The sequence below is a fragment of the Terribacillus sp. AE2B 122 genome (assembly GCF_902497585.1).
Taxonomy (GTDB): domain Bacteria; phylum Bacillota; class Bacilli; order Bacillales; family Amphibacillaceae; genus Terribacillus; species Terribacillus saccharophilus_A.
Genome location: NZ_LR700944.1, coordinates 280,609 through 338,279, shown reverse-complemented (window position 1 = coordinate 338,279; position 57,671 = coordinate 280,609). Strand labels below are relative to the sequence as shown.

Sequence of the window (57,671 nt, the reverse complement as noted above, 5' to 3'; positions counted from 1 at the left end):
AATAGCATAGATGACTCAAGGGTGGTCGGCTCACTTATCCCTCCAGGGAGGGAGGTGATGCCTCTGACAGTATTCGAAACGCTGATGCTGATGATTTCTTTCGGTACGCTGGTTGTTGCGATCATGTCTGATAAAAACCAAAAAAAATAACCACCCTTGAGTGACAGCTCATGATGGGTAGGTTATTTTTTCGCTCTTTCATGGGTCGATTCCTTTGAGGAATCCTTGCTATTGCTTGACCGTTTGGTGTTACCAGCACCAGGCGGTCTTTTTTCGTTATTATCTTATGCACATTCTATCGTAAATAAACCTTGTTGTCATGTGTTTTATGTATGTTAGAGATGTCTAAACTGAAAACCTCAGCAAGCCCATTTCTCCCTGTCTCTGTAAGCAGGAGTGCCCGTGACTCCGGTTTCTTTCTCAGCCAATCCAATTCCAGAAAACGTTCCAGCATTGCATGCCCTAATGCACCAGCAAGATGATGCTTTCGCTCGCTCCAATCCAAGCAGCAGTGGCAGAAAGACCGCCTTTTTCTTCGAGCTGTTTCCACGTCGATACCGAAGCTTGAAAAGAAGGTTTCTCCTTTAGCTGTGAGGATAAATTGGTTATGTTCTTGTTTTACATATTCATTAGCAATTAAACCTTTTGCAACCTGTATACCGAGTGAGCCAGCCAAATGATCATAGCAGGTCCTGGCATAGCGGATAGCTTGGTCTTCAGCTGCCTGCTTGAAGGAGGAAACTGGAGCAGGCGGTGTAATTGTCAGCAATGATTCGATTACTTGTGCAATGGCAGGATCTTTTAGTCCGTAATAACGATGGCGTCCCTGCTTGGTCTGATCAAGGAACCCAGCTTCTTCTAGCTTTTTTAGATGAAAGCTGGCTGTCTGCGGCGTGATACCGGCAGCCCGAGCTAGCTCCCCTGAAGTATGGAATCTTCCATCGAGCATGTAAGTGAGCATGATACTGCGGGAAGATTCACTAAGCAGGCTTGCAGCTGCTGCGACATGTTGAGGATGCAAACCCATTCTCCTTTCGTAACATCCATATTTCGATGACGCTCGTAATATCTTTATTTTAAGCTAAAGATGGAGAGGGGAGAAGTATGATGATAGAAACAAAAACAATTAATCCTAAGATTTTATATTATGGCAACGCTATTGTCCTTCTCACGACAGTGAATGAGGATGGAACGACAAACATCAGTCCAATATCTTCTTCCTGGGCATTGGATCATTTTCTTGTCATCGGTCTCGGTACAACCGGGAAAGCATATGAGAATTTACAGCGGAGAGGGGGATGTGTGCTGAATATTCCAGGTCCTGATTTATGGCAGCACGTCGAACGGATTGCTGCTTGTACAGGAAAAGAGGTGGTTCCGTCGGATAAAGCAGCATATGGATACATCTCTGTAAAAGATAAATTCCATGCAGCTGGTCTAACGAGAAAAATCTCCTCAGTTGTGAGCGCAGAGGCTATTGCAGAATGCCCATTACAAATTGAAGCAGAAGTAAGACATATCAGAGAACCGGACTATATGGAGGGTATTGCTATTATAGAGGTGGAAGTTGTAGCCGTCCATGCACAGGAAAACATTTTAAAAGAGGGGAAGCATATTGATCCAAGTAAGTGGAGTCCGCTCATCTACAACTTCCGTCATTACTTTGGACTTGGAGAAGAATTAGGCAAGACCGCGCGGGCATAATGGAAGAACCCCTCATCGGACAGATGAGGGGTTCTGCTATTTAACGAGCAAAAGTTCTTGGAAAGTCGTAAAATCTTGAATAATACCACCTGAACCAAGCTCGTTCTGTTCAAAGGCTTCACGATTCTTCCCGAAAGGATCGATTGCAATGACTGTACCAATTCGGGCTTTCTTCGCGGCGGTGAGACCGGAAAAGGCGTCTTCGATGACAAGGCACTCGTTTGGCTGCAGACCTAGTTTTTTAGCTGCTATCAAGAAGATATCAGGAGCAGGTTTTCCGGGGAAACTGCCATCATCGAATGTGACAGTTTCAAAATTGAACCACCTGTCCAGCTTGAAAACATCGAAGTAGAAGGCAACATTTTCTTTCACCGTTGCCGTTGCTATTGTAATAGGCGTACCCTGTGCTTTTAGGTGATCCAAAGTTTCCACCAAACCCTTGGTGAGTACAAGATCCTTCTCATTTTGCAGACATAGATCTCGGTAGAGACTTTCCTTTTCATCGGATAGTTTCTGTATATCTCCCTTTGTGAGGTCATTATTGATGAAGTGTCGTAAAATCTCACTGTTCGTGCGGCCGTGGATATTCTTGAAAATTTCTTCATCTGTTATGGGTGCTGCAGCATACTTGCGGATCATATGGAACCAAGCCTGCTCATGTAAATGGGAATCCAGGAACATGGTGCCGTTGAAATCGAAAATGACGCCTTTCATTTCTATTCCTCCTTATGCCTTTTGTGGTAATTGCATCTCAACATACTGCTCGTAATGCGCCTGAACGTCTGATCGTATCTTGTCATCCGTTATTAGATAATCCATATCATGCAGGTTGTAAAATACATAGAAATCTTCCCGATTGAATTTCGTATGATCGACAAGTAAGTATTTGCTGCGTGAGTTGTTCAGCGCAATCTGATGTGCTTCACCTTCTTCAATGCTGTAGGTAGAAATCTCTTCATTGTGAACCCCGTTCGCACTGATGAAAGCTTTCGTGAAATTGAGCTTTTGCAGACTGCTATTTACTAGCGGTCCGACGAACGTACCAGTATTTTTTCGGAAATCCCCGCCGATCAGCATAATCTCAGCTGTATCACTTTGGGTTAGGATCTCAAACACTGGATAGCTGTTCGTGATGATTCTGATTTTCTTATGAAGTAAGTGGCGTGCAAGTAGTTCAATCGTTGTTCCTGGACCAAGAAAAACTGTATCTCGGTCATTTACGATAGAAGCAGCTAATGCAGCAATCTGCGTTTTTTCCTCTACTTGGACATCCAGCTTTTCTACATGGGACAACTCCTGATCCATTGCATGGGTGATACTTTGTGCGCCGCCATGTATCCTTACTAGCTTACCTGCTTTATCCAATTCATCTAAATCTCTGCGGATTGTCATATCTGAAACGTTCAATTCGTGGATGATATCGTTGACTGTTATGATTCCTTGTTTGTTGACGATGTCCACAATTTTCAACAAGCGCTCTCTTTTCAACATATTTTCACCTCAAAACTTTAAACATAACTTATCATATGCAAGTTAATACAGTCAATATAAATAAACAAATACAAACACGTGATTGTTTGTTATCCATTAACATTTGCCTAATTTTAGAAAAAAATTCGTTGACAGGTATATTGTATCCGTTTACAATAAACGAAAGATAACAAAAACAAACAATATATTACTGTTTAAACAAACATTTTGGAGGAGGAATCCGATCATGTATAAGTTGCCTGAGGATTTTATATTTGGGGGAGCAACAGCAGCCTATCAAGCAGAGGGTGCGACAAAGGAAGGCGGTAAGGGGCCGGTAGCCTGGGATGAATTCCTGGAGAAGCAAGGGCGATTCAGTCCAGACCCTGCTAGTGACTTTTATCATCAATATCCAGAGGACATCAGACTTTGTGAGAAATTCGGTGTAAATGGTATCCGTATTTCGATTGCATGGACAAGAATTTTCCCTGATGGAACCGGAGAAGTGAATCAAGAAGGTGTCGATTTCTACCATAGTCTATTTGCAGAGTGTCAAAAGCGGAATATCACAGCCTTTGTCACCTTACATCATTTTGATACTCCAAAAACACTGTTCGATAAAGGAGACTTCTTGAATCGGGAGAACTTAGACGCCTTCGTCGACTACGCAGAATTCTGTTTCAAGGAATTCCATGAAGTTCACTACTGGAGCACATTCAATGAAATTTATCCGGTTGCAACAAACCAGTACTTATTAGGAACATTTCCGCCGTCTGTGAAAAGTGATTTTTCAATGATCATACAGTGTTTGCATAATATGATGGTTGCCCATGCTCGAACGGTTAACTTGTTTAAGGATAACAACTACCCTGGTGAGATTGGAGTTGTACATTCCTTAGAAACGAAATATCCGGCAACAGGCTCACCGGAAGATCAGCATGCGGCTTTCTTGGATGATGCGCTTTCCGTCCGCTTCCTCTTGGATGCTACATATCTCGGATACTATTCAGATAAAACGATGCAAGCACTCGAAGAAATTGCCGAAGCGAACGGTGCGACTTATGAATTCCTAGAAGAAGATTTTGAGATTATGAAGAAGGCATCCCGCCGTAATGACTATCTTGGAATCAACCACTATCAATGTCACTTCGTTAAAGCGTATGATGGCGAAACGCAGATTCATCACAATGGAACAGGAGACAAAGGGACTTCTGTCTACAAAGTAAAAGGAATTGGAGAACGAATCTATAAGGAAGGACTGAAGCGCACAGATTGGGATTGGCTGATCTATCCGGAAGGTATGTATGACATCCTAATGCGTATAAAAGAGGATTATCCTCATTACAACAAAATCTATATTACCGAAAACGGAATGGGCTACAAAGATGAGTTCGAGAATGGCGTCATCATGGACGAGGCACGGATCGATTATCTGAAAGTCTACTTGGAAGCTATCGGCAAGGCAATTGAGGATGGGGTGAATGTAAAAGGTTACTTCCTCTGGTCCTTGATGGATCTGTTTTCTTGGACAAATGGCTATAACAAACGCTATGGACTATTCTATGTAGATTTCGAAACACAAAAGCGCTATCCAAAAGCTTCTGCTTACTGGTACAAGCGTCTAAGTGAGACAAAGACCATCAGTTGATATCCTGCACGGTGGGTGCTACTCGCCGTGCCTTTATAAAACTAATATGAAAGCGTTTTAGGAGGGTTATTATGACAAAAGAATCATTACAAATGCTAGGTTTTGAGATTGTTGCATATGCCGGGGATGCGCGCAGCTCGCTGATGAAGCTGTTGCGGGAAGTGCGTACAGGAAACTTCGAGAATGTAGAAGAAGAGCTGAAAAGTGCAGATGAAAATCTCAAATTGGCTCACAATGCACAAACGCAAATACTGGCAGATGAAGCAGCCGGCAAGGATATGGATATCGGCTTCATTTTCATCCATGGCCAGGATCACCTGATGACAACATTGCTTCTTCGGGAGCTTGTACAGGACTTCGTCGAGCTCTACCGCAAAACGAGTTAAAAGGAGGAAGTAGGATGAAAGGGATTATTGGACAAATTGAGAAAGGGAAACCGTTCTTCGAGAAGGTTTCCCGGAATATCTATCTTGGGGCAGTTCGTGACGGTTTCCTGACGGCAATGCCTGCAATTCTGTTCGCAAGTATCTTCATCCTTCTGGCAGCTTTGCCGGAAGTACTAGGATTTGCCTGGCCGGAAAGTGTTTCGACATGGCTGTGGAAAGTATATAACTATTCCATGGGTGTGGTAGGCTTGCTGGTTTCCGCTACAACAGCCAGAAGTCTGAGTGAATCAGTGAACCGAAAAATGCCGAAGAATAAAGTAATCAACTCGACATCAGCAATGCTTGCATCCATTGTTGGGTTCATGCTGTTGAGTGTTTCGCAGATCGACGGTGGGTTCTCTGCCGAATACATGGGAACCAAAGGTTTACTGGCATCATTTGTATCCGCTTTCATAACGGTTAATGTTTATCGTTTCTGTGTATTGAAAAATATTACGATCAAAATGCCAAAAGAAGTGCCCGGAACGATTTCCCAGACATTCAAGGATATCTTCCCGTTCGCATTCTCTGTCCTCGGTATGGTCATTATCGATTTGATTGTGCGTACTACATTGAATGTGCCATTCGCGGAAGCGCTAGTCAAACTGCTTTCCCCATTATTCACTGCGGCCGATGGCTACCTCGGTATCATGATTATCTGGGGTATGATGGCATTCTTCTGGTTTGTCGGTGTACACGGACCGTCTATCGTCGAACCAGCGATTGCTGCTATTATCTATGTCAACGTAGAAGCTAATCTGCAGCTATATAATGCAGGTGAGCAGGCATCCAATGTTTTGACAGTAGGTCTTGGTAACTTTGTAGGTACGATGGGCGGAACAGGTGCCACGCTTGTAGTACCGTTCATCTTCATGCTCTTGGCGAAATCCAAACAGCTGAAGGCAGTTGGTAAGGCGTCCTTCATACCGGTCAGTTTTGCGGTGAACGAGCCATTACTATTCTCGGCGCCGATTATCCTGAATCCGTATTTCTTCATTCCGTTCTTGCTGACACCGATGATCAACGTTTGTATTTTTAAATTCTTTGTCGACGTCATCGGCATGAATAGTTTCATGTATGTCCTGCCTTGGGCCACACCAGCACCAATCGGCCTTGTACTCGGAACCGGAATGGGATTATGGTCGTTTGTGCTAGTGTTGACCTTAATCGTCGTCGACTTCTTGATTTATCTGCCTTTCTGTAAGGTGTACGATAAAGAGCTCGTCATGCAGGAAGCACAGAATGCTCAGCTGGAAGCTGCTGCGGCGAGAACACAGCCAGCAATGGCTGCAGCAGTAAGCGGCATTGCAGCAACGCAAGCAGCAGAAGAAATTCAAGAAACAAGATCCGTTTCCAATGAATTGAAACCGACGAACGTTCTTGTCCTTTGTGCAGGTGCTGGTACAAGTGCCATGCTCGCCAACGCTTTGACAGAAGGAGCTGAACAATTCAGCGTTCCGATTTCTGCATCTGCTGGAGCATACGGTTCACATTATGAAATCATGGCTGACTACGATATGGTCATCCTGGCGCCTCAGGTGGGATCGTACTTCGAGGATATCAAAGAAGATACTGATCGTCTCGGCATTAAATTAGCTGCGACAAAAGGCGCAGAATATATCAGTCTGACACGTGATCCGAAGAAAGCAGTTGACTACGTTATCGACCAGCTTAAATAAGCAGGAGGAGAATATCTTGAAGAAGAAGTTCGCATTGCTGTTTGCTTTAATGTTAAGTTTCTCGAGTGCTTTCGTAGCAGTTCAGCCCGCTGAAGCAGCTGGATATGACAGCTCCTTCATCCGAGGTGCAGATATTTCGACGCTGGCGGATATGGAGAAAGCTGGAGCAAAGTATTATGAAAATGGTGTGCAGAAGGATCCCTTGCAAATCTTAAAAGACAATGGATCTAACTATGTCAGACTGCGTATTTGGAATGACCCGAAAGATGCAGCTGGCAATTCGTATGGTGCAGGTACGAACGATTTGAAAACGACAATCGATTTAGCTAAGCGTGCTAAATCGAAAGGCATGAAGGTATTGCTTGATTTCCATTACAGCGATTTCTGGGTGGATCCTGGTAAGCAAAATCAGCCGAAAAGCTGGCAGGGATTATCCTTCGAACAGCTAAACACGAAGGTATATGATTATACACACAGTGTGCTTGCCGAAATGAAGAAACAAAATGTCTACCCGGATATGGTTCAGATAGGGAATGAATTAAATAGCGGCATGCTGTGGCCACATGGTAAAAGCTGGGGGGAAGGCGGCGGTGAATTCGACAGACTTGCAGCGTTCCTCAAGTCTGGTATCAAAGCGGTGAAGGATACAGAACCGAAAGATACTACCTTGATGCTGCATTTGGCAGAGGGCGGTAATTATGAAACCTTTAAATGGTGGTTCGACGAAATAACTGCCCGCAATGTAGAATACGATACAATTGGAATTTCCTATTATCCTTATTGGCACGGTACGCTGGATGACTTGGAAACAAATATGAATAATATATCCAAGCGTTATGGAAAAGATGTCATTGTTGTCGAAACAGCATATGGCCATACGACAGGTAATGCAGATGCAAAGGAAAATGCATTTGGTCAGGAAGAAGCTGCAACTGCTGGTTACGCAGCAACTCCGAAAGGACAACATAACTTCATGCAGGATCTGGTAACGTCTATCCAGCAAGTGCCGAATAAGAAGGGAACCGGATTCTTCTATTGGGAGCCGCTTTGGAATAACGGAAAAGTATCCTGGGCTACGACAGCTGGTATGAATTATCTTGGCGTTACAGATGAACCGGGTAATGAGTGGGATAACCAAGCAATCTTTGATTTCAATGGAAATGCATTGGATGCTGTGAAGATCTTTGGTACGCCGAATGCAGCTGCTCAAACGAATTATGCGAAGAATCCCAGCTTTGAATCAGGCGCATCCTCTGGAACTCCGACGGATTGGACAAAATGGACTGCTGCAGGAACAACAGGAACGGCTGTGAAGACAGAAGCTGATGCACTTGATGGGAATTACAAGTTATCGTTCTGGGATGCAAAAGCATATGAAGCATCTATCTACCAGCAGCTGACTGGTTTGCAAAATGGAACGTATAAATTAACTGCTTGGGTGAAAGCAGGTGGTGCGCATACAACTTCTGAGATCTATGCGAAAAGTGCTACTACGCAGCTGAAGCAGGCAATACCTAGTGTTGCTTCTGATTGGACAAAAGTAACGCTTGATAATGTCAAAGTCACAGACGGTAAGATAGAAATTGGTATTTACAACAAAGCTCAAGCGAACGCTTGGCTGAATGTAGATCACATAAAGCTCCAGAAAAAATAAGAACAGCCCGCAGATATACTGCGGGCTGTTCTTATTCTGTTGTCAGTGCTTCAAGAGAGTCCAGAATATGATCAATCAGATTTGGAAGATCCTCCATTTGATTTTCATTAACTTTCCGGTCAAAACGGACTTCGGCTGTATTTTGGTAATGCTTTTGCTGTTTATCGTACGTATATTCCAGCGTTTGCTCAGGGCGGATTGGCGGTGTCCAAATCTGAGTCAGGATAGACTCGATCAGAGGACACTCTGTATCAGGATCTTCAACTGTCATATAGAAAAATAACCTTAAGGTACAGCCAGGATTCTTTTCTGGCTCTTCCAAAATCTCATCTGCCAAATCACTCAAAGAAGCGTCCAGACAGATTTCAGCAGTCACATTCGCATTTGCCCGCAACGTGAATCCGAGACGGAATTCACGTGACATTGTAGCCATTTCCAAACGGTCATGGCGGGACACGATGGTAATTTCCTTGTCTAAGTTATCCAAATCATATAGCTGATTCTCGAATGCCACTTTCAAGTTATCGAATACAGTAGGATCGAACATCGTGCAGGACCTCGCTTTGTTTATATGAGAAAACTCTAGCATAGTGCTGATATAGAAACAATCTTTACCCTGGGATGCTAGTAAAAACAGTGCATATTCGTTACAATTTTATGGAAGACGAATGAGGTGACGAACGTGTTTAAGATACTATTAATCGAAGATGACAAAAGTCTGTTCGAAGAAATCAGGACGCGATTGACGCAATGGTCTTATGGTGTGCATGGGATAGAAGACTTTGGACAGGTGATGGAAGAGTTCTCAAGTGTGCAGCCGGAGCTCGTGCTGATTGATATTCAGCTGCCGAGCTATGATGGGTTCCACTGGTGCCGGATGATACGGGCGCATTCGAATGTGCCGATTATCTTCCTTTCCTCTCGTGACCATCCAATGGATATGGTCATGGCGATGCAGCTTGGCGGGGATGACTTTGTTCAAAAGCCGTTCCATTTTGAGGTGCTGATCGCAAAAATACAGGCTATTCTTCGCCGCGTTTACAATTACAGTACGGATAAAGTCACATTAAAAACGTGGAATGGTGCAACAGTTGATTATGAAAAGAACGAAGTGGAAAATGACACAGGTAAAGTGGAGCTGACGAAAAATGAGATGTATATCCTGAAGCTTTTAGTAGAACAGAAAAATAAAATTGTCTCTCGGGAAAAGCTGATTACAAGTCTATGGGATGATGAGCGTTTCATTAGCGATAATACATTGACTGTAAACGTGAATAGACTGCGGAAGAAGCTGGATGATATCGGGCTAGGACAGCAAATTGAAACGAAAGTAGGACAAGGCTACTGTGCGTTGGAGGTAAACCAGCCATGATCCGAAAGTATCTTCGGGATAAGGCGAGCTGGATAGGTATGTTCGTCCTGCTTTCTTGTTTACTGCTATTAGTGGCGTATGTGGATACGACGATTCCGTTTGATTCCATCTTCTACGTACTTTTGCTGTTCTGGCTGCTGCTAGCGGTATTCCTTTTTTTCCGTTATCACCGGGAAACACGTTTTTATCGCAGTTTGAATGTTTGGGAAAAGAGTCTGGACGCTTCGACATTGCCTGAACCAGATCGGCCCTATGAATATATCGTTCACGAGAGTCTCCAAGAGCAGGTCAATTTCCTTAATCGTACGTCTTCTGATCGCCGGGAGTCGTTAGAACGGGAGAAGGATGAACTGCTTTCCTGGATTCACGAAGTAAAGACACCGCTGACGGCTATGCAACTGATCATTGATCGTATGGAGGATGATGAACTAAAGCAGCAGCTGACTTATGAATGGCTGCGTGTACACATGCTGCTGGATACGCAAATCCACCAGAAGCGCATCACCTTCATTGAGAATGACTTATATATAGAAGAAATCGATTTGCATACAGTCATCAGTCAGGAGATCCGTTCCTTGCGTTCGTGGTGTATGCAGAAGGGAATTGGATTTGACCTTGATTTGCAGGCAGAAGCAGTGCTGAGTGATACAAAGTGGCTCACGTTCATTCTGCGTCAACTGTTATCCAATGCAGTGAAGTATAGTGAGAACAATGATATTTATATTTCTAGTGAGAAAATCGAAGGGCATGTACAGATTCGTATTCAAGATCATGGTATAGGGATTGATGCAAAAGACTTGCCGCGTATATTTGATCAGGGGTTCACGTCCACTATCCAGCATAATAAGGCTGCCACCGGCATGGGGCTTTATTTGACAAAGAAAGCGGCAAAACAGCTAAGGATTAAAGTAGAGGTAGTTTCTGATCCTGAGAAGGGAACTTGCTTTACACTCACTTTCCCGAAACGAAACGATATGGTCGGCATGACTGGCGTGTGACAGGATTGTCACACGCTTTTGTTCGTTTGTTAGCTGAAAAGCAGGAGTATATTCTAGAGCATCCGTATACTTGAGGTAACAAATCACACAAAGAGGTGCGAAACAATGGGAATTCTAGAAGCGACAAGAGTCCAGAAGAATTACGGAAATAAATTCAATAAGCAAGAAGTACTCCGAGGTGTCGACCTTAGTATCGAGGAGGGAGAATTCGTCGGCATCATGGGTTCATCGGGATCTGGTAAGACGACACTGCTGAACGTGCTCTCTTCCATTGACCGTGCGAGCGGCGGAACAATCTTGATCCAAAACAACGAAATTACAAACATGAAAGAGAAGCAGCTGGCCGAATTTCGTAAGAATCATCTTGGCTTCGTGTTCCAGGAATACAACCTGCTTGATACGCTGACAGTGAAGGAAAACATACTGCTTCCGCTATCGATTAAGAAAGTACCAAAAAAAGAAGCCGATCGTAAATTTGAAGAGGTAGCCAATCAGCTCGGTATTATGGAGCTGCAGCATAAGTACCCAAGTGAGATTTCCGGCGGTCAGAAGCAGCGTACATCTGCTGCACGTGCATTCATTCATGAGCCAAGCATCATCTTTGCCGATGAGCCAACAGGTGCGCTTGATTCGAAATCAGCATCTGATTTGTTGAACAAGCTTAGTTCATTGAATGCCAACCGAAAAGCAACCATCGTCATGGTCACACATGATCCGGCAGCAGCCAGCTATTGCAGCCGTGTCATATTCATCAAGGACGGTCAGATTTATACGCAGCTGAACAAAGGTCAGCAAGAACGCCAAGCCTTCTTCAAAGACATTATGTCCACACAAGGTGTGCTCAGCGGGGTGCAAAATGAGCATTAATAGTCTGATACTCCGAAATCTGAAGAAAAACCTTCGTAACTATTATCTGTATGTGTTTGCTTTGATTTTTAGCTCCGGTTTGTACTTTGCCTTTGTCACCTTGCAATATGATAAGTCGATGGATCCAGTGGAAGGCTCGGTAAAAGGCGGTGCGGGTATTGCTACGGCTTCTGTGCTTCTGATCTTTATCGTCGCTGTGTTCTTGCTTTATGCAAATACGATTTTTATCAAACAGCGCAGCAAGGAAATTGGACTGTTTCAGCTGATTGGTATGACGAAAAACAAGATTTTTCGGTTATTGAGCGCAGAAAATGCCATCCTTTATTTTGGCAGTCTCCTAATCGGCATTGCACTAGGATTTGCCGGTTCCAAGCTATTAATCATGATATTGTTCAAAGTAACAGGTGTTGAAGGAATCGCATCCTTATCCTTCTCATCAAGGGCATTACTTCAAACTCTACTAGTATTCCTATGTATCTATGCACTTATCATGCTGATGAATATACTCTTCATTAAACGCCAGACGATTCTTTCATTGTTTCACGTGAAATCAAAAACAGAAATGACAGCGCGAAAGCTATCTGTTTTCCAAGTTATCATCGGTATCTTTGGTATTGCACTGATTGCAGTTGGTTATATTGTGTCAGGTAAATTATTTGATGGTGATTTCTCATCCATGATTGAATTGTTCGGAGCTATGTTCTTTATCCTGTTTTGTGTCATTGTTGGAACGTACTTGTTTTATAAAGGATCCGTAGCATTCTTGGTAAGCCTTATTAGGAAGCAAAAAGGCGGCTATCTGAACATTAAGCAGGTACTGTCTCTCTCATCCATTATGTTCCGGATGAAATCGAATGCGATGCTGCTTACCATCATTACTACTGTATCTGCATTGGCGATCGGTTTGCTTTCCCTAAGTTACATTACGTTCTATTCTGCTGAGGAAACGGCTTATAACTATACGGGAGGAGAAGATTTCTCCTTACTGACAGAAAGCGATGCCGAAAGCTTCCAACAGGCAATGGATGATAATAATATCGCTTATACGGAGGACAAAGCAGAGGTGTACACCGTACAGCTCAATATCGAAAACATTCTGCAAACGGAGCTGGAAATGAACTTTGATTCTTCTATGATGGATACAGCTGTTATAAGTGAGAAAGCAGCAGGGTTGGATGTAGCCCCAGATGAACTGAAACTGACTGGATACAATGAGCTGCTGCAGCGTTTTATGTCTCTAAAGGACGAAGGCGATGTTACTGTCCTTGGGAAAGAAACAGAGACAGCTCTGCATTACACGGGGCTTGAGGACGAGTATCCAATCTCTAACTATTACACCATGGGCGGTCTGCCGACAATGATTGTCGATGATGCTTTGTTCCAGGAGCTGAAGCAAGACATTAACCCAGATTTGAATCAAGGCTATCATTGGTATTTCGGTTATACAATTGAAAATAATGATCAGTTGCAAAAGGCAAATGATTTATTCAACAGTCTGGATTTCGAAGCAAAGGATAACAGTGAATCCAGAATTGATGTTGCTGCGGATCAGAAATCAACAATTGGATTAACTCTATTCATCGTCGGTTTCCTAGGTCTGACATTCCTGATTACATCTGGCTGTATCCTCTATTTCAAGCAAATGGATGAAGCAGAAAGCGAGAAACCGAATTATACGATTTTGCGCAAGCTTGGTTTCACAACGACGGATCTTCGCCGCGGTATCCAGCGCAAACAGCTATTCAACTTCGGTATTCCGCTCGTCATCGGACTCTTACACAGCTACTTCGCTGTTCAGTCCGGCTGGTTCCTGTTTGGATCGGTCATGCTGACACCGATGATTGTCGTAATGGTAATCTATACACTCTTGTATTCAATCTTCGGCATTCTATCAGTTGTCCACTACAACAAGGTCATCAAACAATCGCTTTAAACTCATAGGGCTGCTCAGCAGCCCTTATTACTTGGAGGCAAGTAATATGTCGATCTACCAATTGATCTATCGCAATACAAAACAAAATATACGCCACTATGGACTTTATTTTTTCGCTCTTGTATTCAGTGTCGGACTGTATTTCGCATTTCTCACATTGCAGTTTGATGCTTCTATGGGCTCAATCGAAGACTCGATAAAAGTCAGTGCAGCAATACAGGTAGCCTCCATGATGCTGTTATGGATTGTAGCTGTTTTCCTAATCTATGCGAATCAACTTTTAATCAAACGCAGATCGAAGGAAATCGGTTTGTACCAGTTGGTCGGAATGACAAAGCATCGGATAGCGTTTATGCTCGCCATAGAAAATGCAATTTTATATTTGGGGAGTTTACTTTTGGGAGTCTTTGCAGGGTATTTGGGATCCAAACTGCTCACCATGATTCTCTACAAATTGACAGGTCTTGAAAGCATTGTGGAACTGAATTTTTCCACGTCGGCGTTAAGATGGACCATTGTGGTTTTCAGTTTATTCTACTTACTATTAATGATCATGACGACTTTCCAGATAAAAAGGCAAACCTTACTTTCTCTTTTCCTTGTACGTGATACGTCTGAAACAGCTGGGAAACGCATTACCTGGTGGCAGATGGTAATCGGCATAGCTGGCATACTCTTAATCTTATTCGGTTATTACTTGTCTACAAGACTGTTCAGTGGTGACTATGATGCTACGAAAGAGCTGATGGTGCTAATGCTGATCATCCTGGCATCTTGTATTGTTGGTACTTATCTTTTCTTTAAAGGATCCGTTACGTTCCTGCTGATGCTTTTTCGTAAACGGAAGGGTGGGTATCTTTCTATTAAGCAGGTACTTTCATTAGGGAGCATCATGTTCCGAATGCGGACAAATGCTTTCTTGCTCACTGTCATCACCACAGTATCTGCACTGGCAATCGGATTTTTATCGCTGGCTTATATTACGTACTATTCTGTGGGCAAGGATGGAGATGCGCTGACTGCCGGAGCAGACTTTGTTTTTCTGGCAAAAGAGGATGCCAATAACTTTGAACATGTGCTTAAAGAATCAGGTATCCAGGTGCAGGCAAAGGAAACGTCAACACTGGAACTGCGTGCAGATTTGACGGGTATACTTGCGAAGGGTGCAGGTATTACAGCAGAGCAGCAGTTCTTAGTTATACCAGATAGTCAAGCAGACATGGATGTGTCGACTGAAAAGATGGTGTTAACAGGTCAAAGTGATCGGTTAAAGCGCTCGTTGAAGTTCCAGCCTGGAGAGGTACACTTCCTAGCCGAAGCTGAACGTACCTTTGAGCTGATAGCCATACATGACACTTACCAAGTACCTTCTTTTCTTTCTTTTGGTGCTCTGATAGGCATTTTAAATGAAGCAGATTATAGGCAGCTGGAAGAGCTTCCTTCAGTCGTATCACAATCCTTTTTCAAAGTAACTGTGCAGGAAGATAAGGATAAAGAGGAAGCTGCCCAGCTATTCCAGGAGCAGCGCTTCGGCAACACTGCTGTTTCAAAAGAGTTATCAGAGGATCAGCAGAAGATGCAGATGGGGCTGTATTTATTCCTCGTCGGATTCCTTGGTCTGACATTCCTCATTACATCTGGCAGCATTTTGTATATCAAGCAGATGGATGAAGGTGACAGTGAACAGCAAACTTACACCGTTCTCCGCAAGATAGGCTATACCAAAACAGATCTGAGAAAAGGCATCGTACATAAACAGCTCTTCAACTTTGGCATCCCATTACTGATTGGCTTGTCACATAGTTATTTTGCTGTGAAGTCTGGCTGGTTTTGGTTCGGTTCATCTCTATGGATTCCGATGCTGGCTGTAATGGTTATTTATACACTGCTATATTCCATATTTGGTGCTCTGTCTGTGATGTATTACAAGCAGGTCATTGCAAGATCCCTCTAGGACAGTCAGCAGACTGTCCTTTTTATGTGTCGGCATGCCTGCGTATTTGAAAGGGTATAGGAGTAGGAGAGTATGATACATACTAGTGCTAGAAAAGGAGGAGAATCGAATGAGGATATTTTTGATTCTGCTTGGGGCAGTTTTCATGCTAAGTGCATGCGGCAATGACGAGCCGCAAACGCAAGATAGTAAAGGTGCAGATGAAACGGAACATATGCAGCATGATGAATCCGGAAAATTACCGGAGGGTCTGGAAGAAGCGGATGATCCGGAATTCCCTCCAGGCAGCAAAGCCATCATCCAAGCCAATCATATGGAGGGGATGAAAGGTGCAGAGACAACGATTGTCGGTGCATTTGATACTTATGCTTATGAAGTTACATATACACCAACGAATGGCGGCAAGCATGTCGATAACCATCGATGGGTCATCCAGGAAGAGTTGAAAGAAGCAGCTGATCATCCGCTTGAGCCGGGAATCGAGGCTACTCTCGAAGCCGATCATACGGAAGGGATGAAAGGCGCGACAGCGATTGTTGAAAAGGTTGAGGATACGACCGTATATATGGTGGATTACAAATCGACCACTACAGGGGAAGAAGTAAAGAACCACAAGTGGCTGACCGAGGGAGAATTGGCACCTATGGAAGATAGCTCCGATTAACGGGGCTATTTTTTTGTAAAAATTTACTTTACAAAACGTAATCATTACGATAATATACAAAACGTAATGATTACGAATTTATTTACATATATATAGATTTGGGGAGGAAGACGAATGAGAAAGTTATTATTAAAGGCTATGGGAATAGCAGTACTTATCTTGCTGCTTGCAGCATGTACGAATAATGCAGATTCAGAGGGAGATAAGAAGCATCTGACCTTCGTCTATAACTTTGCAACGAATTCCTTGGATCCTAATGTAGATTCCAGTTATGTACCTTTGCGTGCAGGTATGACAGAAACGTTGGTCCGATTGAATGAAGAAACGTTAACGATTGAACCGTGGCTGGCTGAGAGCTGGGATGGTACTGATGAAGGAAAAGAATGGACAATCAAGCTTCGGGAAGGTATCAACTTCCAGAATGGTGAGCCGATGGATGCGGAAGCGGTAAAAGCATCATTGGAGAGATCTTTAAAGAATAACGTAGCTATCCAGAATGCATTGAAAATTGATTCTATCGAAGCAACAGATAATAAGACATTGCATATCACGAATACGCAGGCGTTTCCTGAATTTGTTTCAGAACTTGTAAACCCAAATGTATCAATTATTGATGTGGCAGCTGGGGATTTTGTAAATAACCCGATTGGGACAGGCCCTTTCAAATTGGAATCCTTTACGCCGGGAAGTAAATTGGAGCTTGTTCGGAACGAGGATTATTGGGATGAAAAAGCAAAGCTTGATTCTGTCACATTCTCCTTTAATGAAGATGCCAACGCACGATCCCTGGCATTAGAATCTGGTGATGCCGACGTTGTATTCCGTCCAGAAACGGAAAGCATTGAAAATTTGGAAGCGAAGGATGGCATTAAGGTTGAATCAACCGAAACCTTCCGTGTGCACCAATTGACAATGAATATGCAGCGAGAAGCTCTTAAGGATGTAAATGTCCGTAAGGCAGTGGATGCATTGATTGACCGTGACGAGATTGTAGATTCTGTGCTGCTTGGCTATGCACAGCCGGCAAAAGGTCCGTTCCCTGACTCCTTGCCATTTGCGCCTAGTTATAGTGAACATGAAACAGGAGAAGATGTTGCAAAGGATTATCTTGAGAAAGCTGGCTATTCACTAGAGGACGGAAAAATGCAGAAAGACGGGGAACCTCTTGAGCTGACGATGCTGACGTATTCTGCCAGAGCTGACCTTCCATTGATTGCACAGATTTTCCAATCAGATGCGAAAAAACTTGGTATTGATGTAGAGCTGCGCCAAATCGAGATTCCGGAAGAATATATGGCAGCAAATCGGGATTGGGATTTGGCCACATACAGTAACCTGACAGCTCCCCGCGGTGATGCAGGCTATTACTTGAATGCTACGTATCACCCAGATGGTGCTTTGAATTTCAGTGGTGCAGATGAACCAGAATTGACTAGAATCATAGATGAATTAAATGTAACAGTGGATACAGACAAGCGTGCAGAACTAGCTGAAGCGGCTGCCAACTACGTGGATGAGAATCAAATCAATAGCTTTGTTCTTTACCCAGACACACTCGTTGCTTACGATGAAACGAAAGTGAAAAACTGGGTTACAACTAGAAGTGAGTATTACATGATCACAAATCAATTGGATGTGAAGTGATGTTTCGTATTATTGGGAGACGATTATTGGAGGTTGTGCTGTTCGTCTTGTTCGTCACCTTCTTCAGTTTCCTTTTCCTTCGTCTTGCGCCTGGAGACCCGGCGCTAACCATCCTGAATGTGGATGAACTGAATGTCAGCCAGGAGCAGGTAGAGGCGCTTAGGGAAGATATGGGCTTTAACGATCCGTTACTTGTTCAATATGGGAAATGGCTGTTAGATTTTGTCCAACTTGATTTTGGCAATTCCTATATTACGAGTCAGCCAGTTTCGGAGATGCTGCTGACTGGGCTTCCGGCTACCCTGGAGCTGACTATCGGTTCCTTGATTGTTATGCTTTTGGTTGCTATTCCATTAGGATCTCTCTCGGCATTGTATAAAGGCAGCTGGATTGATCATATCAGTCGCTATTTCTCCATCATTGGCGCTGCGGTTCCGAGCTTCTGGCTCGGGCTTATCTTAATTGATGTGTTTGCGGTGAAGTTAAGCTGGTTTCCGACTATGGGGCGTGACAGTTTGCTGTCCCTTGTACTGCCGGCAGTGACGTTAGGACTTGCCATAGCGGGTGTGTATGTACGGCTGCTCCGCTCCAGCCTATTGGAGTCCTTAGGTCAGGAGTTTGTCCGCGCAGCGAGAGCGCGCGGCATTTCGGAAAGACGCATTTTCTTCTCGCATGCTTTCCGATACAGTTTGCCGCCTGTCATCACAGTATTCGGTGTCAGTCTGGGCAGCTTGATTGGCGGTGTAGTCGTGGTGGAAGTATTATTTGCTTACCCTGGTGTAGGAAAGCTTGTCGTTGACTCTATCCGCCAGCGTGATTATCCCCTGATTCAAGGCTATATCGTTCTGATGGCAGCTATTGTATTCGTTGTGAATACATTAGTGGACCTATCTTATCGTTATGTAAATCCTGAACTTCGATTAAAAGAAAGGAAGCTCAGCTAGATGAGTGTTATGGCTCTTTCTCAGAAAAAAATAAAGAAGACTAAGATCTGGCTGATCAGTGGGCTTCTGCTTGTATTGCTAGCATTAGTGGCATATACGTTTCTTTACTTGAAGCACGATGCAACGATGACGGATGTAGGGAATCGTCTGGCATCTCCGTCGTGGGAGCATCCCATGGGGACAGATCATTTAGGTCGGGATGTACTGACGCGGCTTCTACTCGGCTTCCGTCTGACTGTCGGCTACAGTATGATTGCTTTGGCAGCAGCAGTTATCATCGGTGTTCCGTTCGGTCTGCTTGCTGGGTTAAGAGGGGGCTGGCTTGATCGGGTATTCATGCGTATTGCAGATGGCTTCCTAGCTTTCCCGGATACCGTAATTGCTATTGTCCTGAGTGGTCTGCTGGGACCTGGTATTGGTAATCTGCTGTTTGCTATCGTTCTCGTGAAATGGGTTAACTACGCCAGAATGGTGCGCAGTACCGTACTGACAGAGGTGCAAAAAGACTATATCACGATTGCCAGAATTAATGGCCTTTCCACATTTACAATTATGCGTAAGCATCTGCTGCCGCATATTATCGGAAACGTGCTCGTTTTGGCCAGTCTGGATTTTGGTAAGATCATCTTGCTCATTTCCTCGCTTTCCTATATTGGCCTTGGTGCACAGCCGCCAACGCCAGAGTGGGGTGCCATGCTGAATGAATCCAGACCATATTTCCAAGGAAACCCAGAAATGATGGTGTATCCTGGATTAGCAATCGTTGCAGTAGTGTTAGTAGCAAATGTTCTCGGCGACTATTTACGAGATAAATTTGATGTAAAGAAGGAGGTGCAACCATGATCCTTTCGATTAAAGATCTAACCGTATCACATGGAGAGAAAACGATTGTCGATAAAGTCAGCCTTACAATCGACAAAGGAGAATGGTTTGCCCTCGTAGGTCAAAGCGGAAGCGGGAAAACGATGCTGTCACAAGCGATTGGTCAGCTGCTCGGACCTAATTTAAGCGCCTCTGGCAGTGTAAACTACCAAGGCGCCAATATAATAGTGCGCCCAAAAACAGAAATGAACGAGTTGCGAGGAAAGGCGATCAGTTATATATTCCAAGACTATCACGGCTCTTTCACGCCATTTTTAACAATCCAGCAGCATATGGATGAGTATTTGCAAACGCATGGAGTGAAAGAAAAGCAAAAACGTAACAGCATGATAATAGAGGCGCTGAAATCGGTTGGCCTGGACGATAGCTTTGTTAAGAGATATCCATTCCAGCTGAGCGGTGGTCAGCTGCAGCGTGCGTCTATAGCGCTTGCGCTGCTCTTAGAACCTGATATTCTGATTGCAGATGAAGCAACGACTGCACTTGATAGTGTATCTGCGCATAGGATTCTTTCCTTGCTGCAGGAGCTGCAGCAAAAGACAGGTTGTGCAATTCTTTTCATTACACATGATTGGCGTCATGTTGTTCGTTATGCGGATAAGATCGCTGTCATGAAAGACGGTAAGGTCATTGAAACAGGAACAAAACAAAAGCTGGTCCATCAGCCAGAGCATGCATATACGAAGCAGCTGATACAAGCTGCCCCAACACTTCCTATGCGTGTAAGGGAGGTAAGCAAGTCATGACCGTGATCGAGATCAATCATCTAAAAAAAAGCTATAATCCTGACAAGCTGGCAGTCAATGATGTGTCTCTTTCTATTGAAGAAGGTGAAAGCTTAGGTTTGGTAGGAGAAAGCGGATGCGGTAAAAGTACACTTGCTCGCTGTCTGTTGGGTGTGGAGAGAGTTGATGGAGGGTCCATTACATTTAATGAGAAACCTCTTGCAAATGCTAACCGGAAAGATCTTCGAGACTATCGCCGCAACGTGCAGACAGTCTTCCAAAATCCAACCGCTTCTTTAAATCCGAAGTTGAAGATTAAAGATTCACTTTTGGATCCATACTTGCAATTCCAGAATGAGCTTCAGTTAGAGCACTTTCATTTCACTTCTAAGCAAGCATTTGTCGAGCAGCTGCTCGAAATAGTGGAACTGCCGAAAGAACTGGGTGATCGTTATCCGCATGAACTGAGTGGCGGACAAAAACAGCGTGTAACGATTGCGCGTGCCATCAGCATCGAACCCAAACTCATCGTTCTGGATGAACCAACAGCAAGTCTGGATGTGCTTTCTCAAGGAGCTATTCTCGAGCTTTTAGCTACCTTGCAAAGATCACTTGGTATGTCATATCTATTCATTTCGCATGATTTGGCAGCTGTCTATCAGCTATGTCAGCGCATTGCAGTCATGAAAGATGGCGAGCTGCTAGATATGTTCCAGAAAGAAGATATTTATGATAGTCGCCGGCATGAGTATACAAAAGAATTGATCAGTATATTTTAAGCGGATGCTCATGGAGCACCCGCTTTTTCTTAACCCTCAAACTGTTTAATTAGATCTCCTACAGACATCTCCCCGATATTCCCTTCTGGGCGTTTTCGGACAGCAACTGTCTTGTTTTGCATTTCGCTGTCTCCGACAATAAGCAGATAAGGGATTTTCTGCTGTGAACCCTCCCGGATTTTCAGACCGATTTTCTCCGAACGATCGTCGACCGATACGCGGTAACCCGCCTTCCTTAGTTCTTCACAAACAGAATGTGCATACTCTGCGTGTGCATCGCTGATTGGAAGGATACTTGCCTGGACAGGTGCAAGCCAGAATGGGAAATCCCCAGCATAATGCTCGATAAGAATGGCCATGAAGCGCTCAATTGAACCATAGATAGCCCGGTGAATCATGATTGGCTGTCTGCGGCTGTTCTCCTGATCGATATAGCTGCAGTTGAATTTTTCAGGCATCTGGAAATCTAACTGAACAGTTCCGCATTGCCAGCTGCGTCCGAGGCTGTCTAGAATGTGGAAGTCAATTTTGGGCCCGTAAAATGCGCCATCGCCAGCGTTGACTTTATATGCAATTCCCTGTCGTTTAAGGACATTCTCCAAGGCTGCTTCCGCTTTATCCCAAACAGCAGGTGAACCCATGAAGTCTTCTGGACGAGTGGATAGTTCTACCTCATAAGTAAAGCCGAACAGGCTGTAAAAATCATCTATCAGCTGGAGTACTTTTTCGACCTCTTGCTCGATCTGATCTTCGCGTACGAATAAATGCGCATCGTCTTGTGTAAATGACCGGACGCGCAGTAATCCGTTCAGAGAACCTGACAGTTCATGCCGGTGTACAAGTCCTAATTCCGCATAACGCAATGGAAGATCGCGGTAACTGCGGAGCTTGCTATTGTAAATGAGTACGGCACCAGGACAGCTCATCGGTTTGATGGCATAGCGCTGGTCATCCACTTCTGAGAAATACATATTTTCGTGATAGTGATCCCAGTGGCCGGATTGCTCCCAGAGCTGTTGCTTCATCATGATTGGAGTCTTGATTTCGTCGTATCCAGCCTGAGAATGTTTTTCTTTCCACAGCTCCTCCAATTTATTACGCAATACCATTCCCTTTGGCAAGAAGAAAGGCATGCCTGGAGCTTCCTCCATGCTCAGGAAAAGTTCGAGTTGCTGTCCGAGTTTGCGATGGTTTCGTTTTTCTGCTTCTGCTTGTTTGTTCATGATAATTCCTCCTTTGAATATAAAAAAAGACCACAATCCTCCCGTGATAGGGACGATTGTGGTCGTGGTTCCACCCAAAATTCCGCCAATACTGGCGCTTCATTCGTGATAACGGATTTCCCGATAGCGGATACTGCTAGTTCCCCGCTATAGCTTGAAGGTGGTAATCCAAATCGTTCTCCTGCAGGGCTCTCAGCCGGTGACCCTGCTTTCTGTCAGGAGAGGGAAGATCTGAATCATGTCCTTCGCATCGCTTTTAAGATATAAAATTGTAAACAAAAAGACCGCACTCATCCCCCTGAAGGGACGATTGCGGTCGTGGTTCCACCCTAATTCCATCAGCATACGGCTGACGCTCCAAAATACGATAACGGTCTTCCCGATTACGGATACTTGTGTTTCCCCGTAATAGCTCCAAGGTGGTAATGCATGTGCTTATCTGCGAAGGTCCCAGCAATTCCTTCACTCTCTGAAAGATAGAGACGCGTGCATCTTGTCCTTATCAACGCTTCTGTTTTGTTGTATGCTCATTATACAGATACTGGATATAGCCGTCAAATGGAAATGAGGGATTTTTTTTGAGAGACCCAAAAGATACTGCCAAAAGATTCATCGAAACCAATCATCCGGAATGCGAAGGTGCGTTGCTTGCAGGTAGCTGCGCCAGAGGGGAGGCTACAGCTACATCCGATTTGGATATCATTATTCTATATGAGGGAGAAAATCGTGCTTACAGAGAATCGCTGCTCTTTGATGGCTGGCCCGTCGAGGTTTTTGTTTACACTGGAGAGGCTTACCGGAATTTCTTTGTCAGTGACGCCAAGAGAGGAATCCCTTCCATGCCCAGGATGGCGAGCGAAGCGATTATACTGAAGGATTCGCCAGCCATTATAAAAATGAGATCCGAAGCAAGCAGCATATTCACTGCTGGACCTTCACCTTGGGATAAACAAAAAATCGCTCATAATCGTTATATGATTACGAATTTAATTGATGATTTCCTTGATAAAGAAGTAGGCGGAGAAGCATATTTCCTGGCAAATGCAATCGTCAATGATCTGGCCATATTCACGCTTCGCACCAGAAAGCATTGGATTGGTTCTGGTAAGTGGATGTACCGGGAACTGAGGAGCATGGATTCAAATCTTGCAACTCAATTTGAACAAAGCTTAGAAGCATTTTATAAACAACAAGATAAGGGACCTATCGTGCAGCTGGCAGATGCTTGCTTGGGTCCATTCGGTGGTCGCCTCTTCGAAGGATATTATTTGGGGTAAGGGAGAGAACTCTATGAAAATAAGAAAATTGACAGCAGCTGATGCAGAAGCATATTGGGAACTACGACTACAAGCCTTGCAGGCTCATCCTGACGCATTCGGCACCTCCTATGAAGATGCGATAAAACAGGATAATCCGATAGAAAGAGTAAAGGGGAATTTAGAGAGTCCGGATGCTGAGACATATGGGATATTTGTGGATGAGAGGCTTGTTGGTAATGCCACACTGAGGTATGAGACGCCTGCTAAGCTTCGACACCGCGCTGATTTAGTAGCGGTTTACCTGGCTCCGGCAACACGAGGAAAAGGGTATGGAAAGATGCTGATAGCGCATATGATCCAGGTAGCTAAAGAACGAAAAGGGATAGAGAAGGTAAATCTTGCTGTAGCAGTGACAAATCCAGTTGCCAAGCATGTTTACGAACAAGCTGGGTTCAAGCAATTTGGTATAGAAAAGCATGCATTGAAAATCGGAGATACATATATTTCAGAAATACATATGGCTTTGATTTTGGAGGAGAGTAGATGATTTTCATTTTTGATTTGGATGGTACGATCTGCTTCAAAGGTAGACCTGTTACAAAGAATATTATAGACACCTTGAAAGAGCTGGAGCTGAATGGTCACCAAGTAATTTTCGCTTCGGCCCGACCAATTCGAGATTTGCTGCCTGTTATCGATGAGCACTTTCATTCAACCACTCTGATAGGAGGCAACGGTTCCCTAATCTCCAGTAACGGAAAGGTGATTTTCTCTCGAGCATTTTCATTTGTTCAATTAGCTGCCATGAAGAAACTTATCGACACATATAAAGCCACGTACTTAATAGACGGAGAATGGAACTATGCTTATACAGGAGATCCTGAGCACCCGATAAAGTCCAATCTGGATCCAAATAGTCTGGCTGAAGAAGTGCCGTTGATGGATCTGGATCAGGTAGTGAAAATACTTATCCTTAGCTCTGCTGATCAGGAGAAAATGGCTGCAGAGGCAGAAAAGCTAGGACTTCGCGTCCATCGTCATCATGGTGAGGATATTGTTGACATCAGCCCACCAGGTATCGACAAATGGAGTGCAATACAAGAATTCGGAATCAAGGAAAACGAGTATATCGCTTTTGGCAATGATTCGAATGATATTGAGATGTTTCGTCATGCCAAGTATGCGGTGATGATTGGCGAGCATGAAGAATTAGCCCGATATGCAGATAGAGCTGTTCCTTTGGATGAAATTTGCGAACAGACCATCGTGGATTGCTTGAAGGAATTAACTGATGAAAAAACGATTATGGAGCTTGCGTGAAATACATAGAGATTGGATTGGGAAATCGCTGGCTGATACGGACAGAATGTGAAAATGAAGATAGAACTGAGTATGAAAAGAAGGGGATAGATTTCCACTTATTTCATTTCCATATTTGGATAAATCGATCTGTATTCATCTTAGATACAAAGGATGGATGGAAGAAACAAAGAAAAGCCCGAAAAGCCTTCAAATTCATAATTGGTATAGTAAGTAAATGAACCCTCGCTAATGCGAGGGTTCATTCTTTAATCAACAAATAAATAAAGTAAGGTGCGCCAATTGCAGAGACAACCAATCCAATCGGAATCTCCGAAGGGGCCAGGATCGTCCGTGACAAGGTGTCTGCTACGAGCATGATGAGCGCTCCGATAAGTGCACAAATCGGAAGCAGATGCTTGTGATTCGGACCGACGATACGGCGGGCTAAGTGGGGTGCGACAAGTCCGAGGAACGTAATTGCCCCCCCAGCGGCTACGCAAGCTCCCGCCAGTGCAACTGCAAGTAGCAGCAGGATGGTCCGCTCTTTTTGCACCGGGGCTCCAACACCAACGGCGATTTGGTCGCCTAGTGTTAAAACGTTTAATGCTTTTGCTTTATAAATTGCATATGGGACGAGCAGTATAATCCAAGGCAAGAGTGCCAAGACATAATTCCAGCTCGTTTGCCAGATGCTGCCGTTCAGCCAGATAGTCGCCTGCGTGAAATCCTTCGGTTCCATCATAAGCTGGAAGACGATAATCAGACCGCCGAAAGCTGCGTTAACACCAATACCGACAAGGATAAGCCGGACTGGAGTGACGCCCTTCTTCCATGCCAGTGCATAGATAAGGCTTGCTGCCAGGAACGCCCCAGCGAATGCGAATAGTGGCATAATGAATACTTGCAGACTGCCTGTGCCGGCTAGTTTGTCCTGCAGGAAGAAAATATAAAGGACTACAGCAAAGCCTGCACCTGCATTAATTCCTAATATACCTGGGTCAGCCAGCCCATTTTGTGTTACACCTTGCAGAATTGCTCCTGCAATACCCATTCCGATGCCTATCAATAGTGCAATGACCATACGCGGCAGACGGAAATCGAATAAGATCACGTCAAATGAGCCATCCCCCGTACCAAGCAAAGTTCTTACAACATCGGCCGGTCCGATGGGGATTGTCCCTGTATTCAAGCTGATGAAAAATACAATGAGAATAGCAGCAAGTATTCCGATCGCTACCAGACTCGTTTTTTTCGCGGAGTGTATCATATGTTCTTACCCTCCCGCCGAGCTAGATAAATAAAGAATGGTACGCCGATCAAAGCAGTGAGGGCGCCAACAGGTGTTTCAAAGGGTGGATTGATCATCCGGGACGCAATATCTGCAAAGTTCAGCAGGATACCGCCTAATACAGCTGAACATGGAATAATCCAGCGATAATCTGGTCCGACGAGGAACCGGGTGATATGCGGAATAACCAATCCGACAAATCCGATTGTACCGCCTACTGAAACGGCAGCTCCTGTTAAAATCAGCACAACAAGCACTCCTGCTGCTTTCACCAGGCCAGTCTTCAAACCAAGTCCTGTCGCTACATCTTCTCCGAGACTAAGTGTCGTAACGGATCCGCTGATGAACAGTGCCAGTACCAAACCGATTGCAGCAGCAGGAAATAACAGTTTCACCGTATCCCATTGCACATTCGCAACACCGCCTGCGTACCAGAAGCTCAAATCCCGAGCAACATCAAAATGAATTGCCATTGCGTTGGAAAAGGATCCAAGCAATGCAGTGACAGCAGTCCCTGCCAATGCCAGCTTCACTGGTGTTAATCCGGTTTTGGCCAAAAGACCGATCCCGAAAACAAGTCCAAGGCCAAGTCCTGCACCAATAAATGAGAATAGGAGCAGATTCACATTGGAAATGCCAGGCAGGAAGACGAGTGCAATCGCAATCATGAACGTTGCACCTGAAGTTACTCCCATGATTTGCGGAGAAGCAAGCGGGTTACGAGTCATCCCTTGCATGATCGATCCGGATGCAGCAAGCATTGCGCCAATCAGAACTGCTGCTACAGAACGAGGCATGCGAAGCCGGTGAATGATCTGATGTGATGTATTTGTAGCGTCGTAATGGAAAATACTATTCCAGACAGTATTAAGTGAAATATCCGCTACACCGAATGCAATGGATAATCCTATCGAAAAAATCAGCAGGGTGATACCTGCGATAAGTATGATTGTGCCAACTAGTCTGCGTGCTTGCATCGTTATCCCGCTTTCTAAGCTCTATCTATGCCAAAAGAATGAAATGACGCTTGTAATTGATAATGAGAATTGTTATCATCTAATATGAGATTATAACATAAACCAAGAGGTGAGTCCCTTGTTCAAAAGAAAGAGTATGTTTTTACTTCTGGCAGTCTTCGCCAGTGTTGTATTCATTATAACAGGTTGCGGCAATAACGATTCAAGTGATAATGCCGAAAGTAACTCTTCTGACCAGGAGAGTAACGAAACTCGTACAGTGACAGATGCAATGGGTCATGAAGTTGAAGTTCCTGCAAATCCTAAAAATGTACTAGCTTCCTATTTGGAGGACAACCTTGTAGCGCTTGATATTAAACCAGTAGCACAATGGTCTGTAAATAACGGCTCTCCGCAAGGGTACTTGCAGGACAGCTTGAAAGATGTACAAACGATTGATTCCACACTTCCTTTCGAGGCAGTAGCTAGTGTTAAACCAGACTTAATCATCATGGATTCTGCATCCATGGTAGAAGGCGATAAATATGAGCAGTACAATAAGATTGCTCCTACTTACGTAATGGGAACGGAAGAAAATGGCGACTGGCGCAAAGAACTTCAGACAATGGGTGAGATCTTCGGTAAAGAAGATGAAGCACAAAAAGTTCTGGATGAGTATGATGCAAAAGCTTCAGATGCAAAAGAACAGATCCAAGGTGCAATTGGCGATGAATCAGCTGCAGCTATCTGGCTTGTTGGCGGACAGCTTTACATCGTTAGTGAAAACCTATCCAGCGGTGCGGTACTATATGGCGACCTAGGCATTACAGTTCCTGAAGGCGTCAAAGAAATTTCCGAAAGCGCAACAGCAAACTGGAATCCAGTTTCCCTAGAGCAATTGGCTGAGATGGATGTCGATCACCTCTTCTTGATTAACAGTGATGAAGGTGATGGATCTGAAATCCTTGATGATCCATTGCTTGCAAATGTACCAGCTATCAAAGATGGCAATGTGTATAAATACGATAAAGACACAAGCTGGCTGTACACTGGTCCGATTGCGAACGAGCAAATCGTGGACGATGCAGTTGAAAGCTTAGTGAAGTAAGTAAGAATAGACTTCTTCCCTGTGAAAATGGGGGAGAAGTTTTTTGAATTTGACATATACTAGAAGTAGCTGTAATCTTGTAAAAAACATAAGTAATTCGCTGACGAGAACAAGTAGTCAAGACAGCTTATCTTTAGAGAGTCGACGGTTGGTGCAAGTCGATGATAAGATCATGATGAAAATCCTCTCCGAGAAGCAAAGCCGACATGTAGGCTTTGACGGTTTTCCACCGATACAAGGGACGCGTATGATAGTACGTAGTGTTTCCGACTAAAACCACTACTTATGGTTTTTTTATTTTGGAATTTTCGGTAGATCCCGGCGCTGTGTATGCAGTGTCGGGATTTTTATTTTATCTGGAGGAGAGTGAAAGAGATGCAGGATAAAGCAGCTTTAAAAGAGCAGAAAATAAGAGAGTATTGGCAGGAGAACGACACTTTTCATACATCTGTTCGAAACAGGGAAGGAGAGAAGCCATACGTATTTTATGAAGGACCGCCAACAGCAAATGGAATGCCGCATGCAGGTCATGCATTAGGAAGAACGATCAAGGACTTTATCGCTCGCTACAAAACGATGGACGGTTATCAGGTCAAACGTAAGGCAGGATGGGATACGCATGGTCTGCCAGTTGAGCTGGAAGTCGAGAAACAGCTGAAGATAAGTGGTAAAGAGCAAATCGAAACGTACGGGGTAGAGCGTTTTATTGAAAAGTGTAAAGAAAGTGTATTCACGTATGAGCGGGAGTGGAAGCAGTTTACGGAAGCTCTCGGCTACTGGGTCGATATGGAGGATCCGTACATTACGCTGGATAACAGCTATATCGAATCTGTATGGCATATCTTGTCGCACATCCATGGGGAAGGTTTGTTGTATAAGGGGCATCGAGTCGTCCCATATTGTCCACATTGTGAAACATCCTTGAGCTCACATGAGGTAGCCCAAGGCTATAAAGATGTATCAGATTTATCTGCTACAGCTAAGTTTCTAGTGGAAGGTACGACTGACGAATACTTGCTGGGCTGGACAACTACACCTTGGACACTACCTGCGAATGTCGCAATCGCGGTCCATCCTGAACTTAACTATGTGACAGTCCAGCAGGAAAATGAGAAATATATCGTTGCAGAGGGATTGGCAAAGAAATTATTCAAAGACGATTTTCAAGTTGTAGAATCCCGCAAAGGAAAGGACTTAGCGGGTGTCCGTTATGAAGCGCCTTTCTCTTACGTCCAAATAGACAAAGGGCACCAAGTAGTGTTAGCAGATTTCGTTACAGATCAGAGTGGAACGGGTCTTGTGCACATCGCTCCGGCATATGGGGAAGATGACTATCGCGTCGTTCAGGATAATGATCTTGATTTTGTCCACATTGTGGATGGGAAAGGGAGATATATAGAAGAAATCACACCGCTCGCTGGCCGTTTCGTAAAGGATTGTGATGTGGATATCATCAAGCTGCTTGCAGAGAAGAACAGGTTATTCCATAAAGAGAAATACACCCATAGCTACCCGCATTGCTGGCGCTGCGACTCTCCGCTTCTGTATTACGCAATGGAAGGCTGGTTCATCCGCATGACTGATGTGAAGGAGAAAATGCAAGAGAATAACCGGCAGGTCGAGTGGCATCCAGGTCATATGCAGGAAGGGCGGTTCGGTAAATTCCTCGACAATATGGTCGATTGGAATATCGGCAGAAATCGGTACTGGGGTACGCCTTTAAATGTATGGACCTGTAAATGCGGCAAAGAAAAAGCGCCCGGATCCATCGCAGAATTAAGGCAGGAAGCGATTGGTTCTGTACCGGAAGATGTGGAACTGCATAAGCCATATGTAGATCAGATCCAGCTGCGTTGTGAGTGTGGAGATACGATGCAGCGTACGAGCGAAGTGATTGATGTATGGTTTGACAGCGGCTCGATGCCATTTGCACAATATCATTATCCTTTTGGTGACAAAAAGTTGTTTGAAAGCCAGTACCCAGCTGATGTTGTCATCGAGGGAGTCGATCAGACAAGAGGATGGTTCTACAGTCTCCTTGCTGTATCTACTTTGGTAACTGGGAAGGCACCTTATAAACGTGTCCTGTCACTAGGGCACATCCTTGATGAAAATGGACAGAAGATGTCAAAAAGCAAAGGTAACGCGCTGAATCCGACTGAGCTCATGGAAACGTACGGAGCAGACGCATTACGGTGGGCGCTCCTTTCCGATAGCGCGCCTTGGAACAATAAGCGTTTCTCGGAACGAACAGTTGCACAAGCAAAATCGAAGATGATTGACACATTGTCTAACGTCTTTTCCTTCTATCAGCTCTATCAGCAAATCGATCAATTTGATGGAGAGAAGGACAATGGCGGAGTGCGTTCGACACTGGATGAATGGATCCTATCCCGCTTGCACAGTGTTACCAAGCAAGTAAACGATTATTTGGAGCAGTATGATATCACAAATGCTGCAAGAGAATTGGGCACGTTCTTAGATGAATTGAGCAATTGGTATGTAAGAAGATCACGTCAGCGGTTCTGGAGCAGTGGTATGACCGAGGACAAACGTGCAGCATTCAGTACGCTCTATGAAGTACTGAAGAAAACGGCACAGCTGCTGGCACCATTTACACCATACATCGCGGAAGACATCCATTTGCAGTTAACTGGTAACAGTGTCCATTTAACAGATTATCCAAAGCCTTGCGACGAGTTAATCAATACCCAGCTGGAGGAGGATATGACAACAGTCCTTCAAGTTGTTGAACTGACCCGTGCAGCCAGAAATACAGCCGGAATCAAGACAAAGCAGCCCCTCGCAGCAGTGTATGTGTTAGGTGAAAATTGTGTTGCTGAACGATTGGCAGGCTATGCTGCAACGATAAAAGAAGAGACGAATGTAAAAGAAATAAAATTAGAAAATAACGATCACTTGTTCACCCACTCTGCGAAACTGGATTTTGCAGTTGCCGGACCAAGACTCGGCAAGCGTGTTGGAGAAGCAAAACAGGCATTAGCTCAGATTGAACAGGTGCAGATAAAAGAGTTGTTAGAAAAAGGCAAGATAGCTATATCTAATTTAGAGCTGACAAAAGCAGAGGTCATCATAGAAAAAGTGCCTTCCAACCAGCTGCTGCTATCGGAAGGAAATGGACTGTCTGTACTTTTAGATACGAAGCTTACAACGGAACTGAAGGAAGAAGGATTTGTTCGTGAAGTAATCCGTGAAGTGCAGACGTATCGGAAAGAGCTTGATCTGCCTGTTGAAAAGCGCGTGAATCTATATATCGATGCCAGCCCTGCAGTAATAGATGTGCTGCAAAAATATACGGATATGCTTCATCATAATCTCGTTTTACAGGAAGTACTTTATAAACAGTATGAGAAGGCAAAGGGTGTCGAAGTAGAAGGAGAGCATTTGCAGCTTGGGGTCGAATAAGTACTGTGCTTGCTGGACGATGGAACCGTAAATGTCGAAACAAATAATGTGTACTTCCTGTATGTTTGATAAAACCTCTATCGCGGTAAACATAACTATACCAAAAGGAGGTATGCTTTATGGCAAGAAGGAATCCAGCACGCAAGGCAGCGCTAAGTGTCGTTTGCGCAGGAGCTGTTCTAGGGTCTGGAAGCTTCATGATTCCGGGTGCGGTATCTGTTGACGCCGAAACTAGGGAAGCGGTCCATTCTTCCGAAACGAATGAAGCAGCTCTTGAAACACTCCAGACTATCTATACGCAGGCTTCTGAAGGATCTTCCATCGGAGTGGCCGGCAATTTCACTATAGGTGAAACGACGCGGACAGATATTGTGGATAGACTTGGGGAACCTTTCCTATCTGATGCTTATGACACGTATCATGCAGAGATGGGGAATCCGGGTTTCAGCTTCGCATACAGTCAAGATGGCACATTGAAGGAAATTCGCTATTTGGGAACCAATGTTGAGCGCCAGACGAATCTAGACAGCATTACACCTGCTGTATTGGAGGAGCAGCTTGGCAAGGCAGATGCCATTACTTCGATCTCGCAGACAAACCAGCATAAATATCTATATGAAACCGGCGATTTTGAACTGGAATTCATCGTGAATGATGAAACACTTCAAGTCGATCATGTAAATCTTGTACCAATTAATTAGGCGAAGCAGGAGGATCACTCCTGCTTTTTTGCTGCCCGAATTATATACTGCAGGGGCAGTATGAGCGTTCCAATCAGAGTTGTAATGAGGAGAAATATACTAGGTTGTGCGTGCAAGTAGATGTCCAGTGCAGTACAAATTGCTGCCGTCAGCAGAAAGAGGTCGTATGCAGAAAAACCTTTTTCTCTGCTGCTTGTCCAGCCGATTACATAAAGAGGAACAATGATAGATGTCCACATATCACTTTGAGTGAATGCAGATTCGGAAGTAGCTTTATAAAGAAGCCAGCTGTAAATCGGGATTGTCAGTATAAAGCTGCAAATTGTAAACAATAGATGCTTTTTCAATAGAAAGCCCCTTTCTTACAGGATTTCCTTTAAGTGTACACGAATGATGTTAGGATATGGTTAAAAATAGGAGGTTTTCCTGAATGGCTAAAATAGCAATTATCACAGGTGTTTCGTATCCTCGCTCCATTGGTACGGCAGTATGTCGCCGATTAGCAGAACAAGGGGTGGATATCTTTTTTACATATTGGCGCGCCGGTGAGACATGGCCCGATCAGTTAACGAATGAAATAAGTGAAATGGGAGTTAGGTGCAAAGGACTGGAAGCAGATCTTGAGCAACCGGAGGCTGCCGAAGCTATTCTGTATAAAGTACAAAAGCAGTTCGGAGTTCCGGCTATACTGGTCAATTGTGCTGCCTTTTCCGAGAATGGTACCTATGCGGAGCTTGATGTGGTCCAGTTGGATCGTCATTATGCTGTGAATATGAGAAGTGTCTTTTTGCTTTGCTCGGGATTCGCAAAACTCTTCAAAGAGCATCGGCCAGCTGACAAAGGAAGTATCGTAAACCTCACTTCTGGTCAGAGCCAAGGACCTATGCCTGACGAAATGGCATACATCGCTACAAAAGGTGCCATTACCGCATTCACCCAGTCACTTGCGGCTGACTTGGCGCAGTTTGGAATCAATGTGAATGCAGTCAATCCAGGGCCGACAGACAGTACATGGATGACAGACGATATAAGACATCACCTGCTTCCACAATTTCCAATGGGAAGAATCGGGGAGCCGGATGATGCTGCGAGACTCATCAGCTTCCTAGTCGGAGAAGATGGCTATTGGGTGACAGGGCAGGAGCTTCATTCAGAAGGGGGTTTCCTCCGCAGATGACATATATGGAAAATAAATCTATTAATGGTTCCTGCTTTCAGTTAAGATGAAGGGGATGTAAGTAGGAGGGGGACACTAATTGCGCTATTTATATGAAGAAACTGTAAAGGAAACAGGAAAAGAGATGCCTGGGTATCCTGCATTTGCGGGATTGATGAAAAGCATGCAAGAGGAACTCCAAGAAAAGTACGGTGAATTTTACGCTGTGTATAATACAGATGATATTCATTTTGAATTATGGACAATCGTAGAAGAAGATATCCGAAAAGAAAATCCAGAAATTGAGCATGTTGCCCAGCTTTTTGAGCGGCTGGAGAGCTATACATTTGAATATGATGAAGAAGCACAAGTACCAGTTTACAAGGTATACCGTGCATTGAATAACCAGTTGTATGCCTATCCTGATGCTGGTGTAGCTTTTGCGAGAATCCCGTATTTCAGTGATGCGAGCATCGTGTATTTGCAATGTGTGCTGGCAACAGGGAAAGAGAATATCACCTCCTTCCTGCAAACGCTTCGGGATAGAGTCTGGAAGAAAAGCAGAGATGAAGTTCTTGTCTTTAAGGATAATGGCGAGGGTGTATCACAGGAACAGCAGCAAGTAACGAATACAGTGACACGCGAAGATGTCGTGCTGAGTGAATCTGTAAAAAAAGAGATTTATGGCATGCTGGATCAATTCTTTACGGAAGATCGATCCTTCTTCACAACCTATGATATTCCGTATCGCCGTGGAATTCTTTTATATGGACCGCCTGGAAACGGAAAAACAACACTTGTGAAATCAATCGCCAATACAGTTGCGGCACCAGTCGCTTATTGGCAGATTACTGAACATACATCCAGTGAATCAATAGAAGAAGTATTCAGTTCAGCTACACGACTGGCACCAATGGTTCTGGTTATCGAAGATATTGACTCTATGCCAGATGAAGTGCGTTCCTACTTCTTGAATACATTGGATGGGGCGACGTCTAAGGAAGGTATTTTCTTAATTGGTACAACCAACTATCCAGAGGAAATCGACCCCGGTTTGATTAACCGCGCAGGACGATTCGATCGAGGCTACGAAATTACTTTGCCAGATGCATCCTTGCGCAGCCAGTACGTAGAGAAAGTTGGTTTCCTGAATCTACTGGACCAAGAAGAAGTGGACAAAGTGGTGGTTAAGACAGAAGGTTTCTCGTTTGCTCAGCTCAAAGAGCTCTTTGTTTTTCTGGCAGCAGCCAAACATCAAGGTGATGAGGTTTCCGCTAAAGACATCATTAAGAATATGAAGCGGGAATTTAAGAAAAGCAAGTCCGGAAAATGGTGGGAAGAACAGCAGGATGAATTAGGATTCCGTTGAAAATCTGAGAGACACCATCTATGTGAAGAATAATAAAAGAGTCCGAAAATATCATCAAGAAGTTGTATTTAACCGGAGATGCATCTCCGGTTAATGGCTTTAATTGAAATATGCTGTTGTCACTTCAGCCCTTCAAGTTCTTTTTTTCTTTTTTTGCCTAATTTCCAGATGACAATCCCGCCGGCAGCAGCAATGATTAATGCTAACATGCCATACTTATAGTAATCGAGATATGCTTCCACCCTAGTCCATGAAGCCCCGACCCATACCCCTAACATAACGACTATCGAATTCCAGATCAAAGTTCCTATAGCAGAGAAGAAAAGGAATATTCCAAAATGCATCTTGGCCATACCAGCAGGAATAGAGATCAAGCTCCTTACGAGGGGAATGAAACGACAGAGGAATACAGCCCACATATCATACTTCTCGAACCATGCTACAGCTTTATGCAGATGAGCTGGATTGAGGCGCAGCCATTTGCGTCGCTTTTCTATCCAATTCGAAAGCTTGTCTATATCAAACAATGTTCCAATCCAGTACAAAATCGAAGTGCCAACCATCGCGCCTAATGTAGCTGCCAGTATTACAAAGATTGGATGTAAGCTAGTAGTAGCTGCAAGAAAGCCTCCGAACAACAGAGTGACTTCCGAAGGCAGCGGAGGAATTACAATCTCTACCATCATCAAGAGGGCAATAGCAGGATAACCATAGGCAGCCATTAATTCATTCATCCACGTTTCCACGTAAGTATCTCCTTTTGCTATTTACTACTATTCATCATTGCGGTATGGACAACCAACGTATCATCTAGATAGCCGAATGGAAATATATAATCAGGCAGCACATCTATAGGATTGATAAAATAAAGTAAAGCTGCACCAAAAAGTATTAATTCTCGTTTTGTTCCGATACCCGATTGGAATTTATAAAACATGTGCTTTAGATCATTTACTAGTTTTCCCGCACTTCCAACAGATGAAATTTTGTCATTGAATTCATTTTCAATTATTTGTTTTCCTCCATCAGTAAGCGAAATCTCCTCATAAGCAGCCAGTTGATTTAGCATTCTTTCTGTTGTGAAGGAAGGGTCAGCCTGCTTGCAAAGAGCTTCCAAATGATGTTCTGTTTGTAAGGTTTCGGTTTGGTCCAGAAAACCGGCCGCACGCATCAATTCCTCGTGTGAAACATCCAGAACTTCACTGAACTTCTTAAGGTGGTTAACGGTCACTTTGCGTTTACCATTCAGTATCTTGGATATGATAGCAGTATCAATTGCAGTGCGTCTGCTCAATTCTCGGATGGATAGATTTTTTTCCTTGATTAAGGAACGTAGAAGATTCTCTATATTGGAATTATCTTTGTTAATGTCCATAATGCAGACATCTCCTCTTTTAAGATTTCATTTTCTAACCGTACAAGGATGTTGACAATTTGTCAATAGATGCGGTAGAAAGGAATGAGAAAGAAGGAAAGAAGGAAAGAAAAAATGCAAATAAAGCGTGACCACATTACCATTTTGCTCTTATGTGCTATATCTGGAGTGATTGATGTATTAGGTTATATTGGATTATCGCATGTGTTTACTGCCAACATGACAGGAAACATTGTGTTGCTAGGTATTGGTATCGGGGATGCAAGGCAGGTTGTTTTGAGTAATGCTGCTTTAGCATTAGTGGGTTTCATCATTGGGATCGTTGCAACTGTATTTATACAAAGGAAGAGCGGTAAATCAAGAAGTATTTTAACTTGGGAATTTATTTTGTTCTTACTGTCTGCGGCAGTGATTCTGCTCATGCCGGCCAGTGGCACTGTATCATCAATTATCCTCCTAATACTAAGTACAGCTATGGGAATGCAAACTATAGCAGGAAGGAATCTCAAGATTGCTGGTCTTTCCTCAACAGTACTAACGAGTACACTTGCAGCCTTCATAGAAGGGCTTGTGGGAGCGATGCAAAAGAATGCTCAAAAGCTTTCGCTTGATACATACCTTAGAGGTGGTGCTATTCTTTTGTACCTATTAGGTGCAGCTGCAGGTAGTTTAAGTGAAAGACTCATCGGACTGCATACTATTTGGATAGGTGTGGCGTTGCTAGCATTAGTACTCCTGCTCCAAAGGAAAAAAACTATTGCGTAATAAAGAAGAAGATCCAGACGGATCTTCTTCTTTATTTGCTTATAATATCATGTATAGCAGTTATCTCATCCTCTGGCACTATCAAGTAATAAATTCCATTGATTTTTGTGCCTTCGCCTCTCATTTCATGCTCTTGAACAGAATTACGAACATTACGGTAATCTGTTAGCAGATGACGCATGGAAGCAAGGTTGATATTTGTCTGCACGTTTTTGCCCAATACATCTAGTAAGTCATCAATTTTGCCAACAGATTTGATGTTGGCACCTTTATTGAGTACGGCTTCAATTACTTGACGCTGTCTGGCGTTCCTTCCAAAATCCCCGTCAGGGTCTAAGTGACGCATTCTTGCATAGCCCAAAGCTTGCTGGCCATCCAAATTGATTTGCCCTTTTTTATAATGATAGTCCTTTTTGTAAAAGCCTTCATCATACCAGTCCAGTTTATTATCTACTGTTACACCGCCTACAGCATCAACAAGATCGGCTAGCCCCTGCATATTGATCTCTACAAAATAATCGATATCAGCGTCCAGCAGATTCTCTACTGTTTCCAAGGACATGTCAACACCGCCAAAAGCATAGGCATGATTGATTTTATCAACTGTATTGTGTCCAATAATTTCCGTTCGAGTGTCCCGTGGAATACTTACCAATTCCATAGATTCAGTGGCTGGATCCAATGACATAAGCAACAAAGCATCTGAACGCCCAGAATCAAATTCCCTTTCATCAATACCAAGCAAAAGAACATTAATTCTCTCTTTGTTCTTGATTTTCTTAGATGTCACACCTTCATCAATCGCAGTCGTTTCCTTCTGAATACCGTCAACTGTCTGTTTTACATCCCTTGCAGTAAGAAGGAGGAAGGAACCAACTCCAATTACGAGGACAAGAAGGATAAGTATGATATACCTCCCTATTCGTCGCTTGCGCTTACGTTTTGTTTTACGTTGTCTTTCCATTTTCGTACTACCCCCCATACCATTCCAAGGTACGCTGTTGTTGACGATTTGTCAACATCGTGTATAAAAGAAACTGTTAGAGGGATACTAATTTTATCGTACTAATGGCTCCATTTACTTCCCAGCAACAGACCTGCCCGATGAGTATGGAAGGGAGGAATGTCTGCCATGAAGGAATGCCCAACCAATCCCAAACAGCCAAAAGATAATCTGGCTCTTCTGCTCGCACTCTTCACTGTCATCCCTACAGCTTGCAACCAACTACTTGATGCTGCTCATAAATTATTTCAGCTATTTCAACTCTTATAGTAAGAAGAGCTGTAAGGTTTCCCTTGCAGCTCTTTTTTTGTTAATTTAATTTTTGGCCAATCGTTGAATGGTCAAGACGGACATATTGTTTATCTTTGCGATCTTTCACTGCAACACCTATTGCTGCTAGATCCAATCGTAACTGTCTGGCCATCGTTTCCTGGCCATTTTCCAAACAACCTTTTCTTGCTCGTAATAAGGCATGCACAGCTGCTGGTATTTGGTGGTCATTTTCATACCAGCGGCGGTAAGCGGCTTGGTATGGGTCTGAGTCGAACCATGGATATCCTAGTGAGAGAAATATCTTTGCGATTTTCTTTTTGTTTCCATCATATTTCTCATTGAACAGTTCATTCTCTTGTTGCCCTACAAATACAAGTGATTTCCCGTCCATATAGATGGATTGAAGATCTTCTTTGCGGAAATTGTCTTTTGTATCTCGTATCTTAACAGTCACGGAATCATCGTTAATAAAGACTCTCAGTGTTTCATAGAAAATGAACTGGGAAAGAGCTATTCCAGCAACAATGCCTAAAATGCAAAGGATGACAGATGCCGTCATTCCTGAATAAGAAGCTATTTTTTCAATGACTCCTTGATAAGGAAGCCATGGAAGCTTCAGAATCGATCTGGCTAAAACAGGTAAATACCAGCCAGCAACTGCTCCAAGAATGGGTGGTACTAAGTGTACAGCGTATTTTTCATTTCTCGTCAGCCCGAATTCAATATTCCTCATATCAGTCATCTCCCATCACATAAGAAACAGCTTGGGTCCAAACGGCAGTACTTTCCACTTTAATACCCATTAAAAGATAGCTGCTAATGTTGTCTAGAACCAATCCGAGTAATTGAGATTTAGCAGTTAAGTCTCCTTCTTTTATTACACCAAGCTTCTGGCCGTGAATCAGCAGTCTTCTAAAGCCGTCGAGAAATTCTGTCAGTGTATGTTTGAGCTTTTCATCATAGGCCTGTTTCTGTCCGGCATACACAATAAAATGGTTAATTATTTTCAAAAGCTCAGGATTTTCATCGTACTCCTGCAGTAAATGCAGTCCATTGTCTGTAAGCAGGGAGGAGAAATTATCCTTTGTGTACGTTTCTAAAGGGAAATAGTGATCAAATTGATAGTCATCGAAAAGCAGATGAAATAAATGATCGAGTAGTGCTTCCTTAGAAGAAAAATAATAATAAATCGCTGGTTTTGATATACCAGCTTTGTTAGCTATCATGGATAAGCTGGCCTTCTCCAGCCCAAATTCTGCTACAAGTGCTAATGCTGAATCGATTATATGCTTATACGTATCTCCTTTTGCCACGGTCTCATCCTTATAAGTTTGTTTATACACTGTATTTTACTTACCGGTCGGTAAAATATCAAGTTTATAACAATAATTTACAATAATTCCAAATGGTTTGCTACAATGAGGAAAAAGGGGTGATTACATGAATGTCATCTTATTATTCGGACCACAGGCTGTCGGGAAAATGACAGTCGGACAAGAGCTGGAAAAGCAACTGGGTTATCGTTTACTGCACAATCATATGACAATTGATTTATTAGTACCTTTCTTTGGCTTTAGTGATGAAATGTGGCGTCTATCCACACTTTTTAGAGAAGAAATATACCGATCTGTTGCGAAAACAAATCTGCCGGGTTTCATATTTACCTTCGTATGGGATTTTTCAAGTGATGAAGATTGGGAAACAGTTGATAGAATGTGTGCCATCTTCAAGAAGCAGCACATACAAATTTATTTCGTTGAGCTGCAAGCTGGTGTTGATACCAGGTTGAGACGTAATGTAACTGAAAACCGTTTGGAACATAAACCGACAAAACGGAATATTGCCTTTTCAGAAGCGGATCTCCTCCGCACAATGGAAACCAGCCGTCTGCAATCGAGAGAGGGAGAAATTAAAGAAGCAAATTATTTGCAGATTCAAACCGATGACCTTCTAGCCTCTGCGACAGCAGAGCGGATTATTCAGCATTTTAGTTTGGAGGATAAATGATGAGCATTGTGCATAAATTTTGTGCAGGTTTTTTGCTCGTCAGTATGTTTTCCCTTTGCATTGGATTAAGTGGCTTTCTGCAAGAGGGTCAGCAGATAAGCATTTCTGGAGCACTCATCTTCGCTATCTATATGAGTCCATTCATTTTTATCTATGGCATCTTCATCTCCTGGTTGATCAGCAGGAAAGTAAAACCAGTCAATAAAGGGCAGATAGGACTTTATATCGCACTCCATGGTTTAGGAGGGCTGCCTTTTGCAGTATTGAGTCTTTCTTCGCAAAGTACGGCTGCTTTTCTGTTTAGTGCAGGATTGGGTGCTTTTTTGGCGATCCTGTTCGCTTTGATAGAACTGGGTCTGTGGCATATAACACAGAAGGGGCGTATCGGATGGCTTGTAATGTATGTACCCTTTATAGCGTATCTGATAGTCTACATTATTGGTCAAGTACAGTCGGTACCGCCGCCGATTGATGAAATGGGTGACGTCGATCCAGGTTATTCTGCCAGAGAGGCCGTTGCATTTGTTACACAACAGCATGGCCAGGAAGAAAATGGCGGCTTCCCAGAGAAAACAAAAAAGGTAGTAGAATGGGAGTTATTTGGAGAACGTTTGACGAGAGAGACGGTTATTGAAAAAGTTCCGGGGGAAAAGGAAACATATTATGTGACTTTGATAGAAAAGAATTTGGATCGGCAGGAAGTCTATAAAACAACCTACCTGACAAAGGAAAATGAGATGATGTTGCACAATAGAGTGAACGAATAACAAAAGGAGGGATAAAATGGACAACAAGGCAATCATTCTTTTTGATGGTGTATGCAATTTATGTAATAGCAGTGTCCAATTTATCATCAAACATGACAAGGATGCTTATTTCAAATTCGCTTCCCTCCAAAGCGATTTTGGCGGACAGTTGAAAGTGAATAAGCAAATTCCGGATCACGTAGACAGCATCATACTTGTGGAAAATGGAAGGGTGTATATGCAATCCAGTGCAATTTTGCGTATTGCACGTCATCTAGACGGTGCATGGAAACTGTCTGCTGCAGCTCTAATCATTCCACGGCCAATTCGGGATTTAATCTATCGATATGTTGCTAGAAATCGTTATCGTTGGTTCGGCAGACAAGATCAATGCATGCTGCCATCACCCGATTTAAAAGAGCGATTTTTGTGAGAATAAAGATTTTATGAAGATTCAGCAGAGCTCCTATACAAATTGTCTGAGGAACGGTATCATACTAGCAGTAGCCAAGAACGGCAAATATTGCATAGAAAAGAGTCAGCTGATGAGAATAACGATCCTGGCCGCAATCGTACTGTGCTTGATTGGCGCGGGTATCTATTCGATTGCGTCGAACAACAAGAAGGAAGTGGAAGCAGTAACCGCTTTGAAACAGCTATTTGTCGCCACTGATGGGGATGATGAGAATGAAGGAACGAAAGAAAAACCTCTTCGTACGATACAAGCAGCAGTGGATCAGGCCACCGCTGGTACGACCGTTTATATTCGTGGTGGTACTTATACGGATGGATTTGAAGTAGCTCATAGCGGAGCGAAAGAGGCACCAGTGATCATTCGTAATTTTAAAGATGAAAAAGTGGTTATCAGCGGCAAAGACAAGGTAATGGAAGAAGATACAGCACTTGTAAATGTAGACAGTAAGCAATACATAACAATTCAAGGACTAACCATTCAGGATTTGAATGCAGATTCTCCAGACTTCGCTGTGATGGGTATTTTCATAACGGGCAACAGCTCTAATATTAATATCATTCAAAATCATATCCACCATATAGGGAACAACTCAGATGAAGGTAATGCTCATGGCGTTGCGGTATATGGAACCGGCAAGATGGAACAGATCCGAGTTATGGATAATATTGTAGAAGAATTGACGCTTGGTCTTAGTGAAGCGGTAGTGCTGAACGGTAATATTGATGGATTTGCTGTAACGGGCAATACTGTTCGTCATAATAACAATATTGGAATCGATCTTATTGGTTATGAGGGCACATCAGAAGACCCTGATGCAGATTATGTACGGAACGGAACAGTACAAGGCAATGTAGTACATGATAACTCTTCTTTTGGTAATCCAGCATATGGAGAAGACTATTCTGCAGGCGGCATCTATGTTGATGGTGCAAAAGATATTAAAATCAAAGCGAATACAGTTTTTCGGAATGATTTAGGTATTGAAGCAACGTCTGAGCACAAAGGACAGTACGCAGACAACATCGAAATCACTGAAAACAACGTATATGAGAACAACTATACAGGCATTTCAATCGGCGGTTACGACGAGGACCGAGGCGGCACTAAAAATTCGTCTATCACTTATAACGTGCTCTTCCGAAATGACACAAAAGATCTTGATGGCGGTCAACTGCTTCTGCAGCATGATATTAGCGGCAATGATATATCACATAATGTGTTTACTTCCAGCAAAACAGGACTTTTCATATCTAATTATTTCAAATCAAACAGCAGCAATACTATGACAAGAAATGTTTACGATAAAGAAGAGAGCCGGGAAAACAGCTGGATTTGGAAACAGCAAGAATATAACGATTTTACTAAATATCAAGAAGCGACCGGACAAGAAGAGGATTCTGCTTTTATAGAAGTGCATTACATGGATGTCTCGAGTAAGGATTTCACCCTAAAAGAAGGTACGACTGCTCAAGCAGTAATAGACTGAGAAAAAACCTGCATGCTAAGCATGCAGGTTTTTTCGTAAGAAGGTTGTGGAATGACGATGCATCGCCCTTTTACAAAATAGGATTACAGCTGCGTAAATATTCTCTTATCTTTGTAGTGTTTCTGTAAACGGATACAAATGTAGACGAGTATTTGCTATGCTTTATCTATTAAAATATAAGGGAGGAATCTGCTCGTGAAAAGAGCGATGGATTGGAAGTTCTTCATATTGGCTGTATTGCTTATTCCTATTACGTTTTTCGGCTATGCCGTACAAAGCCAGGCTGAAACTGCAGCTGACCCTGCACCGGAAATACAGCCAAAGGGGGGAGCGAACGGGAAAAAGGTCTTATTTGATAATTCACATGGACAGACTGCGGGTGCTGCAGACTGGGTTATTGATGGTGCTTTTTCTGATTTTGGTAATGGATTAGCTGAGGAAGGCTATTATGTGAAGGAATTACGGAAAACATCCGCTATCACGTATGAGGATCTGAGTGCGTATGATGTTTTCGTCATTCCGGAGCCGAACATCCCATTCAAGACATCGGAGCAGGATGCTATGCTGCGCTACACGCAGGAGGGCGGCAGTATTTTCTTCATCGGTGACCATTACAATGCGGATCGCAACTTTAACCGCTGGGATTCTGGTGAGATCTTCAACGGTTATCGCCGGGGCGCTTTTGAAGACCCAACCAAAGGTATGTCGGCTGATGAAGCGAATTCTGATCGAATGCAAGGTGTAGAAAGCTCTGATTGGCTAGGTGATAATTTCGGTATTCGCTTCCGGTTCAATGCTGTAGGTGATATCGAATCTGGACAGACTGTGGTCGAACCATCTGATTCTTTCGGTATTACAGAAGGTATTGAAGTCGTTGAATCCCATGCAGGAGCTACATTGACAATTCTCGACCCGACGAAATCCAAAGGCTTGATTTATTTCCCGGAAAATATCCCGGCTTGGCCGAATGCTGTCGACCAAGGGGTGTATGCTGGCGGTGGAATTGATGAAGGAGCTTTTGCGGCAATATCCAAATTGGAGAAAGGTAAAGCTGCATTCATAGGTGATTCATCACCTGTAGAAGATGCTACACCTAAGTATCTTCGAGAGGATAGCGGCAGAACTAAGCGTACGTATGACGGTTTTACTGGAGAGGGTAATAACGGGCAGTATCTGCTTAATGTCATGGAATGGCTAAGCGAAAAAGAAGACTATTCCAGCTTTGAGGAAACATCTATTTCTTTGAGTGAAGTGACGCCTTTGCTGGAAACAGCTACAATCAATGAAAATCCTGAACTGACTACTGAAACGGAAGCAGAGCCATGGTCAAATCCACCAGCTGGATACCGTTGGTATGATCCGAGTACATTTGCAGCTGGTTCTTACGGTTCCGATGAAGTAGCATCAAATCCGAAGTATGACGTCGTGACACCTGCTACATTGCCGACACAACAAGAGTTTACTGTGCGAGTTGTGGTTGAGGATTTACAGCCAGGTGAGACACTGACAGGTTTGCAACTGGGAAGCTACTTACCAGGCGGGCAGCAGATCGGGAAATTCAACACAACTGGATCTTGGCCGAGCAGCTATGGATATAGCAGCAGCTTCTCTGTCACAGCAGATGCGACAGGAAGAGCTGTAGCAGAAATTCCTGCACAATTAAATCCGTCGACCGCAGATGGCACAGCAAGCCTGCGACTTCGCAAGGATGGCAGCAATCTGCTGACGAAGTCTGTACAGGTCGGAAACGTTGAAACAGAGCCTTTACCGGAAGACGAGGTGGAGCTTCCGCAGCTGGTAGCTATTCAGGAAGCGCGCAACGTACAGGATGGAGAAGTTGTTACTATTGAGGGCATTGTAACATCTGCTCCGGGCAGCTTTGGCGGTAAAGGTTTCTATGTACAAGACGACACTGCCGGTATTTATGTTTTTCAGGACAGTGACAGTTTCAAAACTGGAGATCATGTCCAAATCAGTGCTGTAAAAACTACTTTTAATGGAGAAGTGGAAGTAACAGACATCATCAAGTCTGAAATTACTGGACAAGCAGATGTCCCTGCACCTAAACCTGTTTCTTCGATTGATGATACGAACCAAGGGCAGCTTGTTAAGCTTAGTGAAGTGACTATCCAGAATATCGAAGCGGTCGGCACTTATGGTACGTTCGAGTTCGATGCACAAACAGCTGATGGAAATGTGAATCGTGTGCGGGTCGACAATCGAATCGGATTAAATTATGATACCTTCACTTCACAATTCCAAGAAGGGGAAAAAGTTGATATTACAGGTATCTCATCTATCTTCAATGATACGTATCAGCTAAAACCTGTTGCAACGGATAATATCGTTAAGTCAGCTCAAGCAGAAGAACCGGTTCCATGTAAAACTGACAACGGTAAACACAAGGGTGCGGATAAAGGAAAAGGCAAAGGAAAAGGCCACGATAAAAGCTGGAAATGTGCCGCATAAAAGCAAAAAGAAGCAGGGATGTAATAATCCCTGCTTCTTTTTTTGTGCTGCTTCTTTCATGCTAAATGGTTTTCTTGCTCTCCATTTATAATCAAAGTAAATGTGAAACGTAATGCGTTTAACCATTTTTAATATGGATTCTTCGCTAATACCAATTAAACGGCATCAGCAATTGATGGAATAAAAGCGAATTTTCCGTTTGTGGAGCTTTCTTTTCATGTTAATCGGTACGCATCTGTAGTTACCTACATAGAATGACTTGAGTCAAAAAGGAGGGATATCATGTCTGAAAGTTACGGCGGAAAAGGATACGGTAGCGGTTTCGCGCTTCTAGTAGTTCTTTTCATTTTGTTGATCATCATCGGTGCTTCTTACGTTGGAGGCGGCTACGGCTACTAATCAATGCGAAAAGAAACCGCGGTTATTTACCGCGGTTTCTTTTCTTCTTTTTCTTTTCATAATCAAAGGTTACCTCTGTTAGGGCAATGAAAGCTGCGACAACTATCTCTATATACCATGCTAAATTTATAGGTTCGTATAAGCCGTTCACAATGGATATGGCAATCCAATTCACTACAAAGTTCAAGGAAAAAGCAACCATAAAATCATAAAATGTCTGTATTTTATGTTTCTTAGTGAAAATATAATAGATAACTTTTGCAATTAACTCACCGAAAATACTTAGAACAAGATATACACCTACAAATACGGCCAAATGCTTGGGAGATTCATAAGCAGCACCAAGGATACTTAAAGCACCCAGAAATCCGAAATAGTAGAGGGCAGCTACGAATGCGAATGTAAACCCTACTAGTATGGATAGAATAATTGTTACGGAAATCTTTGATACTCTGTTTCTTTTACCTTTACGCTGCTGTGTTGCCACGCTATCACCTCATGCATTCTCTCTGACTCTTAATACGAATAATCTATCTAAAAGTTTCATATAGATGGACAGTCAGAGCGAAGCAGGCTGTACATGACCATATCTAAAAAAATACCATTCAATTTTTCAAAATGACGTAAGGTACCTTCTTCATGAAAGCCAGCTTTTTCGAGCAGACGACGTGAAGGTGCATTGCCGGGCTCTACCTTTGCTTCTATTCTGTTCAATTTTAACGTTTGGAAGCCTTCCTCGATCAAGGCTTGTAGTGCTTGGGTCATATAACCTCTTCTCCAGAAATCCTTTCCTATCTCATAGCCAATTTCTCCGCGTTGATTCACGGCATCAATGTAATTGAACCGCAAGTACCAACGATTGTGTCATCTTCTAGCAGGATTGTGTAGCGATCAGCATGTTCCAGTTGTATGAGGTATAAAATCATCTCTTCTGCTTGCTCTACAGAATGCATTGGGGTGATATTCATAAAAGCAGTTACTTCCGGATTGGACCAGAATTGGAATAAGGTCGGTGCATCGGAAATGGAGATGGGACGCAGATGAATTTGTTTTTGATTGTACAAACTGTATGCTCCTCTCGTTGTATAATTAGTTAATATTATGTATATTTAATATATTCTGATAGGCGGTGATACTCTTGTTATCTCTGTTTCTGACAAATGTGCTTTTAGGACTTTCAATCGCTCTCCCGGTTGGTACAGTCACCATTGAAATGACTAAACAAGGCTTAAAGAATGGTTTCGTTCACGGCTGGATGGTCGGAGTTGGCGGTATGACAATCGATTTTCTGCTGATGGTCGCTCTTTTTCTTGGTCTTGCCCCGATCCTGGCAGCACCTACTATCCAGACTGGCATGTGGCTGCTTGGTGCGATCTTCTTATTATATATTGCCTATGATAGTATCAAAAATGCGGACAAGCAGATTATGATTAAAGGGGAAAAAACGACAAAAAAGCTGCTATCATCTTACAAAAACGGATTGCTTGTAGCAATTTCACCTAGTAACCTCGTGTTTTGGATAAGTGTTTTCGGTACCTTTTTATCAAGCAGTTTTTCAGAAGGTAACGAGCTTTCCTTCATTGTCGCTGGACTCGGTATTCTGGCAGGTATCCAAGTACATGATATCGGGCTGATGAGTATCGTCGCAGGTACAAGAAGAGTCGTCAACGAGACTTTCGTGAAATGGGTTTCCATTGGGGCGGGGTTAGTGCTCAGTTACTTTGCTATCCTTTTCTTCACCCAATTTTTAAAACGCATCCTCTGACAAGGGCTATTTGTAGTTTACCGCTTTTTTCCTGTAGAATATAGATATAATTTCTTGGAGGCGGTAGTGGTGGCAGAACCCTTGAAAGCAATGTATACGAAAAATTTCCTGGAAGGTTTCGCTTCAAAGGTGAAGCAAGCCCATAATGATTTCGATGAGCTTAAATTCGTTGATAAGGTGATGGACGCTGATTGGGAAGGACTTGAATTGAAAGGCCGGATACGCCGGATTAGTTTGGTGCTCGGCTCCTTTCTCCCGGAGAGCTACCCGGAGGCTTTAGGCATTCTGCTTGCTATCCAGGACCAATGCGAAGGGTTTCCTTATTTATTTTTCCCGGACTTTGTCGAGGTCTTTGGGCTGGAGCCAGAACATGAAGAAATATCGCTGCATGCATTGGAGCAATTCACAAAACGGTCGACTGCAGAATTCGCCATCAGGGCATTTCTGATTAGATCCCCTGAGCGGATTATGAAACGAATGATGGAATGGGCACAATCAGAAGATCATCATGTGCGCCGTCTGGCAAGTGAAGGCTGTCGTCCGAGGCTCCCATGGGGACAGGCAATTCGGCAGTTCAAGGAAAATCCAAGTCCGATTTTTGAAGTGCTGGAATTGTTGAAAGCAGACTCTTCTTTGTATGTGCGGAAAAGTGTTGCTAATAATTTGAATGATATTGCTAAGGATAATCCAAAACAAGTTATTTTCACGGCGAAGCGATGGAGTGGTTTTTCACCGGAGACAGACTGGATCATCCGGCATGGTTGTCGGACAATGCTTCGCAGCGGGGAACCAGAGGTAATGGCTTTATTCGGGTATGAGGAAGCAACTGAAACTCTAATTGACACTGCGATAGCCACGGATCGTCATCGCGTTACCATTGGAGAATTGGTAACTATGTCTTATTCTTTTAAAGTAAAGAAGCAGGCAAAGCTGCGTATAGAGTATGCAATAGACTTCGTAAAGAAGCGCGGGATTTCCCGAAAGAAATTTCTCCTCTCGGATCGGATATTTACAGCGGGAGAGAGTGTAGCGAAAGAGCGGGTACATAATTGGAAAGACTTGACTACTAGAGTTCATTATCCGGGTATACATCGTATTGTCCTGCTTGCCAATGGTATAGAAGTAGCTCAGACAGATCTGGAACTGATCAAGTAAAGGAGTGGAAAATATGAAACGTATTGCAGTATTCTGCGGTTCGAGCGTTGGCGCATCAGCAGCATACATCGCTGCCGCTGAAGAGTTAGGAAGAACACTGGCAGCTGAAAATCTGACTCTTGTATATGGCGGAGCGAGTGTAGGTTTGATGGGGGCAGTTGCGAATGGAAGCATGCAAGCGGGTGGTCACGTAATCGGTGTGATGCCTGAATTTTTGGAGAAGCGGGAAATGGCTCATACCCATGTGTCTGAACTGATCGTCGTATCTTCCATGCATGAACGAAAAGCTAAAATGGCAGAGCTGGCAGACGGCTTCATCGCACTTCCTGGAGGACCAGGTACGCTAGAGGAGTTTTTCGAAATTTTCACATGGGCTCAGCTGGGATTGCATAAGAAACCACTCGGTATTTTAAATGTGGAGGGCTATTATGATCTGCTGGTAAGCTTATTTGACCGCATGGCAGATGAGCAGTTCATGCATGAAAAGTACCGGACAATGACACTTTCAGATACGGAGCCTGCAAGACTTCTCGAGAAGTTCCGTCAATATGAAGCGCCGGAAGTAAAAACCTATATTAGACGACCAGAGCAGACGTGACAGCGTCTGCTTTTTTATTTACCGAAAATTTCTTCCTCTGGATAAGCATGAGTCCAATGAAACGGCTGTAACTCCTGTAAGGACACATACTTCACCTTATTCTCTTCGTGTGTCACAGCCACTTGTACGTCGCGTCCCCAGTAAAGTAATCGCTCCTGACAAATACCGCATGGAGTCAGTATTTTAAAAGGACTATTTTCATCATCGCGTGTCACGCAAATGGAATGGGTTACTGATGTATGCATTTTATGAGCCTCCAGGATAGAGCCGACCTCCATGCATAGCTCGGTCGCAGCATTCAGCACTTCAGGAGCTACACTTGTAAGAACAACGCCCTCACTGGTCCGCATTGCAGCAGCACCACCCCAGCCACTCGGGTAACGTTTCTGTATTAACTGAATAGCTGCCTCATATAACATATCCATTACTATCACTCCTTTGCTTTTAGTATAGCAGGGTGATTTTTACAACTCAGCAAAAATTATCAAAAGTACAATATGTTTTTAAGTTAAGCTGTAACTAAGGAGGTGAGCAAGTGCAGGTACATGAAACAACTATACAAAGAGCTATTTCTTTTATCGAAAACAATTTACACGAACCTCTTACGGCCGACCAAGTTGCCGATCAAGCCGGATTCTCCAAATTTCACTTCCATCGATTATTCCAGGCCACTGTAGGTTTGTCATTCACAGATTATATCCGCCGAAGAAGATTGGCTGGAGCATCAGCTGCACTGCTGCATACCGAATTGGGAATACTCGATATCGCGTTCATGTTTCGTTTTGAATCTCAAGAGTCATTTACCAGAGCTTTCAAAAAACATTATAGCCTTCCGCCAGGAAAATACAGACGTATGATGCGGGCTGCGCTGCATCAGAAGGAGGAAAAGATGGAAGATAAACAAGTAAAAGGGTGGATATTAAGTGGCTCCGATCCCCACAATTATGAAATGGGAATTGACTATAAACAGGTACATCAAGGGAAAGCATCAGGTTACTTGAAGTCGAAAACAGTCATGGGAGCGGAGGAATTTGCCACGATGATGCAACAATTCAAGGCAGCGAATTATATTGGTAAAAGACTGCAGCTGACCTGCTTCATCAAGACGGAAGAAGTGCAAAGCTTTGCCAGCATGTGGATGCGAGTGGACAATACATCAGATGATATCGTTCAATTCGATAATATGAGCAACCGCCCAATCCAAGGAACGACCAATTGGACCCGATACCGTATTGTGCTTGATGTACCGGAAAATAGTGCTGTCATTTCCTTTGGAGTGATCTTATCCGGAAAAGGAAAGGTTTGGGCGGATGGTTTTCGGTTTGAGGAAGTGGACGAATCTGTTCCAACTACTAATATTGATATGACATATCATATTCAAGATGAACCGGTAAATCTGGCATTTGAGGAGGAACTGAGTTGATATGCTTGATATACTGATAAATATCATTCAGCTTTTCGTTTTGTATTGGAGGCAAGGTGTGCCTGATGAAGTGCTTTTCATATGGCTTTCTATACCACTGTTACTCGTGATTTCAGAAATGTTTACACGCAAGGTTATCCATCAGCCGGTACAAGGAATAGCAGCTTACATGAGACTCCTGTGTAATTGTATTTTGTTGAGCGGAGCATGGCTGGCTTTATTTTCCGGCTTGCTGCACGTAGCAAGGCAGTATCATATTCTATCCAACGAATTGTCATTAGAGGTATCTGTTCAACTAGCCGGCGTATCACTTGGACTTGCTGCGTCCCTGCTTCCTTTGGCTGTCGTATGGATTAGAATTGAGGGCCGAATTCTAAGATACAGCTATATTTTTATTTTCAGCATCCTTTATTATGTGCTTCTGCAGTTGGGTGTAGACGTATGGAAAGCAGCTATAGAGTTACCAATTCTAATAAGCATCGGATTAAGCCTGCTGTTCTTTGTGCTGACAGTAGTTATACCTAACTTGGATTACACAGATGAACAAGCAACGTATCGTCTAAAAGGACAGCATACCTGATATGCTTGTCCTTTTTTACGTTCGCTCTTCTAACCTATTACCTATATTACCAGTCTGACCCTTATGGTAAAATATTCAAAAAGGAGGCGTGGCAGTGTGTCGGATTTCCAGATTGGCAGTGTGTTTGTGCATGTGAAGGACGCGAATAAGGCAGCAAATTGGTATGCAAATCTTTTAGGTAAACCTGAACCGCAGCCAACGGAAGGGCCGGTGCAGTTCATGGAAACTGATGATGGAAGAGGACTTGTCATTGATGATAACCGGAATAATGCACCGGGTATCCGTCCTGCTTTCATGCTTGAGACGTCAGATATTCAGCTTGCCTATAAACGAGTTAGCGAGCAAGGAGGCAAGGTTGTCCGGGAACTGGAGGAAGATGAAGCAGTTGCTTTCTTCAATTTTGAGGATCCTGATGGCAATATTGTCATGGTGTGTGAACAACGTCCATGATTATCTGGATCAATGGGGCATTCGGAGCAGGCAAGACACAAACTGCGATCTCTCTACGGCACCGGCTGCCAAATGCATTCATCCATGACCCTGAAGAAGCGGGTTTTTACATAAGAAAGCATATACCGGATTCGATGCAGAAACCGGATTTCCAGGAGCATACCCTTTGGCGTTCCATCGTACGTGAGCATTTGGCTTATATGGCTGCAAATACGGAGGATATCATCATTGTTCCGATGACAATAACGGAACCGTCCTACTATGAAGAAATCATTGGACAATTACGTAGTGATGGTCACCGAGTTTATCATCTTGTGTTAGCTGCTTCGGAAGAGACATTGCGTGGTCGTCTTGCCAAGCGGGGCAACAGACAGAATTCATGGGCTGCTCGGCAGATACCGCGTTGTGTACAAGGTCATTCAAGTCCAATATTCGAAAATAAATTGGCAACTGATAATATGTCGATAGACGAGACAGTCGCAGCTATCGGCAGACAAGCGGGCCTTCGTCTGCAAAAGGATCACCGCTCTTGGTGGAAAACACAATGGCCGCGCTTAACCTCTAGATGGAGGTAGACAAACGGCTGCGTATACTTATGCTATAATGCCTCAAAAAGGTGGTACATATAATGAGTATCGAAAACGTAAAAGATTATCTAGCAAATTACAACCGAAGCAGTGATATTATAGAACTCGATTTATCTAGTGCCACTGTAGATCTAGCTGCTGCTGCACTTGGTGTGGAGCCTGCACGCATTGCTAAGACGTTAGCATTTAGAGGTAGAAAAGATGGGGAATCTGTTTTGATAGTTGCTGCAGGAGATGCAAAGATTGATAATAAAAAGTTTAAAGAGCTATTCGGCGTAAAAGCACGAATGCTTTCAGCTGAGGAAACGTTAGAACAAACAGGCCATGCTGTTGGCGGAGTTTGTCCGTTTGGTTTAATAAATGATTTACCTGTGTATATAGACATTTCCTTAAAGCGTTTTTCCACGGTGTTTCCAGCCTGTGGCAGCAGTAATTCAGCAATAGAACTAACTTGTGAAGAACTTGCCGAATATGGCAAGGGAAAAGAATGGGTAGATGTCTGCAAGAGCTGGGCAGACAATGGCTAAATGAAGGTAACGGCATAGCATGCAGGGGGTTCGGCTTTGCTTCTAACTCTGACACTGCTAAACTTAGCATGTGCCCTATACTTCACACAAAGATAGGTTAGGAGAAAGAATCATGTCAGATAATAATACAAAAAAAGAGATATTTTCCTGGTTGCGAGCAGTAGGGATTGCCGTCATCATTGCTTTTGGCTGCCGGTATTTCCTGTTTACACCGTCAACGGTGCATGGAGAGTCAATGCTGCCGACTTACCAGGACAGCGATCATGTCATTGTAAGCAAAGTTTCGAAGATAGAAAGAAATGATATTGTGGTATTCAACGCACCCGATGCGGATGCCCACTATATCAAACGGGTGATTGGTCTGCCTGGCGATACAATTGAGGTGATAGATAATGTGCTGTATGTGAATGGCGAAGCGCAGGATCAATCTTATCTGCCAGAGGATATGGTTACTGGTGATTTCAAACTGAAGGAATTGACTGGCGAGGAAAAGGTACCTGAAGGTGAAGTGTTTGTCATGGGTGATAACCGCACAAACAGTAAAGACAGCCGTATGTTTGGTTATATTTCGGAGAAAGAAGTAATCGGAGAAGTTAAGATGACTTTCTATCCATTTTCTGATTTCCACATCGGTAATTAATATGTGTCAATTACATGGAAAAACAGTAGATGCGGAGACAAGATGTGTGCATTATCACTCCCCATTGGATGTTATAGCAATCAAGTTCGCGTGCTGCAATCAATTTTATCCTTGCCATCAATGCCATGAAGAGACGGCGGGTCATGAGGCCGAGGTATGGCCGAAAGACCAATTCGATGAGAAGGCGATACTATGCGGTGTGTGTAAATCGACGCTCAGTATCGATCAGTATATGAATATAGACCATTGCCCAGACTGTAAAGCAGCATTCAACCCTGGTTGTCAGCTGCATCATCATCTATATTTTGAATCAATAAAAAGAGACTGTCGTTGACTGACAGTCTCTTTTGTTTGTCTTAGGATACGGAACGATGCTGTGAAGTATCTCCTGTTTTGGAGAAGATAAACTTCAGCATAGATGGAGTCACAAGCGTTGTCACAATGACCATGATTATAATACTTGTGTAGTATTCCGGATCAAGTAAACCTGAACTTAAACCGGTACCAGCAATGATCAATGCAACTTCGCCTCTTGAAACCATGCCTGTTCCGATTGCCATGGAAGATCTTCCGTCGAAGCCGGTCATTCTTGCTCCCAGCGCTCCGCCGAACAGCTTCGTCACAATGGCCATAATACTAATGAGCACAATGAACAGAATCTGAGATCCAACCCCATCGAAGCTAATGTTCAAACCGATGCTTACAAAAAATACGGGAACGAAGACTCCATAAGCGATCGGTTCTAATTTATGTTCTACTACATTCTTGTATTCAGTTTGGGAAATGGCGATACCAGCCGCAAATGCACCGATAATACCGGCAACCCCCATATATTCAGCGAAGTAGCTAAACACCAGCGCCAGAATGATACCAGCAGAAACGATGGTCTCACTCACTTTGAAGCGAGCGAACAATTTCATCACTAGTGGAATCAGCCAAATACAAGCAACAATGACTACGCCGAAGAAGAGTACTTTCTTCCCGATCAAAGCTCCTAAGCTGACTGATTCTCCTGTACCCAGCACACTCATCAGCACTGCGAGTAAGACGACAACCAGAATATCGTCAACAACAGCAGCCCCAAGGATTGTCGTACCTTCTCGTGAATTCAGTTTGTTCATTTCCTTTAATGCCTGTACAGAAATGCTGACACTTGTCGCACAGAAGAGTAAAGCCAAAAACAGAGCATGTCCCTGACTCATCCCAAATGCAAGTGCAAGACTATAACCGCCGATGAATGGGAAGAGGACACCGAGAACAGCAACTGCAAAAGCGGACTTCCAGTTTTCTTTCAGCTGCTTCAAATCTGTCTCCAGTCCAGCGATGAACATGAGGACAAGCACACCGATTTCGGAGAATTCATGGATGAAGGAGGTTTGTTGTATCCAGCCGAGTACTGCAGGACCGAGAATAACACCGGCAAGCAGCTCCCCCAGTACAGATGGCTGTCCAATCTTAAGTGCAAGCTGACCAGCGATTTTTGTGAATACGAGAATCAAAGCTAAATGTAAAATGAATTCCATATCTTACTCCTTTGTAATGTATTTATGCAATTTCGGACACAAAAAAGGCATATCCGCCAGTTTTCACTGTGGATATGCCTAAATGGACACAGAGGGGCCTGGGGTGGCAGGCTCCTCCGGGAAATGCATATGTAATTAATTTATAGTTACTCATTATAGAACAGTTATAGAACGAAAACAACCGCTTTTCATCTGTTTGCAGCTGGCAGAAAAGGGAAAACAGGTGACGTAACCTATGCAAAGGAGTGGCATTTGTGAAAAACACATTTGATTTTCATACAAAACAAGGACTCTATCAGCATATTGAAGAGACACTTGTATTCTATTATCCTGCAGCAATAGACAGCACTTACGGTGGATATAACGAAGGCTATTATAAAGATGGAACGCTCACAGAGGATACAACCAAACATATCGTCGGACAGGCGCGGCATTTGTACGATTTCAGTGTCGGCTTCAAACTTACGGAAAAAACTCAATATCGGGAGGCGGCCGAGCACGGCATAACCTTTTTCCAAGAGACTCTGCGGGATAAGAAGTATGGCGGTTACTTTACAGAGATGAAGGATGGCAGTGTGACAGATGATAAGAAGCTGACTTATGGTCATGCGTTTATATTCCGAGCTGCGGTAGCAGCAGTGGAAGCGAAGATAGAGGGAGCCGAGGAATTGCTTACGGACATCTATCAAGTGCTGGAGGAGAGGTTCTATGAACCATCCGCAAAACTATATAGAGATGAAGCATCACGTGATTGGTCCAGCTTTTTGGAATACCGCGGACAGAATTGCAACATGCACATATGTGAATCAGCAATTACCGCGTATGAAACAACAGGTCAGCAAAGATATCTGGATCAGGCTTTAAACATTGCAGACCAAGTAACCAATAAACTTGCGGCTCAAAGTAACGGACTTATATGGGAAAACTACGATGAGGCTTGGTTGAAGGATGAACAATTCAATCATGGCGAAACAAGGGACGAATTTCGCGCCTATGGATTCGTTGGAGGACACCAATTTGAATGGAGCAAGCTCCTTGCTTGGCTATATATTCACAAGCAAGACAGCTGGCTTCTTGAACGTGCGGAAGAGCTTTATCAAACTGGCTGGAACCATTACCACGATCAAAAACAAGGCGGCATATTCTTTGTGATGAGCCCTGATAAAGAGTTGATTGATAAAGGGAAATCTTATTGGGTTTTAGCGGAAACACTGGCGGCATCAGCATTGCTGCATGGTCAGACAGGAAATGATGTATATGGTGAGCATTATGATGAGCTGTTCCGATATGTGCAGGAACATTTCATTGATCCAGAACATGGTGCTTGGTATCAATGGCTCACAGCCGATAATAAAGTGGAGGACGAGGTTAAAAGCCCTTCACCGAAAACGGATTATCATCCGATTAGTGCAAGCTTCCTGATAGCGACTTACCGTGGAGAGGATCTGTAGCGCGTAATGCGCAGATCCTTCTCTTATTGCTATAATGAGAAGGAAGGGAGCGGATTAGTATGTATGAAAGTGAAAGATTGCAAATCAAACCTTTAGAGAAAAAGCATGCCAGTGAGCTTCTGGATCTGAACCTGCGGAACAGAGAACTTTTCGAGTCTATCTCACCAGTAGACCGTAGTGATTCAGACTATACACTGGAGAAATACAAAAAGAATATCGAAGCGGCACAGAAAGATTGGCAGGAAGATAAACGCTACGAATTCGGAATATTCCTGAAACAGGATGATGTTCTGATTGGAACTGCTTCCTTATTCTTTATTGAACGGAATACAGCGGAAAAATGCATGATAGGTTATTCGATGGATGAAGCACATAATGGTAAGGGGTATATGACGGAAGCAGTACAGCTTGTATTAGATTTTGCATTTGGAGATGGGAAATTCCACCGAGTCGAAGCGGGAGTAATGCCGCGAAACCTAGGGTCGGTCGCGGTACTGGAGAAATGCGGGTTCCAACGAGAAGGATTGGAACGCGACTTGCTGCGTATTGATGGCAAGTTCGAGGATCATTATAAGTATTCGATACTGGCGACTGATCCGCGCACAAACTAAAACCCAGGAGCATTCATTGCTCCTGGGTTTAGTCATTAGACATTAATGCTGCTGGGATGGAACAGGGCGTGAATGCCGGCGTTCATTACTCTTCTTAGCAGCAACTGGCTGCTGGGGGCTGCGGACTGTGACCGCAAGGAAGAATGAAATGACACAAAGTACGGCAATCGCTACGAATGTCGGTTGGAAACCCCCGAGCAGTGATGCGATGAATGAGCCTCCTAATGCACCGA

The 57,671-nt window shown here is 43.6% G+C and carries 61 protein-coding genes, 2 pseudogenes and 1 other annotated feature (1 of these 64 running past the window's edge); of the genes and pseudogenes, 45 read left to right on the top strand and 18 right to left on the bottom strand.

Annotation, left to right across the window (positions count from 1 at the left end; all coding sequences use genetic code 11):
- Window positions 1-57: 57 nt before the first annotated feature.
- Window positions 58-150 (top strand): putative holin-like toxin, encoded by a 93-nt coding sequence (locus AE2B122_RS19190; RefSeq protein WP_254593474.1) that lies wholly within the window; start codon window positions 58-60, stop codon window positions 148-150.
- A gap of 145 nt (window positions 151-295) precedes the next feature.
- Here AE2B122_RS19190 and AE2B122_RS10105 read toward each other — a convergent pair whose 3' ends face one another.
- Entirely contained in the window at window positions 296-1,027 is a 732-nt protein-coding gene (locus AE2B122_RS10105) for a helix-turn-helix transcriptional regulator (RefSeq protein WP_175073978.1), read from the bottom strand.
- Window positions 1,028-1,104: 77 nt separating this feature from the next.
- Between AE2B122_RS10105 and AE2B122_RS10100 the strand changes: the two genes are divergently transcribed.
- On the top strand, window positions 1,105-1,704 hold the full coding sequence (locus AE2B122_RS10100) for a flavin reductase family protein (RefSeq protein ID WP_175073977.1): 600 nt from the start codon (window positions 1,105-1,107) through the stop codon (window positions 1,702-1,704).
- A 36-nt stretch (window positions 1,705-1,740) separates the two neighbouring features.
- Here the strand turns inward: AE2B122_RS10100 and AE2B122_RS10095 are convergent, their stop codons facing one another.
- Both AE2B122_RS10095 and AE2B122_RS10090 read right to left on the bottom strand, forming a co-directional pair.
- Window positions 1,741-2,418 (bottom strand): HAD family phosphatase, encoded by a 678-nt coding sequence (locus AE2B122_RS10095; RefSeq protein WP_175073976.1) that lies wholly within the window; start codon window positions 2,416-2,418, stop codon window positions 1,741-1,743.
- Between the two features lie 12 nt (window positions 2,419-2,430).
- Entirely contained in the window at window positions 2,431-3,195 is a 765-nt protein-coding gene (locus AE2B122_RS10090; protein WP_095219743.1) for a DeoR/GlpR family DNA-binding transcription regulator, read from the bottom strand.
- A gap of 226 nt (window positions 3,196-3,421) precedes the next feature.
- Between AE2B122_RS10090 and lacG the strand changes: the two genes are divergently transcribed.
- From lacG to AE2B122_RS10070, 4 genes are all read left to right on the top strand, one after another.
- Window positions 3,422-4,822: a 6-phospho-beta-galactosidase gene (lacG, locus tag AE2B122_RS10085; RefSeq protein ID WP_175073975.1), complete on the top strand. Its 1,401-nt coding sequence runs from the start codon at window positions 3,422-3,424 to the stop codon at window positions 4,820-4,822.
- Between the two features lie 71 nt (window positions 4,823-4,893).
- Window positions 4,894-5,208 (top strand): PTS lactose/cellobiose transporter subunit IIA, encoded by a 315-nt coding sequence (locus AE2B122_RS10080; protein WP_095219745.1) that lies wholly within the window; start codon window positions 4,894-4,896, stop codon window positions 5,206-5,208.
- Window positions 5,209-5,222: 14 nt separating this feature from the next.
- Window positions 5,223-6,926: a PTS lactose transporter subunit IIBC gene (locus tag AE2B122_RS10075; RefSeq protein ID WP_175073974.1), complete on the top strand. Its 1,704-nt coding sequence runs from the start codon at window positions 5,223-5,225 to the stop codon at window positions 6,924-6,926.
- Between the two features lie 16 nt (window positions 6,927-6,942).
- A complete protein-coding gene (locus AE2B122_RS10070) occupies window positions 6,943-8,580 on the top strand; it encodes a glycosyl hydrolase 53 family protein (RefSeq protein ID WP_217468077.1) in 1,638 nt (545 codons plus the stop codon).
- 31 nt (window positions 8,581-8,611) lie between these two features.
- Here AE2B122_RS10070 and AE2B122_RS10065 read toward each other — a convergent pair whose 3' ends face one another.
- Window positions 8,612-9,127 (bottom strand): hypothetical protein, encoded by a 516-nt coding sequence (locus AE2B122_RS10065; protein ID WP_175073973.1) that lies wholly within the window; start codon window positions 9,125-9,127, stop codon window positions 8,612-8,614.
- Window positions 9,128-9,262: 135 nt separating this feature from the next.
- Between AE2B122_RS10065 and AE2B122_RS10060 the strand changes: the two genes are divergently transcribed.
- The 11 genes from AE2B122_RS10060 (at window position 9,263) to AE2B122_RS10010 (ending at window position 21,342) form a co-directional block, all read left to right on the top strand.
- Window positions 9,263-9,952, top strand: a complete 690-nt coding sequence (locus tag AE2B122_RS10060; RefSeq protein ID WP_175073972.1) for a response regulator transcription factor — start codon at window positions 9,263-9,265, stop codon at window positions 9,950-9,952.
- A complete protein-coding gene (locus AE2B122_RS10055) occupies window positions 9,949-10,950 on the top strand; it encodes a HAMP domain-containing sensor histidine kinase (protein WP_175073971.1) in 1,002 nt (333 codons plus the stop codon). Before AE2B122_RS10060 ends, AE2B122_RS10055 begins: the two co-directional genes overlap by 4 nt.
- A 105-nt stretch (window positions 10,951-11,055) precedes the next feature.
- The gene (locus AE2B122_RS10050; protein ID WP_175073970.1) at window positions 11,056-11,817 is read left to right on the top strand and encodes an ABC transporter ATP-binding protein; all 762 of its coding nucleotides are present in this window, start codon (window positions 11,056-11,058) and stop codon (window positions 11,815-11,817) included.
- Window positions 11,807-13,750: an ABC transporter permease gene (locus tag AE2B122_RS10045; protein WP_175073969.1), complete on the top strand. Its 1,944-nt coding sequence runs from the start codon at window positions 11,807-11,809 to the stop codon at window positions 13,748-13,750. The genes AE2B122_RS10050 and AE2B122_RS10045 overlap by 11 nt, the downstream gene beginning before the upstream one ends.
- Window positions 13,751-13,796: 46 nt before the next feature.
- Window positions 13,797-15,704, top strand: a complete 1,908-nt coding sequence (locus tag AE2B122_RS10040) for an ABC transporter permease (protein WP_175073968.1) — start codon at window positions 13,797-13,799, stop codon at window positions 15,702-15,704.
- A 109-nt stretch (window positions 15,705-15,813) separates the two neighbouring features.
- Window positions 15,814-16,368: a YdhK family protein gene (locus AE2B122_RS10035; RefSeq protein WP_175073967.1), complete on the top strand. Its 555-nt coding sequence runs from the start codon at window positions 15,814-15,816 to the stop codon at window positions 16,366-16,368.
- A 114-nt stretch (window positions 16,369-16,482) separates the two neighbouring features.
- Window positions 16,483-18,012, top strand: coding sequence for a nickel ABC transporter substrate-binding protein (nikA, locus tag AE2B122_RS10030; RefSeq protein ID WP_254593473.1), 1,530 nt, complete (start codon window positions 16,483-16,485; stop codon window positions 18,010-18,012).
- Entirely contained in the window at window positions 18,012-18,956 is a 945-nt protein-coding gene (gene nikB / locus AE2B122_RS10025) for a nickel ABC transporter permease (RefSeq protein ID WP_095219754.1), read from the top strand. The genes nikA and nikB overlap by 1 nt, the downstream gene beginning before the upstream one ends.
- A gap of 9 nt (window positions 18,957-18,965) precedes the next feature.
- Window positions 18,966-19,799, top strand: a complete 834-nt coding sequence (gene nikC, locus AE2B122_RS10020; protein ID WP_371809546.1) for a nickel transporter permease — start codon at window positions 18,966-18,968, stop codon at window positions 19,797-19,799.
- On the top strand, window positions 19,796-20,584 hold the full coding sequence (locus AE2B122_RS10015) for an ABC transporter ATP-binding protein (protein WP_175073966.1): 789 nt from the start codon (window positions 19,796-19,798) through the stop codon (window positions 20,582-20,584). The genes nikC and AE2B122_RS10015 overlap by 4 nt, the downstream gene beginning before the upstream one ends.
- Window positions 20,581-21,342 (top strand): ABC transporter ATP-binding protein, encoded by a 762-nt coding sequence (locus AE2B122_RS10010; RefSeq protein WP_175073965.1) that lies wholly within the window; start codon window positions 20,581-20,583, stop codon window positions 21,340-21,342. The genes AE2B122_RS10015 and AE2B122_RS10010 overlap by 4 nt, the downstream gene beginning before the upstream one ends.
- A gap of 29 nt (window positions 21,343-21,371) precedes the next feature.
- Here AE2B122_RS10010 and thrS read toward each other — a convergent pair whose 3' ends face one another.
- The gene (gene thrS, locus AE2B122_RS10005) at window positions 21,372-22,565 is read right to left on the bottom strand and encodes a threonine--tRNA ligase (RefSeq protein ID WP_175073964.1); all 1,194 of its coding nucleotides are present in this window, start codon (window positions 22,563-22,565) and stop codon (window positions 21,372-21,374) included.
- 299 nt (window positions 22,566-22,864) lie between these two features.
- Window positions 22,865-23,080: a binding site (T-box leader), on the bottom strand.
- 63 nt (window positions 23,081-23,143) lie between these two features.
- Here thrS and AE2B122_RS10000 point away from each other — a divergent pair.
- Genes AE2B122_RS10000 through AE2B122_RS09985 form a run of 4 tightly spaced genes read left to right on the top strand, consistent with a single transcriptional unit; the run spans window position 23,144 to window position 25,365 of the window.
- Window positions 23,144-23,842 carry a nucleotidyltransferase domain-containing protein gene (locus tag AE2B122_RS10000; protein WP_175073963.1) on the top strand — a complete coding sequence of 233 codons (699 nt, stop codon included), beginning with the start codon at window positions 23,144-23,146 and terminating at the stop codon, window positions 23,840-23,842.
- A 13-nt stretch (window positions 23,843-23,855) separates the two neighbouring features.
- A complete protein-coding gene (locus AE2B122_RS09995) occupies window positions 23,856-24,371 on the top strand; it encodes a GNAT family N-acetyltransferase (RefSeq protein ID WP_175073962.1) in 516 nt (171 codons plus the stop codon).
- Window positions 24,368-25,144, top strand: coding sequence for an HAD-IIB family hydrolase (locus AE2B122_RS09990; protein WP_175073961.1), 777 nt, complete (start codon window positions 24,368-24,370; stop codon window positions 25,142-25,144). The genes AE2B122_RS09995 and AE2B122_RS09990 overlap by 4 nt, the downstream gene beginning before the upstream one ends.
- The gene (locus AE2B122_RS09985) at window positions 25,141-25,365 is read left to right on the top strand and encodes a DUF3977 family protein (RefSeq protein WP_175073960.1); all 225 of its coding nucleotides are present in this window, start codon (window positions 25,141-25,143) and stop codon (window positions 25,363-25,365) included. Before AE2B122_RS09990 ends, AE2B122_RS09985 begins: the two co-directional genes overlap by 4 nt.
- Before the next feature lie 20 nt (window positions 25,366-25,385).
- Here AE2B122_RS09985 and AE2B122_RS09980 read toward each other — a convergent pair whose 3' ends face one another.
- The gene (locus AE2B122_RS09980; protein WP_175073959.1) at window positions 25,386-26,393 is read right to left on the bottom strand and encodes an iron ABC transporter permease; all 1,008 of its coding nucleotides are present in this window, start codon (window positions 26,391-26,393) and stop codon (window positions 25,386-25,388) included.
- Window positions 26,390-27,391, bottom strand: a complete 1,002-nt coding sequence (locus AE2B122_RS09975; protein WP_175073958.1) for an iron ABC transporter permease — start codon at window positions 27,389-27,391, stop codon at window positions 26,390-26,392. The genes AE2B122_RS09980 and AE2B122_RS09975 overlap by 4 nt, the downstream gene beginning before the upstream one ends.
- Window positions 27,392-27,509: 118 nt before the next feature.
- Here AE2B122_RS09975 and AE2B122_RS09970 point away from each other — a divergent pair, with 118 nt between their 5' ends.
- From AE2B122_RS09970 to AE2B122_RS09960, 3 genes are all read left to right on the top strand, one after another.
- Window positions 27,510-28,478 (top strand): iron-hydroxamate ABC transporter substrate-binding protein, encoded by a 969-nt coding sequence (locus tag AE2B122_RS09970; RefSeq protein WP_371809516.1) that lies wholly within the window; start codon window positions 27,510-27,512, stop codon window positions 28,476-28,478.
- Window positions 28,479-28,853: 375 nt separating this feature from the next.
- Entirely contained in the window at window positions 28,854-31,904 is a 3,051-nt protein-coding gene (ileS, locus tag AE2B122_RS09965; RefSeq protein ID WP_175073957.1) for an isoleucine--tRNA ligase, read from the top strand.
- Between the two features lie 119 nt (window positions 31,905-32,023).
- Entirely contained in the window at window positions 32,024-32,605 is a 582-nt protein-coding gene (locus AE2B122_RS09960) for a YjgB family protein (RefSeq protein WP_175073956.1), read from the top strand.
- 14 nt (window positions 32,606-32,619) lie between these two features.
- Here AE2B122_RS09960 and AE2B122_RS09955 read toward each other — a convergent pair whose 3' ends face one another.
- Window positions 32,620-32,952, bottom strand: coding sequence for a hypothetical protein (locus AE2B122_RS09955; RefSeq protein ID WP_175073955.1), 333 nt, complete (start codon window positions 32,950-32,952; stop codon window positions 32,620-32,622).
- Between the two features lie 83 nt (window positions 32,953-33,035).
- Here AE2B122_RS09955 and AE2B122_RS09950 point away from each other — a divergent pair, with 83 nt between their 5' ends.
- Together AE2B122_RS09950 and AE2B122_RS09945 are read left to right on the top strand one after the other, a co-directional pair.
- Window positions 33,036-33,782 carry an SDR family oxidoreductase gene (locus tag AE2B122_RS09950; RefSeq protein ID WP_175073954.1) on the top strand — a complete coding sequence of 249 codons (747 nt, stop codon included), beginning with the start codon at window positions 33,036-33,038 and terminating at the stop codon, window positions 33,780-33,782.
- Between the two features lie 124 nt (window positions 33,783-33,906).
- Window positions 33,907-35,130 (top strand): ATP-binding protein, encoded by a 1,224-nt coding sequence (locus tag AE2B122_RS09945; protein ID WP_095219906.1) that lies wholly within the window; start codon window positions 33,907-33,909, stop codon window positions 35,128-35,130.
- A gap of 119 nt (window positions 35,131-35,249) precedes the next feature.
- Here AE2B122_RS09945 and AE2B122_RS09940 read toward each other — a convergent pair whose 3' ends face one another.
- Complete coding sequence (locus AE2B122_RS09940) at window positions 35,250-35,876, bottom strand: DedA family protein (protein WP_175073953.1); 627 nt, start codon at window positions 35,874-35,876, stop codon at window positions 35,250-35,252.
- A 17-nt stretch (window positions 35,877-35,893) separates the two neighbouring features.
- Window positions 35,894-36,505 (bottom strand): DUF1232 domain-containing protein, encoded by a 612-nt coding sequence (locus tag AE2B122_RS09935; protein WP_175073952.1) that lies wholly within the window; start codon window positions 36,503-36,505, stop codon window positions 35,894-35,896.
- 84 nt (window positions 36,506-36,589) lie between these two features.
- Between AE2B122_RS09935 and AE2B122_RS09930 the strand changes: the two genes are divergently transcribed.
- Window positions 36,590-37,270: a YoaK family protein gene (locus AE2B122_RS09930; RefSeq protein WP_175073951.1), complete on the top strand. Its 681-nt coding sequence runs from the start codon at window positions 36,590-36,592 to the stop codon at window positions 37,268-37,270.
- A 31-nt stretch (window positions 37,271-37,301) separates the two neighbouring features.
- Here the strand turns inward: AE2B122_RS09930 and AE2B122_RS09925 are convergent, their stop codons facing one another.
- From AE2B122_RS09925 to AE2B122_RS09915, 3 genes are all read right to left on the bottom strand, one after another.
- Window positions 37,302-38,234, bottom strand: coding sequence for an LCP family protein (locus AE2B122_RS09925; RefSeq protein ID WP_175073950.1), 933 nt, complete (start codon window positions 38,232-38,234; stop codon window positions 37,302-37,304).
- 349 nt (window positions 38,235-38,583) lie between these two features.
- Window positions 38,584-39,279, bottom strand: coding sequence for a hypothetical protein (locus tag AE2B122_RS09920; protein WP_175073949.1), 696 nt, complete (start codon window positions 39,277-39,279; stop codon window positions 38,584-38,586).
- A 1-nt stretch (window position 39,280) separates the two neighbouring features.
- Entirely contained in the window at window positions 39,281-39,859 is a 579-nt protein-coding gene (locus AE2B122_RS09915; RefSeq protein WP_175073948.1) for a TetR/AcrR family transcriptional regulator, read from the bottom strand.
- A gap of 127 nt (window positions 39,860-39,986) precedes the next feature.
- On the opposite strand from AE2B122_RS09915, the gene AE2B122_RS09910 reads away from it, so the two are divergent.
- The 6 genes and pseudogenes from AE2B122_RS09910 (at window position 39,987) to AE2B122_RS09885 (ending at window position 46,128) form a co-directional block, all read left to right on the top strand.
- Entirely contained in the window at window positions 39,987-40,553 is a 567-nt protein-coding gene (locus AE2B122_RS09910; protein WP_175073947.1) for an AAA family ATPase, read from the top strand.
- A complete protein-coding gene (locus tag AE2B122_RS09905; RefSeq protein WP_175073946.1) occupies window positions 40,553-41,320 on the top strand; it encodes a hypothetical protein in 768 nt (255 codons plus the stop codon). Before AE2B122_RS09910 ends, AE2B122_RS09905 begins: the two co-directional genes overlap by 1 nt.
- A gap of 16 nt (window positions 41,321-41,336) precedes the next feature.
- Entirely contained in the window at window positions 41,337-41,732 is a 396-nt protein-coding gene (locus AE2B122_RS09900; protein ID WP_095272053.1) for a thiol-disulfide oxidoreductase DCC family protein, read from the top strand.
- A 112-nt stretch (window positions 41,733-41,844) separates the two neighbouring features.
- Complete coding sequence (locus tag AE2B122_RS09895; RefSeq protein WP_175073945.1) at window positions 41,845-43,260, top strand: DUF1565 domain-containing protein; 1,416 nt, start codon at window positions 41,845-41,847, stop codon at window positions 43,258-43,260.
- 207 nt (window positions 43,261-43,467) lie between these two features.
- A pseudogene (locus AE2B122_RS09890) lies at window positions 43,468-45,588 on the top strand (DUF5689 domain-containing protein); the annotation flags it as partial.
- A 423-nt stretch (window positions 45,589-46,011) separates the two neighbouring features.
- Window positions 46,012-46,128, top strand: coding sequence for a YjcZ family sporulation protein (locus AE2B122_RS09885; protein ID WP_095219779.1), 117 nt, complete (start codon window positions 46,012-46,014; stop codon window positions 46,126-46,128).
- 22 nt (window positions 46,129-46,150) lie between these two features.
- Here the strand turns inward: AE2B122_RS09885 and AE2B122_RS09880 are convergent, their stop codons facing one another.
- Complete coding sequence (locus tag AE2B122_RS09880) at window positions 46,151-46,615, bottom strand: YrvL family regulatory protein (protein WP_095219780.1); 465 nt, start codon at window positions 46,613-46,615, stop codon at window positions 46,151-46,153.
- A gap of 56 nt (window positions 46,616-46,671) precedes the next feature.
- Window positions 46,672-47,192 (bottom strand): annotated as a pseudogene (locus AE2B122_RS09875) (GNAT family N-acetyltransferase).
- A gap of 74 nt (window positions 47,193-47,266) precedes the next feature.
- Between AE2B122_RS09875 and AE2B122_RS09870 the strand changes: the two are divergent.
- The 3 genes from AE2B122_RS09870 (at window position 47,267) to AE2B122_RS09860 (ending at window position 49,646) form a co-directional block, all read left to right on the top strand.
- The gene (locus tag AE2B122_RS09870; RefSeq protein WP_095219782.1) at window positions 47,267-47,893 is read left to right on the top strand and encodes a LysE family translocator; all 627 of its coding nucleotides are present in this window, start codon (window positions 47,267-47,269) and stop codon (window positions 47,891-47,893) included.
- Between the two features lie 69 nt (window positions 47,894-47,962).
- Window positions 47,963-49,048, top strand: coding sequence for a DNA alkylation repair protein (locus tag AE2B122_RS09865; protein ID WP_175073943.1), 1,086 nt, complete (start codon window positions 47,963-47,965; stop codon window positions 49,046-49,048).
- Between the two features lie 13 nt (window positions 49,049-49,061).
- Window positions 49,062-49,646 (top strand): TIGR00730 family Rossman fold protein, encoded by a 585-nt coding sequence (locus tag AE2B122_RS09860; protein ID WP_175073942.1) that lies wholly within the window; start codon window positions 49,062-49,064, stop codon window positions 49,644-49,646.
- A gap of 14 nt (window positions 49,647-49,660) precedes the next feature.
- Here AE2B122_RS09860 and AE2B122_RS09855 read toward each other — a convergent pair whose 3' ends face one another.
- Window positions 49,661-50,080 carry a cytidine deaminase gene (locus AE2B122_RS09855; RefSeq protein WP_371809515.1) on the bottom strand — a complete coding sequence of 140 codons (420 nt, stop codon included), beginning with the start codon at window positions 50,078-50,080 and terminating at the stop codon, window positions 49,661-49,663.
- A gap of 101 nt (window positions 50,081-50,181) precedes the next feature.
- On the opposite strand from AE2B122_RS09855, the gene AE2B122_RS09850 reads away from it, so the two are divergent.
- The 7 genes from AE2B122_RS09850 (at window position 50,182) to AE2B122_RS09820 (ending at window position 54,187) form a co-directional block, all read left to right on the top strand.
- Entirely contained in the window at window positions 50,182-51,069 is an 888-nt protein-coding gene (locus AE2B122_RS09850) for an AraC family transcriptional regulator (protein ID WP_175073940.1), read from the top strand.
- Window position 51,070: 1 nt separating this feature from the next.
- Entirely contained in the window at window positions 51,071-51,649 is a 579-nt protein-coding gene (locus tag AE2B122_RS09845; RefSeq protein WP_175073939.1) for a hypothetical protein, read from the top strand.
- A gap of 96 nt (window positions 51,650-51,745) precedes the next feature.
- Window positions 51,746-52,099 (top strand): VOC family protein, encoded by a 354-nt coding sequence (locus AE2B122_RS09840; protein ID WP_095219788.1) that lies wholly within the window; start codon window positions 51,746-51,748, stop codon window positions 52,097-52,099.
- Complete coding sequence (locus AE2B122_RS09835) at window positions 52,096-52,674, top strand: AAA family ATPase (protein ID WP_175073938.1); 579 nt, start codon at window positions 52,096-52,098, stop codon at window positions 52,672-52,674. Before AE2B122_RS09840 ends, AE2B122_RS09835 begins: the two co-directional genes overlap by 4 nt.
- A 53-nt stretch (window positions 52,675-52,727) precedes the next feature.
- Window positions 52,728-53,213 carry a YbaK/EbsC family protein gene (locus AE2B122_RS09830; protein WP_175073937.1) on the top strand — a complete coding sequence of 162 codons (486 nt, stop codon included), beginning with the start codon at window positions 52,728-52,730 and terminating at the stop codon, window positions 53,211-53,213.
- Window positions 53,214-53,325: 112 nt separating this feature from the next.
- The gene (lepB, locus tag AE2B122_RS09825) at window positions 53,326-53,853 is read left to right on the top strand and encodes a signal peptidase I (RefSeq protein WP_095272086.1); all 528 of its coding nucleotides are present in this window, start codon (window positions 53,326-53,328) and stop codon (window positions 53,851-53,853) included.
- A 1-nt stretch (window position 53,854) separates the two neighbouring features.
- Window positions 53,855-54,187 (top strand): CHY zinc finger protein, encoded by a 333-nt coding sequence (locus AE2B122_RS09820; protein WP_175073936.1) that lies wholly within the window; start codon window positions 53,855-53,857, stop codon window positions 54,185-54,187.
- Window positions 54,188-54,209: 22 nt separating this feature from the next.
- Here the strand turns inward: AE2B122_RS09820 and AE2B122_RS09815 are convergent, their stop codons facing one another.
- A complete protein-coding gene (locus AE2B122_RS09815) occupies window positions 54,210-55,376 on the bottom strand; it encodes a cation:proton antiporter (protein ID WP_095219793.1) in 1,167 nt (388 codons plus the stop codon).
- Between the two features lie 254 nt (window positions 55,377-55,630).
- Between AE2B122_RS09815 and AE2B122_RS09810 the strand changes: the two genes are divergently transcribed.
- Window positions 55,631-56,827, top strand: coding sequence for an AGE family epimerase/isomerase (locus AE2B122_RS09810; RefSeq protein WP_175073935.1), 1,197 nt, complete (start codon window positions 55,631-55,633; stop codon window positions 56,825-56,827).
- 59 nt (window positions 56,828-56,886) lie between these two features.
- Entirely contained in the window at window positions 56,887-57,438 is a 552-nt protein-coding gene (locus AE2B122_RS09805) for a GNAT family N-acetyltransferase (protein ID WP_095272094.1), read from the top strand.
- Window positions 57,439-57,480: 42 nt separating this feature from the next.
- On the opposite strand, the gene AE2B122_RS09800 is transcribed toward AE2B122_RS09805, so the two are convergent.
- On the bottom strand, window positions 57,481-57,671 hold the final stretch of the coding sequence (locus AE2B122_RS09800; RefSeq protein WP_175073934.1) for an OFA family MFS transporter. It continues 1,039 nt past the right edge of the window; 191 of the gene's 1,230 nt are visible here — the last part of the coding sequence; its start codon lies beyond the right edge, outside the window; it ends in the stop codon at window positions 57,481-57,483.

Coding starts and splice junctions, on each gene's coding strand:
- AE2B122_RS09930 (WP_175073951.1), top strand. CDS start 36,590: ATGAGAAAGAAGGAAAGAAGGAAAGAAAAAATGCAAATAAAGCGTGAC.
- AE2B122_RS09990 (WP_175073961.1), top strand. CDS start 24,368: ATGATTTTCATTTTTGATTTGGATGGTACGATCTGCTTCAAAGGTAGA.
- AE2B122_RS10105 (WP_175073978.1), bottom strand. CDS start 1,027: ATGGGTTTGCATCCTCAACATGTCGCAGCAGCTGCAAGCCTGCTTAGT.
- lepB (WP_095272086.1), top strand. CDS start 53,326: ATGTCAGATAATAATACAAAAAAAGAGATATTTTCCTGGTTGCGAGCA.
- AE2B122_RS10050 (WP_175073970.1), top strand. CDS start 11,056: ATGGGAATTCTAGAAGCGACAAGAGTCCAGAAGAATTACGGAAATAAA.
- thrS (WP_175073964.1), bottom strand. CDS start 22,565: ATGAACAAACAAGCAGAAGCAGAAAAACGAAACCATCGCAAACTCGGA.
- AE2B122_RS09830 (WP_175073937.1), top strand. CDS start 52,728: ATGAGTATCGAAAACGTAAAAGATTATCTAGCAAATTACAACCGAAGC.
- AE2B122_RS09980 (WP_175073959.1), bottom strand. CDS start 26,393: ATGATACACTCCGCGAAAAAAACGAGTCTGGTAGCGATCGGAATACTT.
- AE2B122_RS09910 (WP_175073947.1), top strand. CDS start 39,987: ATGAATGTCATCTTATTATTCGGACCACAGGCTGTCGGGAAAATGACA.
- nikA (WP_254593473.1), top strand. CDS start 16,483: ATGAGAAAGTTATTATTAAAGGCTATGGGAATAGCAGTACTTATCTTG.
- AE2B122_RS09945 (WP_095219906.1), top strand. CDS start 33,907: ATGCCTGGGTATCCTGCATTTGCGGGATTGATGAAAAGCATGCAAGAG.
- AE2B122_RS10080 (WP_095219745.1), top strand. CDS start 4,894: ATGACAAAAGAATCATTACAAATGCTAGGTTTTGAGATTGTTGCATAT.
- AE2B122_RS09905 (WP_175073946.1), top strand. CDS start 40,553: ATGAGCATTGTGCATAAATTTTGTGCAGGTTTTTTGCTCGTCAGTATG.
- AE2B122_RS10040 (WP_175073968.1), top strand. CDS start 13,797: ATGTCGATCTACCAATTGATCTATCGCAATACAAAACAAAATATACGC.
- AE2B122_RS09895 (WP_175073945.1), top strand. CDS start 41,845: ATGAGAATAACGATCCTGGCCGCAATCGTACTGTGCTTGATTGGCGCG.
- AE2B122_RS09960 (WP_175073956.1), top strand. CDS start 32,024: ATGGCAAGAAGGAATCCAGCACGCAAGGCAGCGCTAAGTGTCGTTTGC.
- AE2B122_RS10055 (WP_175073971.1), top strand. CDS start 9,949: ATGATCCGAAAGTATCTTCGGGATAAGGCGAGCTGGATAGGTATGTTC.
- nikC (WP_371809546.1), top strand. CDS start 18,966: ATGGCTCTTTCTCAGAAAAAAATAAAGAAGACTAAGATCTGGCTGATC.
- AE2B122_RS09925 (WP_175073950.1), bottom strand. CDS start 38,234: ATGGAAAGACAACGTAAAACAAAACGTAAGCGCAAGCGACGAATAGGG.
- AE2B122_RS10035 (WP_175073967.1), top strand. CDS start 15,814: ATGAGGATATTTTTGATTCTGCTTGGGGCAGTTTTCATGCTAAGTGCA.
- AE2B122_RS09995 (WP_175073962.1), top strand. CDS start 23,856: ATGAAAATAAGAAAATTGACAGCAGCTGATGCAGAAGCATATTGGGAA.
- nikB (WP_095219754.1), top strand. CDS start 18,012: ATGTTTCGTATTATTGGGAGACGATTATTGGAGGTTGTGCTGTTCGTC.
- AE2B122_RS10090 (WP_095219743.1), bottom strand. CDS start 3,195: ATGTTGAAAAGAGAGCGCTTGTTGAAAATTGTGGACATCGTCAACAAA.
- AE2B122_RS10095 (WP_175073976.1), bottom strand. CDS start 2,418: ATGAAAGGCGTCATTTTCGATTTCAACGGCACCATGTTCCTGGATTCC.
- AE2B122_RS09860 (WP_175073942.1), top strand. CDS start 49,062: ATGAAACGTATTGCAGTATTCTGCGGTTCGAGCGTTGGCGCATCAGCA.
- AE2B122_RS19190 (WP_254593474.1), top strand. CDS start 58: ATGCCTCTGACAGTATTCGAAACGCTGATGCTGATGATTTCTTTCGGT.
- AE2B122_RS09900 (WP_095272053.1), top strand. CDS start 41,337: ATGGACAACAAGGCAATCATTCTTTTTGATGGTGTATGCAATTTATGT.
- AE2B122_RS10010 (WP_175073965.1), top strand. CDS start 20,581: ATGACCGTGATCGAGATCAATCATCTAAAAAAAAGCTATAATCCTGAC.
- AE2B122_RS09975 (WP_175073958.1), bottom strand. CDS start 27,391: ATGCAAGCACGCAGACTAGTTGGCACAATCATACTTATCGCAGGTATC.
- AE2B122_RS09815 (WP_095219793.1), bottom strand. CDS start 55,376: ATGGAATTCATTTTACATTTAGCTTTGATTCTCGTATTCACAAAAATC.
- AE2B122_RS09935 (WP_175073952.1), bottom strand. CDS start 36,505: ATGGACATTAACAAAGATAATTCCAATATAGAGAATCTTCTACGTTCC.
- AE2B122_RS09885 (WP_095219779.1), top strand. CDS start 46,012: ATGTCTGAAAGTTACGGCGGAAAAGGATACGGTAGCGGTTTCGCGCTT.
- AE2B122_RS09950 (WP_175073954.1), top strand. CDS start 33,036: ATGGCTAAAATAGCAATTATCACAGGTGTTTCGTATCCTCGCTCCATT.
- AE2B122_RS09920 (WP_175073949.1), bottom strand. CDS start 39,279: ATGAGGAATATTGAATTCGGGCTGACGAGAAATGAAAAATACGCTGTA.
- AE2B122_RS10065 (WP_175073973.1), bottom strand. CDS start 9,127: ATGTTCGATCCTACTGTATTCGATAACTTGAAAGTGGCATTCGAGAAT.
- AE2B122_RS09820 (WP_175073936.1), top strand. CDS start 53,855: ATGTGTCAATTACATGGAAAAACAGTAGATGCGGAGACAAGATGTGTG.
- AE2B122_RS10075 (WP_175073974.1), top strand. CDS start 5,223: ATGAAAGGGATTATTGGACAAATTGAGAAAGGGAAACCGTTCTTCGAG.
- AE2B122_RS09805 (WP_095272094.1), top strand. CDS start 56,887: ATGTATGAAAGTGAAAGATTGCAAATCAAACCTTTAGAGAAAAAGCAT.
- AE2B122_RS09835 (WP_175073938.1), top strand. CDS start 52,096: ATGATTATCTGGATCAATGGGGCATTCGGAGCAGGCAAGACACAAACT.
- AE2B122_RS10100 (WP_175073977.1), top strand. CDS start 1,105: ATGATGATAGAAACAAAAACAATTAATCCTAAGATTTTATATTATGGC.
- AE2B122_RS10045 (WP_175073969.1), top strand. CDS start 11,807: ATGAGCATTAATAGTCTGATACTCCGAAATCTGAAGAAAAACCTTCGT.
- AE2B122_RS10015 (WP_175073966.1), top strand. CDS start 19,796: ATGATCCTTTCGATTAAAGATCTAACCGTATCACATGGAGAGAAAACG.
- AE2B122_RS09845 (WP_175073939.1), top strand. CDS start 51,071: ATGCTTGATATACTGATAAATATCATTCAGCTTTTCGTTTTGTATTGG.
- ileS (WP_175073957.1), top strand. CDS start 28,854: ATGCAGGATAAAGCAGCTTTAAAAGAGCAGAAAATAAGAGAGTATTGG.
- lacG (WP_175073975.1), top strand. CDS start 3,422: ATGTATAAGTTGCCTGAGGATTTTATATTTGGGGGAGCAACAGCAGCC.